This window comes from Flavobacterium sp. H4147, assembly GCF_029360735.1.
GTDB classification, from domain to species: Bacteria; Bacteroidota; Bacteroidia; order Flavobacteriales; family Flavobacteriaceae; genus Flavobacterium; species Flavobacterium endoglycinae.
On the sequence record NZ_JARKNB010000003.1, the window covers coordinates 660,420 to 718,090 of the forward strand.

Annotated in this window: 49 protein-coding genes, 1 tRNA gene and 1 pseudogene (2 of these 51 cut by a window edge); 27 read left to right on the top strand and 24 right to left on the bottom strand. The window is 34.1% G+C overall.

Going from position 1 to position 57,671, the window contains the following annotated elements; genetic code table 11:
- The 7 genes from P2W75_RS16800 to P2W75_RS16830 form a co-directional block, all read right to left on the bottom strand.
- Positions 1–5, bottom strand: partial view of a DMT family transporter gene (locus P2W75_RS16800; RefSeq protein WP_276381374.1) — the 5' end (the start) only. The gene continues 847 nt to the left of window position 1, outside the view; the window shows 5 of its 852 coding nt (coding positions 1–5); it begins with the start codon at positions 3–5; the stop codon falls past the left edge of the window.
- 102 nt (positions 6–107) lie between these two features.
- On the bottom strand, positions 108–1,571 hold the full coding sequence (locus P2W75_RS16805; protein ID WP_276381375.1) for a magnesium chelatase: 1,464 nt from the start codon (positions 1,569–1,571) through the stop codon (positions 108–110).
- A 150-nt stretch (positions 1,572–1,721) separates the two neighbouring features.
- Positions 1,722–2,840, bottom strand: coding sequence for a VWA domain-containing protein (locus tag P2W75_RS16810; protein WP_207295705.1), 1,119 nt, complete (start codon positions 2,838–2,840; stop codon positions 1,722–1,724).
- 106 nt (positions 2,841–2,946) lie between these two features.
- Positions 2,947–3,345 (bottom strand): YchJ family metal-binding protein, encoded by a 399-nt coding sequence (locus P2W75_RS16815; RefSeq protein WP_276381376.1) that lies wholly within the window; start codon positions 3,343–3,345, stop codon positions 2,947–2,949.
- Positions 3,317–3,550 (bottom strand): hypothetical protein, encoded by a 234-nt coding sequence (locus P2W75_RS16820; RefSeq protein WP_207295704.1) that lies wholly within the window; start codon positions 3,548–3,550, stop codon positions 3,317–3,319. Before P2W75_RS16820 ends, P2W75_RS16815 begins: the two co-directional genes overlap by 29 nt.
- A 64-nt stretch (positions 3,551–3,614) precedes the next feature.
- On the bottom strand, positions 3,615–3,761 hold the full coding sequence (locus tag P2W75_RS16825; RefSeq protein WP_008467810.1) for a hypothetical protein: 147 nt from the start codon (positions 3,759–3,761) through the stop codon (positions 3,615–3,617).
- A complete protein-coding gene (locus tag P2W75_RS16830) occupies positions 3,748–4,302 on the bottom strand; it encodes a hypothetical protein (protein ID WP_276381377.1) in 555 nt (184 codons plus the stop codon). Before P2W75_RS16830 ends, P2W75_RS16825 begins: the two co-directional genes overlap by 14 nt.
- 84 nt (positions 4,303–4,386) lie before the next feature.
- Here P2W75_RS16830 and P2W75_RS16835 point away from each other — a divergent pair, with 84 nt between their 5' ends.
- The 14 genes and pseudogenes from P2W75_RS16835 to P2W75_RS16900 all read left to right on the top strand — a co-directional run bounded on the left by P2W75_RS16835 (position 4,387) and on the right by P2W75_RS16900 (position 15,448).
- Positions 4,387–4,632: a hypothetical protein gene (locus P2W75_RS16835; RefSeq protein ID WP_207295702.1), complete on the top strand. Its 246-nt coding sequence runs from the start codon at positions 4,387–4,389 to the stop codon at positions 4,630–4,632.
- A gap of 346 nt (positions 4,633–4,978) precedes the next feature.
- Complete coding sequence (locus P2W75_RS16840) at positions 4,979–5,419, top strand: KTSC domain-containing protein (RefSeq protein WP_207295701.1); 441 nt, start codon at positions 4,979–4,981, stop codon at positions 5,417–5,419.
- Positions 5,420–5,678: 259 nt separating this feature from the next.
- On the top strand, positions 5,679–6,440 hold the full coding sequence (locus P2W75_RS16845; protein WP_207295700.1) for a DUF4369 domain-containing protein: 762 nt from the start codon (positions 5,679–5,681) through the stop codon (positions 6,438–6,440).
- Between the two features lie 18 nt (positions 6,441–6,458).
- A pseudogene (locus P2W75_RS16850) lies at positions 6,459–6,845 on the top strand (peroxiredoxin family protein); the annotation flags it as partial.
- A gap of 381 nt (positions 6,846–7,226) precedes the next feature.
- Positions 7,227–7,307 (top strand) — tRNA-Tyr (locus tag P2W75_RS16855).
- A 308-nt stretch (positions 7,308–7,615) separates the two neighbouring features.
- On the top strand, positions 7,616–8,002 hold the full coding sequence (locus P2W75_RS16860) for a VOC family protein (protein WP_276381378.1): 387 nt from the start codon (positions 7,616–7,618) through the stop codon (positions 8,000–8,002).
- A 151-nt stretch (positions 8,003–8,153) separates the two neighbouring features.
- Complete coding sequence (locus P2W75_RS16865) at positions 8,154–8,354, top strand: hypothetical protein (protein WP_276381379.1); 201 nt, start codon at positions 8,154–8,156, stop codon at positions 8,352–8,354.
- Entirely contained in the window at positions 8,299–9,390 is a 1,092-nt protein-coding gene (locus P2W75_RS16870; protein WP_276381380.1) for a hypothetical protein, read from the top strand. Before P2W75_RS16865 ends, P2W75_RS16870 begins: the two co-directional genes overlap by 56 nt.
- Before the next feature lie 136 nt (positions 9,391–9,526).
- On the top strand, positions 9,527–9,880 hold the full coding sequence (locus P2W75_RS16875) for a nuclear transport factor 2 family protein (protein ID WP_276381381.1): 354 nt from the start codon (positions 9,527–9,529) through the stop codon (positions 9,878–9,880).
- A 198-nt stretch (positions 9,881–10,078) separates the two neighbouring features.
- On the top strand, positions 10,079–10,618 hold the full coding sequence (locus P2W75_RS16880; protein WP_276381382.1) for a GNAT family N-acetyltransferase: 540 nt from the start codon (positions 10,079–10,081) through the stop codon (positions 10,616–10,618).
- A gap of 92 nt (positions 10,619–10,710) precedes the next feature.
- Positions 10,711–10,932, top strand: coding sequence for a hypothetical protein (locus P2W75_RS16885; protein ID WP_276381383.1), 222 nt, complete (start codon positions 10,711–10,713; stop codon positions 10,930–10,932).
- A 349-nt stretch (positions 10,933–11,281) separates the two neighbouring features.
- Entirely contained in the window at positions 11,282–14,599 is a 3,318-nt protein-coding gene (locus tag P2W75_RS16890) for a CheR family methyltransferase (protein WP_276381384.1), read from the top strand.
- 3 nt (positions 14,600–14,602) lie between these two features.
- The gene (locus tag P2W75_RS16895; protein ID WP_207295605.1) at positions 14,603–15,025 is read left to right on the top strand and encodes a response regulator; all 423 of its coding nucleotides are present in this window, start codon (positions 14,603–14,605) and stop codon (positions 15,023–15,025) included.
- 33 nt (positions 15,026–15,058) lie between these two features.
- Complete coding sequence (locus tag P2W75_RS16900; RefSeq protein WP_207295604.1) at positions 15,059–15,448, top strand: response regulator; 390 nt, start codon at positions 15,059–15,061, stop codon at positions 15,446–15,448.
- Positions 15,449–15,521: 73 nt separating this feature from the next.
- Here the strand turns inward: P2W75_RS16900 and P2W75_RS16905 are convergent, their stop codons facing one another.
- Complete coding sequence (locus P2W75_RS16905; RefSeq protein WP_276381385.1) at positions 15,522–15,956, bottom strand: response regulator; 435 nt, start codon at positions 15,954–15,956, stop codon at positions 15,522–15,524.
- 418 nt (positions 15,957–16,374) lie between these two features.
- On the opposite strand from P2W75_RS16905, the gene P2W75_RS16910 reads away from it, so the two are divergent.
- The 5 genes from P2W75_RS16910 to P2W75_RS16930 all read left to right on the top strand — a co-directional run bounded on the left by P2W75_RS16910 (position 16,375) and on the right by P2W75_RS16930 (position 20,189).
- Positions 16,375–16,806 carry a thioredoxin family protein gene (locus P2W75_RS16910; RefSeq protein ID WP_276381452.1) on the top strand — a complete coding sequence of 144 codons (432 nt, stop codon included), beginning with the start codon at positions 16,375–16,377 and terminating at the stop codon, positions 16,804–16,806.
- 10 nt (positions 16,807–16,816) lie between these two features.
- Positions 16,817–17,740: an FAD:protein FMN transferase gene (locus tag P2W75_RS16915; protein ID WP_276381386.1), complete on the top strand. Its 924-nt coding sequence runs from the start codon at positions 16,817–16,819 to the stop codon at positions 17,738–17,740.
- Positions 17,737–17,970 carry a DUF4266 domain-containing protein gene (locus P2W75_RS16920; RefSeq protein ID WP_207295600.1) on the top strand — a complete coding sequence of 78 codons (234 nt, stop codon included), beginning with the start codon at positions 17,737–17,739 and terminating at the stop codon, positions 17,968–17,970. The genes P2W75_RS16915 and P2W75_RS16920 overlap by 4 nt, the downstream gene beginning before the upstream one ends.
- An 18-nt stretch (positions 17,971–17,988) precedes the next feature.
- On the top strand, positions 17,989–19,170 hold the full coding sequence (locus P2W75_RS16925; RefSeq protein WP_276381387.1) for a DUF3570 domain-containing protein: 1,182 nt from the start codon (positions 17,989–17,991) through the stop codon (positions 19,168–19,170).
- A 386-nt stretch (positions 19,171–19,556) separates the two neighbouring features.
- Entirely contained in the window at positions 19,557–20,189 is a 633-nt protein-coding gene (locus P2W75_RS16930; protein WP_276381388.1) for a nitroreductase family protein, read from the top strand.
- A 225-nt stretch (positions 20,190–20,414) separates the two neighbouring features.
- Here P2W75_RS16930 and P2W75_RS16935 read toward each other — a convergent pair whose 3' ends face one another.
- Entirely contained in the window at positions 20,415–21,326 is a 912-nt protein-coding gene (locus tag P2W75_RS16935; RefSeq protein WP_276381389.1) for an AraC family transcriptional regulator, read from the bottom strand.
- 31 nt (positions 21,327–21,357) lie between these two features.
- Positions 21,358–22,305 (bottom strand): NAD-dependent epimerase/dehydratase family protein, encoded by a 948-nt coding sequence (locus P2W75_RS16940; RefSeq protein WP_276381390.1) that lies wholly within the window; start codon positions 22,303–22,305, stop codon positions 21,358–21,360.
- 440 nt (positions 22,306–22,745) lie between these two features.
- Between P2W75_RS16940 and P2W75_RS16945 the strand changes: the two genes are divergently transcribed.
- Positions 22,746–23,264 (top strand): DUF421 domain-containing protein, encoded by a 519-nt coding sequence (locus P2W75_RS16945; RefSeq protein ID WP_276381391.1) that lies wholly within the window; start codon positions 22,746–22,748, stop codon positions 23,262–23,264.
- Positions 23,265–23,317: 53 nt separating this feature from the next.
- On the opposite strand, the gene P2W75_RS16950 is transcribed toward P2W75_RS16945, so the two are convergent.
- The 3 genes from P2W75_RS16950 to P2W75_RS16960 form a co-directional block, all read right to left on the bottom strand.
- Entirely contained in the window at positions 23,318–23,677 is a 360-nt protein-coding gene (locus P2W75_RS16950) for a response regulator (protein ID WP_207295594.1), read from the bottom strand.
- 112 nt (positions 23,678–23,789) lie between these two features.
- Positions 23,790–24,092 (bottom strand): hypothetical protein, encoded by a 303-nt coding sequence (locus P2W75_RS16955; RefSeq protein WP_276381392.1) that lies wholly within the window; start codon positions 24,090–24,092, stop codon positions 23,790–23,792.
- A 95-nt stretch (positions 24,093–24,187) separates the two neighbouring features.
- Positions 24,188–25,696 (bottom strand): DEAD/DEAH box helicase, encoded by a 1,509-nt coding sequence (locus P2W75_RS16960; protein ID WP_276381393.1) that lies wholly within the window; start codon positions 25,694–25,696, stop codon positions 24,188–24,190.
- A gap of 269 nt (positions 25,697–25,965) precedes the next feature.
- Here P2W75_RS16960 and P2W75_RS16965 point away from each other — a divergent pair, with 269 nt between their 5' ends.
- On the top strand, positions 25,966–27,699 hold the full coding sequence (locus tag P2W75_RS16965; protein ID WP_276381394.1) for an FAD/NAD(P)-binding protein: 1,734 nt from the start codon (positions 25,966–25,968) through the stop codon (positions 27,697–27,699).
- Between the two features lie 133 nt (positions 27,700–27,832).
- On the opposite strand, the gene P2W75_RS16970 is transcribed toward P2W75_RS16965, so the two are convergent.
- Complete coding sequence (locus P2W75_RS16970; RefSeq protein WP_276381395.1) at positions 27,833–28,606, bottom strand: SDR family oxidoreductase; 774 nt, start codon at positions 28,604–28,606, stop codon at positions 27,833–27,835.
- A gap of 114 nt (positions 28,607–28,720) precedes the next feature.
- Between P2W75_RS16970 and P2W75_RS16975 the strand changes: the two genes are divergently transcribed.
- A complete protein-coding gene (locus P2W75_RS16975; RefSeq protein WP_207295589.1) occupies positions 28,721–29,047 on the top strand; it encodes a helix-turn-helix domain-containing protein in 327 nt (108 codons plus the stop codon).
- A 174-nt stretch (positions 29,048–29,221) separates the two neighbouring features.
- On the opposite strand, the gene P2W75_RS16980 is transcribed toward P2W75_RS16975, so the two are convergent.
- Complete coding sequence (locus P2W75_RS16980; RefSeq protein WP_276381396.1) at positions 29,222–30,580, bottom strand: NAD-dependent succinate-semialdehyde dehydrogenase; 1,359 nt, start codon at positions 30,578–30,580, stop codon at positions 29,222–29,224.
- Positions 30,581–30,735: 155 nt separating this feature from the next.
- Here P2W75_RS16980 and P2W75_RS16985 point away from each other — a divergent pair, with 155 nt between their 5' ends.
- From P2W75_RS16985 to P2W75_RS17005, 5 genes are all read left to right on the top strand, one after another.
- Positions 30,736–31,545 (top strand): AraC family transcriptional regulator, encoded by an 810-nt coding sequence (locus P2W75_RS16985; protein ID WP_276381397.1) that lies wholly within the window; start codon positions 30,736–30,738, stop codon positions 31,543–31,545.
- Positions 31,546–31,623: 78 nt separating this feature from the next.
- Positions 31,624–33,285 carry a serine hydrolase gene (locus P2W75_RS16990; RefSeq protein WP_276381398.1) on the top strand — a complete coding sequence of 554 codons (1,662 nt, stop codon included), beginning with the start codon at positions 31,624–31,626 and terminating at the stop codon, positions 33,283–33,285.
- 245 nt (positions 33,286–33,530) lie between these two features.
- Positions 33,531–34,934: a dihydrolipoyl dehydrogenase gene (lpdA, locus tag P2W75_RS16995; RefSeq protein WP_276381399.1), complete on the top strand. Its 1,404-nt coding sequence runs from the start codon at positions 33,531–33,533 to the stop codon at positions 34,932–34,934.
- Positions 34,935–35,055: 121 nt separating this feature from the next.
- A complete protein-coding gene (gene fdhD / locus P2W75_RS17000) occupies positions 35,056–35,928 on the top strand; it encodes a formate dehydrogenase accessory sulfurtransferase FdhD (protein WP_276381400.1) in 873 nt (290 codons plus the stop codon).
- Positions 35,929–35,973: 45 nt separating this feature from the next.
- Complete coding sequence (locus P2W75_RS17005; RefSeq protein ID WP_276381401.1) at positions 35,974–38,340, top strand: FdhF/YdeP family oxidoreductase; 2,367 nt, start codon at positions 35,974–35,976, stop codon at positions 38,338–38,340.
- A 214-nt stretch (positions 38,341–38,554) separates the two neighbouring features.
- Here P2W75_RS17005 and P2W75_RS17010 read toward each other — a convergent pair whose 3' ends face one another.
- From P2W75_RS17010 to P2W75_RS17050, 9 genes are all read right to left on the bottom strand, one after another.
- Positions 38,555–39,205, bottom strand: a complete 651-nt coding sequence (locus tag P2W75_RS17010; RefSeq protein ID WP_276381402.1) for a 4'-phosphopantetheinyl transferase superfamily protein — start codon at positions 39,203–39,205, stop codon at positions 38,555–38,557.
- An 11-nt stretch (positions 39,206–39,216) separates the two neighbouring features.
- Positions 39,217–40,608, bottom strand: coding sequence for a hypothetical protein (locus tag P2W75_RS17015; protein ID WP_276381403.1), 1,392 nt, complete (start codon positions 40,606–40,608; stop codon positions 39,217–39,219).
- A 45-nt stretch (positions 40,609–40,653) separates the two neighbouring features.
- Positions 40,654–42,579: an alpha/beta fold hydrolase gene (locus P2W75_RS17020; RefSeq protein ID WP_276381404.1), complete on the bottom strand. Its 1,926-nt coding sequence runs from the start codon at positions 42,577–42,579 to the stop codon at positions 40,654–40,656.
- A gap of 14 nt (positions 42,580–42,593) precedes the next feature.
- Complete coding sequence (locus tag P2W75_RS17025; protein WP_276381405.1) at positions 42,594–47,033, bottom strand: amino acid adenylation domain-containing protein; 4,440 nt, start codon at positions 47,031–47,033, stop codon at positions 42,594–42,596.
- A gap of 78 nt (positions 47,034–47,111) precedes the next feature.
- On the bottom strand, positions 47,112–48,737 hold the full coding sequence (locus tag P2W75_RS17030; protein ID WP_276381406.1) for a cyclic peptide export ABC transporter: 1,626 nt from the start codon (positions 48,735–48,737) through the stop codon (positions 47,112–47,114).
- A gap of 68 nt (positions 48,738–48,805) precedes the next feature.
- The gene (locus P2W75_RS17035) at positions 48,806–49,534 is read right to left on the bottom strand and encodes an alpha/beta fold hydrolase (protein ID WP_276381407.1); all 729 of its coding nucleotides are present in this window, start codon (positions 49,532–49,534) and stop codon (positions 48,806–48,808) included.
- 8 nt (positions 49,535–49,542) lie between these two features.
- Complete coding sequence (locus P2W75_RS17040; protein WP_276381408.1) at positions 49,543–51,930, bottom strand: TonB-dependent receptor; 2,388 nt, start codon at positions 51,928–51,930, stop codon at positions 49,543–49,545.
- A gap of 27 nt (positions 51,931–51,957) precedes the next feature.
- Positions 51,958–56,613 carry a non-ribosomal peptide synthetase gene (locus P2W75_RS17045; RefSeq protein WP_276381409.1) on the bottom strand — a complete coding sequence of 1,552 codons (4,656 nt, stop codon included), beginning with the start codon at positions 56,611–56,613 and terminating at the stop codon, positions 51,958–51,960.
- Between the two features lie 18 nt (positions 56,614–56,631).
- Positions 56,632–57,671: the 3' portion of an MBL fold metallo-hydrolase gene (locus P2W75_RS17050; RefSeq protein WP_276381410.1), read on the bottom strand. Its footprint extends 568 nt past the window's final position; only the last 1,040 of its 1,608 coding nucleotides appear in the window; its start codon lies beyond the right edge, outside the window — the gene reads right to left on this strand; it ends in the stop codon at positions 56,632–56,634.

Genomic DNA, 57,671 nt, shown 5'->3' on the forward strand with positions numbered 1-57,671 from the left:
AACATAATTTATATTTTGGAAGGTAAAAGTAAATTATTCTAAATTGAAAAGGCCCAGCCAGTTTTAAAAAACCGGCTAGACCAGATTAAATTCTAAAAGAAAAATCTTTAAAGTTTGCTGATATAACTTCCGTACATATCCTTAAACTGATGTCCAGTCGCAAAACGATCTTTACTTAGTTTATTGTATTCGACTAAAGCCCATAAAATAAATTCTTTTACAAAATATTGGTCTTTTTTATCCAATTCAGGCTGGTATTTTTTTATCAGAGCATCAAGAGGTGTTACTTCATCTAAAATACTTTGATACTCAGCATCTGAAGCATCGTCTACTAATTCAAAACCGCTTTCCGCAAAAAACCATTCAATCAAATCTGAGTAAGGTGTTTTCTCTCCCTGTTTTTCTAATTTTTCAATTTTAGGAAAATAGTTAGGGAATAAAGTTCTAATGGCAGAGCCAATTAAATGTTGTGCCACAACGGCTGCTCCCTCCTGCTCTCCTTCATAAACTAATTCTACTTTTCCGGTAATGGCTGGAATAATTCCCATAAAATCAGACAAACGCAGATTCGTTTTATCGGCTCCCGATTTTAAAGCTCGGCGTTCAGCAGTGCTGATTAAATTTTCAAAAGCCGTAATACTCATTCTGGCACTTACACCGCTTTTATTATCAATGTATTCGCTGTCACGCGCTTCAAAACTAATTTGTTCTAAAATATCTCTCGCCAAACCTGGAACATATACTACATCACTTTGATTTTGATCTAGTTTTGCTTCCTGCTCGGTAATCGTTCTTGCAATGGCAACTGTTTCAGGATAATGAGTTAGAATTTGCGAACCAATTCTATCTTTTAAAGGTGTTACAATACTTCCTCTGTTGGTATAATCTTCTGGATTTGCTGTGAAAACAAACTGCATATCCAATGGCATTCTTAATTTAAAACCACGAATTTGAATGTCACCTTCCTGCAAAATATTAAACAACGCTACTTGAATTCTCGCTTGTAAATCTGGTAATTCATTGATTACAAAAATACATCTGTTCGCTCGTGGAATCATTCCGAAGTGAATAACACGATCATCTGCATAAGATAATTTTAAATTCGCCGCTTTTATTGGGTCAACATCTCCAATTAAATCCGCAACTGTAACGTCTGGAGTGGCCAGTTTTTCGAAGAAACGTTCGCTTCTGTGTAACCATGAAATTGGAGTATCATCGCCTTTTTCTTCAATAATGTCTTTAGCAAAACGTGAAATTGGTTTCAACGGATCATCATTAATTTCTGAACCTGTTACAAACGGAATGTATTCATCTAATAATTCTATCATTTTACGCGCCAAACGAGTTTTTGCTTGTCCGCGCAATCCTAATAAATTAATGTTGTGACGAGAAAGAATCGCACGTTCTAATTCTGGAATTACTGTATTTTCAAAACCGTGAACGCCTTCAAAAACAGGCTTTCCCGTTTTAATTTTCTCACGAAGATTATTTCGTAATTCGTCTTTTATACTTATGCTTTTATATCCTGCAGCTTTTAACTGCCCTAATGTTTTTATATTGTTTATTTCCATTTTATTGAAATATATAATTTGAATTGTTTTTGATGTTGATGTTGATTGACAATTTTGTGTCATCACTTTGTGTAGACGCACTGCAGTGCATCTCTACGATATAGATTGCGCACAGTAAAAACTGAATACTTCGACTGATAACTGACCACTTTAACGAACTCTCTTCTTCCTATTTGTTTCATAATCTTCAAAAATCATTTCACCAAGACCTTTTAATCCTGTGTAAAATGCTTTTCCTTGATTGGCTTCTGTAAAATGATTTACAAATCGCTGCAAATAAGGATCTCTGGCAATCATGAATGTCGTAATCGGAATATGCAGTTTTCTAGCCTGCTGTGCCTGCGTGTAACATTTATCGACAATGTATTCGTCAAGTCCGTTACTATTCATATAATAAGAACCATCACGCTCACGGACACAACTTGGTTTACCATCGGTAATCATAAAAATCTGTTTGTTGGTATTACGTTTTCTACGCAAAATATCCATTGCCAGCTGTAATCCGGCAACCGTATTGGTATGATAAGGTCCAACTTGCAAATACGGCAAATCTTTGATAGGAATTGTCCAGGCATCGTTTCCGAAGACTAAAATATCAAGTGTATCTTTTGGATAACGAGTTGTAATTAATTCCGCTAAAGCCATTGCTACTTTTTTGGCTGGTGTAATTCGGTCTTCGCCATATAAAATCATACTATGACTGATGTCGATCATCAAAACGGTACTCATTTGGGCTTTATGCTGCGTTTCTTCAACCACCAAATCATTTTCGGTAAGCATGAAACTTTCAACACCATTATTGATCTGAGCATTTCGTAAACTTTCGGTTAAGGCAATACGTTCTAAACCATCACCAAAATTAAATTCACGAAATTCTCCGGTATGTTCGTCGCCATTTCCGGCATGTTTAGTTTTGTGATTTCCGTTTCCAGAACGTTTTAAATTTCCAAAAATCTGATCTAAAGCTTGTTGTCGAATCGCACGTTCTGTTTTAGCGGTAATTCCTAAACCGTTTGAGCCATCGGGTTTGACTTCGTCTTTTATGTATCCTTTCTTTTTTAAATCTTCGATAAAATCATCGATTGTGTAGTTCTCGTCGGTGAGTTTGTATTCTTTATCTAACTCGCGAAGCCAATTGATCGCTTCATCAAAATCCCCCGAAGTATGGGTGATCAGCTCTTTGAAAATGCCAAATAGTTTTTCAAACGGAGACTGAAACGGGGCTTCGTACGACTTAAAATAAAATCCTTTTTTAAATTCGTTTTTCATAATTTTAAAATTACATCTTTTTGGAATTATGAAAAACGAATCGTTTATTAATTTTTAGTTAAAATATTTAACCAAAACCGGCAGCTAACACTGTTAGCTCTATTAATTATTCAAACTTTCCATCAACATAATACCATGCATCATTTTCAAATTTAAAGGTAGAAAATTCATAATGAACCTGCAGTTTTTGATTTGAATCTAAAAAATACGCTTTGAACTCGACTGTATTTTCAGTAAAACTTAAAATTTCGAGTTTCTGCCAGGTATTAGCTGTTGCCCATTTCAAAATCTCGGCTTTAGAATAATATTTTCTTTCAGAAATATGTGTGGTTTCTAAAAGATAATCGCCATTATGAGTCGCATACGCTGAATATCGAGAGCGCATTAAAGCCAAAGCAGTTGGTGCTTTTTGATTATTCTGAAGATATAATCCGCAGCAATCTTCAAAAAGAAATCCGGTATCACAGAAGCATTTTTTACTCTCCATCAACTGGCTCTTCTCCATTAATTTTAACGTGAAGCTGATTTAACAAAACCTGATAACGGCTTATTTCTCTCACTTCTTCATCTTCTTCAGCAAAATCAATCATTTCATCTAATGTTTCGCTTACTTCCAGCAGTTTATTGTTTGCTTCTCTGTCGTTTTTAGCAGCAATCAAATCAATAATTTCCTGCACTCTTGGTTTTAATTCTTCGAATTTACTATTCATGTTTTTTTTTGTTTCAAGTTTCAGGTTTCAGGTTAACTTGGAACGTGAAACCTGAAACTACTATTTACTCTTCGTTTTTACTTTCGTTGAATTTCTTTACGATTTCTTTTAACTTTTCTTTGCGTGCAATTTCCGCTTGTTTTGCTTTGGCCTGGGCTTTGTGCAATTTATCGTTGTGTTTTTTGATGTTTTTTTCGTTATTGCGTCCCATATATTTCTCTTTTAATTTCTTCTAAACTCTTTTCTGTGAAAATCAATTCATTAATAATCTGTTTTCGCAAATCATCAATATCATCATAATCAAAATGTTTTGCCCATGAAGTAAGCTGCTGCAGATTTCGTACTTGTTTTAATCGTTTTGTGGTTTCAAAACTGGTTCTTAAAATTGCTTTTCCGTCATAATCTGGATTTTTTTTATGCTGATAATTGGCGGTGTTTTTTTCGAAATCGGCATCAATGTAATAGAGTTTCTCATCGGCATTATCTGGATAAAATTCTTCCCATTTTGCAAAACCAATCTTTATTTTTGATTCGGTTTCAGGCTCAAGCGCAATTAAACGCCATTTACTATTGGCTAATCTCCCCCAATGATTCGAAACACGATACATTCCTTCCTCTGTATAATAATAGGTACTCCCCGCTTTACTCTCAAATTGTTTCTTTAAACCCGCTACTCGATTTGGAAGTACTTCATGAAAAGCACAAAATGTATTTTTAAAAGAATTAGGATGTGGTTTAAAATTTTTCTGCATATGCAAATATACTCAGATTAGCGCGAACACACTAAACAAACCTAAAATGATTAACTTTGTACTTTTAATTTAAAAATGAAAGTCATGTCTAAAGATTCAGAACAAAAAATGCCGCAAAAGGGAGTTTTTACGGGTATTATAGAAAAAGATGAAAACAACAATTATTTCTGCGGAGAATATCTTTTAGACTATAAAATGGTGCAGGCAAATTTTCAAGTTGGTGACTGGGTTACAATTAAATCTGTAATCGAAAATCCAAGCGATATCAGCTTCAAACAATATCCTAAAAAATCGAGAAACTTTGATAAAGCAAATCATAAGCCTGAATAATTTGTTTCAGGTTTTAAGTTTTGTTTGTTTCAAGTTTGTTGGACGTTTGTTGTAACCGTAAAGCACGCTGAGTTTTTTAACCAGGAGTTAAAGCATATCTAAATATTAAGTTCACAAAGCTTTCTAAATTAAGCTTTGTGAACTTTTCATTTTAATGATTATCAGATAAAAAACTATGTGTGCTTTGCGGTAAAAACAAGTTAACATTTAATTAAAGTAACTTTCCTTAATATTTTTTGCATCAAAACTAAAAAGTTAAAAAAAAGTGTACCTTTGCAAAAAATTTGTCGATTTGAACTAAAAAAGAACGATTTCAAACTAATAGACAAGTAGTTACCTTTTATTTATGAAAAAAATAGTTGAATACCGCAAGTTACTAAACGTAGACAAAACTGCTGAATTAAAAGATTTAAAAACAATTTATCGTAATGCGATGAAAGAATCTCATCCAGATAAATTTGTAGGAGATGACGCTGGTTTAAAAGAAGCAGAAGAAAAAAGTAAAACAATCATTGAAGCTTACCACTTTTTAGTAAGTATCCACCCTGATACCATCAAACTTAATTTACCTGAATATACAGAAACAATCTCAACTTGTTCTATAACAGATTTTAAATTTGTGGAAGGTCGTTTAATTATTGACTTTTCTAACGGAAGTGTTTACGAATACATCAGTGTACCAAAAGCAACTTACGTAAAAATGGTCAATGCTGATTCTCCTGCGAGATTTGCAAAAAGACACATTTTGAATTCTTTCACATGGAGAAAGAAAACAAATCAAGAATAATTTTGTTCTAAAATATTCCAAAAAGCACTCTTCTTACAGAGTGCTTTTTTTATGTCTTACGGTTAGAAAAACGCCTTATAAGCATTGTAAACAAAAACCAAATACTAGTTTTTAATTAAATAAAAGCAGTAAACACCTTGATTTTAGGACATTTAGATCACAAAAAACTATAACAAAATTTTAGGTTACAAAATTCCTTATGTTATATAATTTTAGATACTTTTGTTGCACAAATCAATTAACTAATTAATTTTTTATAATGAAAAAAATACTTTTTTTACTTACAGCTTCTGCAGCTATCATTTCATGCAGCAAAGTTAAAGACGGAGAATACCTTATTACAGGTACTGCAAAAGGAATTGAAAATGGAAAAACAATTATCCTTCAAGGTCAAGATCCTGCTACAAGAATGACAGTTGCTCTTGATACTGTAAAAGTTGAAAATGGAAAATTTGAAATAAAAGGAAAAGTTACAGAACCAGCTTTCCACACATTACTTCTTCAAGGTGCTAACGGACCAATCCCTTTTATCCTTGAAACTGGAGAAATCAATATCGAAGTTGACAAAGACAGTATTCATAAATCTAAAATTTCTGGAACTTACAGCAATGATGAGTATGTGAAATTCAATGAGGATATGACAAAAACTCAAAAAAGTTTAATTGATTTCCAGAAAAAGAATACTCAAAAAATGCAGCAAGCTCAACAAGCTCAAGATACAGCAACTATCAACAGCTTGATGAAACAATATATGGAAATCCAAACCGAAGTTCAAGCTAACAGCAAAAAGAAATATTTAGCTTATGCTGAAACTCACCCAAAATCATTTATCTCTGTATTAATTGTTCAGGGTATGATCAATGATCCAAGTGCAGATATTAAAAAATCTGAGAGTATTTTCAACTCATTAGACGAGTCTTTAAAAAACACTACTCCTGGTAAAGAAATCAAAACTAGATTAGGTCAAGCAAAAATGCCTGCAGTTGGTGCGTCAGCAGCTCCTGTTGGCAGCGCTAAATGAAGAGCAGATTTTTCAGCTCCTAACCCGCAAGGAAAAGTTGTTTCGCTTAAAGAAAGTTTAGGCAAAGTAACTATCGTTGATTTCTGGGCTTCATGGTGCGGACCATGTAGAAAAGAAAATCCAAATGTTGTGGCTCTTTATAAAGAATTACATTCTAAAGGGTTAAATATTGTTGGAGTATCTTTAGATAAAGATGCTGAGCATTGGAAAGAAGCTATTGCAGCTGATGGTTTAACTTGGACACACGTTTCAAATTTAAAATTTTGGGATGAACCAATTGCAAAGCAATATAATGTTGAATCAATTCCCGCTACTTTTATACTTGATGAATCAGGAAAAGTAGTTGCTCAGGATTTAAGAGGTTCAGAACTAAGAGCAAAAATCTTAGAATTACTTAAAAAATAATGCTAGCGCTTTAAATAGTAAAAAATCTCCTTCGGGAGATTTTTTTTGTTTTATACCTACCCTGACTTAGAAATAAAATTTCAAAATTCGGCGTATTCAATTAACCAAATTATGGTAAAACATGAACAAAAGTAATGACTGGCAACTTTATTAAATGGTAAATCCAAAGTAAAAACCATAAAATAGTTATACAAAAAATCCTACTTTTAAAATAAATTAAAAAAAATATTTTTTTATGTGTTTTTTACTTTATTCAATTCCAGCCAATTAAAAAACAACTTTAAAATAACTTTAAATTATGTGATTTTTTTGTTTGGAAATGTAGAAAACCTTCCTATCTTTGCAACCGCTTAGAACAACAAAGCACAACGCTAGAGATTCGGGGAGATACTCAAGCGGCCAACGAGGGCAGACTGTAAATCTGCTGTGAAAACTTCGCAGGTTCGAATCCTGCTCTCCCCACGGAAAGGCCGAAAAGCCTGAAAATTTAAAGTTTTCAATCTTTTCAAAAAGCCGCAAAAAATGTCTGAAGACCTGCAAATCGTAAGATTCGCAGGTTTTTTTTGTTTACTGCAGTTTTCAGATCTTTTAATTCTATCATTTCTGCGTTTGCATACTATTTCGGGTCGTATTTTACCAATAATAGTAAAAGACAATATACTGCAATTAGTTTTTTAATTTTCCAACTAAACATACGCCTTATTAATTAAATTTCACTAAATTTCAAAAACTATCCTAACATAATGAGAATCGTATAAATTCTACTTAAAATGATAAAAATCAAAACCACCATCAAGCCTTTTCTCACGGTAAGCGACGCAGTAATTGCTGTTGATTTTTACACGAATGCTTTTGGAGCTGTTGAATCAAAAAGATTTTCGCTTCCAGACAACAAAATATCGTCAGTAATAACAATTGAAGATGCTGAGTTTTATCTCAGTGATGAAGAACCGTGTGATGGCACTGCTTCTGCTGGCCAGATATCCAATGCGCCGATTAGGATAATTTTAGAAACTTCAAATCCAGACCAGCTATTTGAAAATGCATTAAAATTAGGCGCTGAAGAAATATGTCCCCTAACAACTGAAGAAGACTGGAAAATTGGAAAGCTGAAGGATCCCTTTGGGCATATTTGGGAGATTGGTCACCCACTTTAAAGTAAAAACCTATTGACGCTGATTTCTGGCAAAATTGCAGTCGCCTACAATTTCGCAAGAAAAAAGTCCCTTTTAAATATCGAGAATAGAATAGAATATAGTTATGTATTTTTTAATTAATAGCTATGAACTAAAAAACCAGTTTTAGATTATGAAAAATATCTGTACGCTCATTATTCTTGCAATCTCGCTAACTTCATTTTCGCAAAAGAAAATAGAATATTTAAAGCAGAACCGTTTTGACCTCAGTCTAGATGATTTCAGGTTTCCCGATGTCGACTTTAACATTGTAGGATATGGCGCTTATCACGGAAGTGCTAAAAACATACGATGCCGAGTTAAGTTTGATTAAAAGTCTTAAAAAACAAAAAGCACTGGATTATTATATTCCGGAAACCAATTTTAGTCAGGCATTTTTCTTTCAACAGTATTTACAAACAGGTGATTTGGCTCTTTTAAAAGAATTAGTCTCATCGTTTCAAACCATTGTGAATCAAGAAGGAACAATCGAGACATTCCAACACTGGCAAAATATCAGGTTATTAAACCAAAAATATAAAGACGATCCCATACAAGTAATCGGGTTTGATATCATAAATGAATATAAGTTTCCGATACGACATATTATCTACTTAACAGAAAATATACAAAATTGGAAATTGAAAGATGAATTAAAAACTAAATTATCAGAGAAGAATACTGATTTTTCGATCAAAAATACAGAAATCACACAAATGCTAAAAAATTTTATTACCGATTATAAAAACAATAAAGAACTGTACAGCAGCCATATCAAGGATGTAATTAGTTTTGATCATATTTTAAAAAATATTGCATATAATTTTGAAGAAAAAAAGGACCGAGAAAAAATAATTTTTGAAAACTACATTTATTTAAAAGACATATATCAGCTTGGAAATAAGAAGCAGTTTTTTAAATACGGTTTTTTTCATATTGAAAAAGACCGTGAAGGAGATTATCCATCGCTCTTCACAAGACTTATTGAGCAAAATATTTACAGAAGAAGCTCTGTGATTTCAATTGCAGGGTATTTAACAAACAGCGAAGTCATTTGGGATAAAATTTATGATACAAAAAGAAATTACATAAGCTATACAACCGAGAAAGGCTATGGTATTGGTGATTATTGGAAAGAATATTTTAAAGGAATTCGGAATCTAAAAAAAACAAAATTATCCGACATTACACTTTTTAAATTAAATGGAGAATATTCACCGTATAATTATGGAACAGATCTGATTGAAATAAAACTTTTCTTAAAACGCAGCAATGATAAAGCACTTAGAGGAAAATCGACTATCAACTTTATTGATTACGCAGTTTTGATCAGCAACTCCAAAAATCAAGTTCCCATTGAAGAAATATAATTAGAATGGATAGCTGTTCTTCAACAGAAGCTAAAATTGATCTATTTCTTAATTATTCTTTCTTTCGAACATCTGCCCACATAAAACATAGATTTATTTCTTATTTTTATTACACAAAATAATAAAGGAGCAAGAGATGTCAGAAAAACATAAAGAAATATTGCTAAAAGCAAATGCAGAGGTTATAAAGGGAAATAATGAGGGTTTCCTAAATTACTGTACTGATGATGTCACTTGGACATTTGTAGGGGAACAGACAATAAGAGGAAAAGACAAGATTCGAAAATATATGATGGAAACTTACATCAGCCCGCCTGAATTTGATGTTGTGACACTCATTTCTGAAGGTGATTATGTTACTGCCTTTGGAAGTATTAGCTTAAAAGACAATCAAGGTAAAGTAAACAGTTTTGAGTACTGCGATGTCTGGAAATTCCGCGATGGCCTAATGGCGGAACTTACAGCTTTTGTAATACCACACAAAGACTAGATTGTATATCAACTGTCAAATTCATAACAAAAAGATCTAATTCCTGCAAATCGTATGATTCGCAGGCTTTTTGTTTTTAGTGATTTTTTAATCCTTTAAAAAAGCGTAGCACATCTCAAAAATTAAAAAACATTAACTTTACAATACCCGTATCGAATACTTAATAGTTAAGATTTTTACTCAATTTAATTCAAAACCATGAATTTAAACTTCACAGGCATTCCTATTTTGACAACAGACAGATTACTTTTAAGAGGTTTGCAGGAAGAAGATTGCCATGCTATTCATCAGCTGCATTCTGATCCCATAGTAAATAGGTTTGTTGGAAGAACTAATTTTTCAACTTTGGAAAATGCAAAGGCTTATATCCATAAAATAGAAAATTTGGCAAATCAAAAAGAATGCTTATACTGGGCAATAACATCAATAAAGGATCAAAAATTTCTTGGTTCAGTCTGTCTTTGGAATTTTGATGTTGAAAAAGAAATTGTAGAGATAGGTTATGAACTTCTTTCTGAATTTCAATCCCAGGGTTATATGTCTGAAGCATTAAAAACTGTCATAAAGTTTACTTTTAATACAATGAACGCAAAACTCATAACGGCTTTTCCTTCAGCAGATAACGTTGGTTCTGTCTCTCTATTAAAAAAGATAGGTTTTATTTTTGATGATAAACTATACAACAATAAACACGAAAATGTAAAAAATATAACCAATTACATTTTAAAGTCCAGTTAATTTTCCCTAAATCTCTTTATAAATTTTCAACTAACCCGTTTTCAAACTTAAATTATTTTGCCTAAATTTAAGAAACATTAAATTTAAAAATAATGAATTTAGCAAAAATAGTAGGGATTGTACTTATAGTACTCAGCCTGGCTGCTGGCTATGTAGGATTAAATAGAGTGGCTGACAGCACTAAAGAAATTAACTTTTTAGGTCTTAAAATTGATGCTTCAAACGAATCCGGTCAGATTCAGGGTTTTCTTTACCTTGGGGCGGCTGTATTACTTTTGGCAGGCGGAATATATACTTTGAAAAAAAAGGATTAATTAAAGCTAAAAAATAGAAGCCTGCAAAAAATAAACTGCAGGCTTTTTAAACTGATTTCTCTTTAGTGATTTCAACGAAAATCCATTTCTTGGTTCGGCACTCCATGTTGATCCTATTTAAAATAGTCTTACAAAATACTTGGTGAGCATTATCGGATAGATCAGCTGGCTATAAATTTTATAGTTATTAGAATAATGCCAACATTCAGACGAAAACCCTGCAGAATATTTTTTCGGTGTGAATAATCCAATTCAACAGAAATCAAAATAATAAGACTTACAGCTTTACATTGATAAAATAAGTATAATATTACTTTGATACTGTAAGTTCAATAATTATCTTTGAGATATGGACAATTTCACTGAAAAAATTTTCGACATCCGAAAACATAGCCTTCCCGTTGTAGGAGTTGCTGCCTCAATTGATAGCCTTACGGATGTTGAGACACTCTTAAAGCATCTTCCTGAAAAAAGCGGCATGTCTTTTATTCTTTATATTGTAAATGAACAATCTGGAAATGAACTTATAAATAAACTAGGCCAATCTACCACATTGCAAACCAAAATCATGGAGCCGGGCAGTTATCTTGATGCTGACACAATATACCTTTTGAAATCTGATCAAACGCTGTCACATAAAAATGGTACACTAACCTTAGCGGCCCGCCGCAGAGGAAATGATTCATTATCTGAAGTAGATCATTTTTTTGTTTCACTTGCACTGGCCTGTAAAGAGTTTGCCCGTGGAATTCTGATTTTTGACAATATAACAGACGGACTCACAGGGCTAGGTTATATTAGAGAACAAGGCGGTACTGCCTTTGTTCATTTATCTGAAATCATATCTGCAGACAACGGAAACTACAGCACTTCAATTACTGAAGCTGCTGATTTTGTATTAAACATTCAGGACATTCCCGCCCAGCTGCAGCTTTTAGAATCAGTCTATGACGCCAACTATTCCTTCAGCTATGAAAAAGGCATGCACATACTTCAGGGCGATAATGAAACTTATACAGCTATTCTTCATCTGCTGCATCAAAAAAGCGGTAATGATTTTTCTAATTATAGGCAGCCTACAATTCGAAGAAGAATTGCCCGCAGAATGGTGATTGCTAAAATTAAAACATCCACGGATTATCTGGTCTTTCTAAAAAATACACCTCACGAGCTTGATCTCTTATTCCGCGATCTGCTTATTCCTGTTACTGACTTTTTCAGAGATGCGCAAGTTTTTAAAATGCTGCCTGAGATTGTATATCCCAGAATAATAAATCGCAAAACTAATCAGGAACCTATAAGAATCTGGGTTGCTGGTTGTTCTACTGGAGAAGAAGCATATTCGATTGCTATGTCACTTCACGAATTCCTTACAGAAAAACAGATTTCTTTAAAGGTACAGATTTTTGCATCAGATATATCTGAAAATTCTATCGCCAAAGCACGCGCAGGAGTTTACTCACGACGTGATGTCCGAAGGGTATCTGAACAGCGCATTTCGAGATACTTTACTAAAATTGAAAATTCTTATCACATCAATAAGGAAATTCGTGACCTTTGCATCTTTGCATCTCATAATTTTATCAAGGATCCGCCTTTTGCAAAGCTGGATTTAGTTTCCTGTCGAAACGTTCTTATTTATCTAGATTCGAATCTTCAGAAAAAAGCCTTTAAAACTTTTCACTACGGACTTGTACCAGAAGGAATGCTCTTACTGGGCAAATCTGAATCAACAAACTATACTCCCGGATTATTCGAGCCACTGGTTAAAAATCTCAAAATTTTCAACCGTCTAAATGGCATTCATTCCAAAATTCCAATTTCCAGAGAACGATTTGATATTGTTTCTACAGCAAAGTCGAAAATAGTAAAAAAAGAATTTTCACAGCCGGATTTTCAAAAAGCAGCTCAAAATTTCTTATTTGACCACTATACTCCAGCAGGAGTTATTGTCAATGAGAAAAAGGAGATTATTCACTTTCATGGCGACACAGGACCTTTTTTGCTTTCTCCTCAGGGAAAACCAAATTACAACATACTCGAAATGGTGCGTGAGGGACTTGCTTTTGAAGTCCGTTCGGCACTTTTAGAAGCCCGTAAAATGCAGCAGAAATCCACAAAAGCTTCAATACCGCTAAAGGGACGTAATTATCTGGCCGATATAGAAGTAGTTCCACTGCATGACGGCGCTGAAGAAAAACACTATTTGATTGTTTTCCGCAAAAGTGCTAAGATCATTGGAGAACAGTCCGATTATGAAGGCGTAAAAGGTCGAGCAGAAAAACGAATTAAGACTCTTGAAAAAGAAATTGAGCAGCTTAGAGAGGACATTAAAAAAGTTACAGAAGATCAGGAACTCGCCAATGAAGAACTCCAAAGTGCAAATGAAGAACTTTTGAGCACTAGCGAAGAGCTTCAAACTTTAAATGAAGAATTAGAAACTTCGGCAGAACAGCTTCAATCCAATAATGAAGAGCTTCTTGCTATGAACGAGGAACTAATTGACAGACAGCAGCAGCTAGTTTTCTCGCGCCTTTATGCCGAAGCCATTATTGAAAATATTAGAGAACCATTAGTAATTATTGACGGCGGACTCCGGGTTAAGAGTGCAAATGCCTCCTTTTATACCCATTTTTCGGCCACTGAGGAATCGGTGGAGGGAAAAATTATTTTTGATACCCTTATCGGCACGGGAAATCTTTCTGATCATCGCGAACAAATTGAACTTTCAGTCTCTAAAAACAGTAAAATGGATAATACTGAGGTTAGGATCATAATGCCGAGCGGAGAAGAAAAAATAATGATAATGAACGTAAGGCCTATTAGTAATATAAAATTGGGAGAACCCCTTGCCCTACTTGCCTTTGAAGATATTACTGATCTGCTCACTACCAATAAAATCCTGGCCTCCACAAATTATGATCTAGCCGACAAAAACAAGCAGCTGGCCTCATTTACTTCTGTGGCGAGTCATGATCTTCAGGAGCCTCTTCGCAAAATCAGCATTTTTACGGGAATGATTTTAAAAAATCCCAACAATGTGCTTTCGGAAGAAACCTTACTGCACATTAAACGTATTCTAGTTAGTGCTGGAAGAATGCAGCAGCTAATTGATGATCTGCTGATGTATTCAAAAGTGAGTAAGGTCAATGAGGAAGATTTTATAGAAACAGATCTCGCTGAGGTTATTGGAGAAGCATGTGATGAAATCGACGATTTGATCGCCAAAAAAAATGCTGTAATCCATCTTGGAAATTTTCCAATTATAAAAATAATTCCAGCATTAATACGACAGGTCTTTATTAATTTAATTTCGAACTCATTAAAATATAGCAAAGAAGACAAGGTCCCAGTCATAACCATCTCTGCGGCGTCAGATTATGATGCTGAGAAGATTTCTGGTCCGGGAAGCAGCAACTCATACTTACAGATAAGTGTACAGGATAATGGAATTGGATTTCCTCAGACCGCAAAACTGCGCCTCTTTGATCCTTTTTTCAGACTCCACAGCAAAGAAGAATATGAAGGAACAGGAATTGGTTTGGCACTCTGTAAAAAAATAATGGAACTTCACGCCGGTTATATAACCTGCGAAGGTGAACCTGATAAAGGTTCGACCTTTTATTTATATTTTCCTATTTTTGCACAGAATACAAAAACAAACTAAATTATGTCGAAATCAGGTCCCATTCTTCTTCTTGAAGACGATCATGATGATCGTGATTTCATGGAGAAAATTTTTAAAGAACTCGAAATTGAAAACGAAAGAGTGTATTTAAAAAATGCTGCTGAAGCTTTAGAATATCTAAATAAAACTTCTAAATCGCTATTTGTAATTTTATGTGATGTTAACCTGCCGGGACTTAATGGTCTGGAAATTAAAAGAGAAATTGATAATAATCCGTATTTAAGATTAAAAAGTATTCCTTTTGTTTTCTACTCGACCTCAATCAGGGAAGAGCAGGTTGTCGAAGCTTACACCGAACTAACTGTTCAAGGCTTTTTTAAAAAAGAAAATGATTTTACAGAAGCTAAAAATGCTATAGCGGCTATATGCGCTTACTGGAAATTATGCAGGCATCCAAATGCATAATATTGTAGGTGGAATTGATCCCAAAAAATAAATATGAAAAGTATATTTTTAATTGATGATGATGCAGATGACCGCGAAATATTCGCAGAATGTCTGCATTCACTTTATCCATCAATTTCTTATTACGAGGCAGAAAATGGCATGGAAGGTTTTAAACTGCTGCAATCCGGCAGGGTTGTTCCAGATTTGATATTTCTTGATTTAAACATGCCTATAGTTAATGGCAAAACTTTTTTAACACAAATCAAACTAGATGAAAATTTCAAAGATATACCTGTTATTATCTACACCACTTCATCAAATCAATCCGATAAAGATTTTGCCTCAAAACACCATGCTGCTATGTTTATCACCAAACAATTTTCAATGTCTATGATTAAAGATGATCTCAAAAAAGCCGTAATCAAATTTTTAGATCTGTAAAAACCGTCTCCCGCCTGCTCCCTTAAAAAAACAACTTAACTTTAAAAGTAAGATAAAATGTCTTCTTGTATCATCAATTCAGTAAAAAAACTTTATTATGCCGCAATACTTCCCAGTCCATTATGATTTTGGTAATTAAATTTTTTAAATCATTTACCGATACAGGTTTTACAGCGTAAAAATCTGCTCCTAACTGCATGGAGAGTTGTATAGTATCGGGATTTTTTGAGGTGGAAAACATAATAATTTTTAAAAATTTTAAATTATCAGGTCGCTCCCTTATTTCCTTTAAACAATCAAATCCATTTTTCATCGGCATATTTACATTCAAAAAAATAATGTCTGGCGAATTATTCTCGACATAGAGCTTTTGTGACAAATCAGCACCGCTCTCTACTAGTTGTAAATCTATCGAAGGATAAATTTCAGACAAAACTTCTGCAAAAATCATTCTGTCATCATCATCGTCATCGACAAGACAAATACTTCTGATAACTTCCTCCTTCATTGTTTCTATTTTTAAAAATTTAAAAACAGCAGCATACATTACGAATTTTATGAGCGGCGGGAACAAATTGAAAATATGCTTCATAAGCAAAATCATCAGCAATTTTACCTGCCAAGAGTGCTGCCGAATTTTACGTTCAGATATTCTTTTATAAAAACAGACCAGCATTAGTTTGCTGCTGTCTTAATCTCATGTACTCGTAAAAATACAAATTGTTTAACTTTTTACAAAAAAAATTAAACAAAAAACATCAATAATCTATTCTTACGTATACAATATTAAGAAACCTCTTTTGATTATAGAGATAAGAATTTGATAAGAACTTTAAATTTAATTAAATCTTAAGTATAATTAAAAACCATATGCATCGATATTACGTTAATATTGGTATACCAAAAATACATTTAACATGAAACTGATGACCTTCTTATTATTTTCCCTGATAATTCACGGCTCAATAAACTGGGAACCTGACTTTGAGAATGCAAAAAAAACTGCTCGAGAGCAGCACAAATTAATCCTGCTTAATTTTTCCGGATCAGACTGGTGCGGTCCCTGCATCCTTACCAGAAGGGACTATCTGGAGAATCAAGACTTTATTGCTATGGCCGATAAGAACTTAGTACTTGTAAATGCTGATTTTCCACGTAAGAAAAAAAATATGCCGGCAGCGGAACAGGTGAAAAGAAATGAAGCACTAGCCGAAATATACAATAAAGAAGGTAGTTTTCCTCTCACGCTTCTATTGGATTCACAAGGTAAAGTAATCAAATCCTGGCACGGGAAACCCGAATCGGCTCCTGAGCAATGGACAGCAGAGATAAAATCAATCTGCGATAGCCGAAAATAAGATGGCCGGCATGCAGAAATATTCCCAATCCTTAAGACTTATGGGCAACAGCTTTACAATCACTGTGACAGCTTTTGACCATAAGACAGCAAACGAACATATAGAAGCCGCAGTTCAAGAAATCAAACGTATAGAAAGACTGCTCACAACCTATAACGACCAGAGCCAGACCAATCAGGTCAATACTCAGGCAGGAATTTCTGCAGTGAAAGTTGACGAGGAAGTTTTTAATCTGATTGAAAGATCTATTGGGATTTCAAAAATCACGCAGGGTGCCTTTGACATCAGCTACGGTAGTATCGATAAGAGTCTTTGGAATTTTGACCGCTCAATGAAAAGCCTTCCTGATACTCAAACCGCTCTTAAGATGGTGCATCTGATTGACTACCGCAACATCTTGCTGGACAGGGAGAATTGTTCCGTTTTTCTCAAAGAAAAAGGGATGCGTATTGGTTTTGGAGGCATTGGAAAAGGGTACGCAGCAGAAATGGCAAAAAAAGTCCTGATTAAAAGAGGCGTTCAGAGCGGCATTATTAATGCCAGCGGGGATCTCTGCGCCTGGGGCCTGCAGCCCGACGGTCGCAAATGGACAATCGGTGTGGCCGATCCTGATGCTCCAAGTTCTGTATTTTCCTATATGGACATATCAGACAGGGCGGTTGCGACATCAGGAAACTACGAAAAATACATTACCATTAACGGGAAAAAATATTCCCATACCATAGATCCGAAAACAGGACTCCCAGTAAGCGGAATCAAAAGCGTGACCATCATTGCTGCAAATGCAGAGTTTGCAGATGCGATGGCAACGCCCATAGCTGTTATGGGGATAAGCGCAGGATTGTTTTTAATAAACCAGATTCCTGATCTGTACTGTATTATCATAGACGACAATAACAAAATCTATACTTCTAAAAACATCAGACTGCAATGAAAAAACGAAATTCCAGAAGTCAGCTTACCGCAGCAATTGTGGTAGTGGCCAGCATTCTTGCTGTTTCCTGCACTCCAGTAAAGGAATACCAGAAAGGAAAAATCAATGATTCGGAAATGGTTCTGTCTAATCGCAAAATAGAGAAAACCGAACTCAGTTTCCAGTCCTACCGTGAAGGAGCTTCCGGAGCTAATGCAGGAAAAAGCGGTGGAGGCTGCGGCTGCAATTAATTTTTATGCCTTAAAAAAATGAAAAGAGTATTCCTTACAGGAGCAGCACTTATGGTTTTGTTCCAATTAAGAGCGCAGGATATACCTGTTGATTCCACAGGGTATAAAAGCAGAAAATTAAAAGTCGAAGAAGTAAATCTCGTATCAAGCTATTACACCCAAAATGGTGATCATTCGGCTGTTACGGGAGGAATCGGAACTCAGAAACTGACTGACATTGCAAATACTATAGACGTAAAAATGGTAAAATATGGACAAACGGGAATTAAACACACCTTTGATATCGAAGCCGGAATCGACCACTATACCTCCGCTTCTTCTGATATGATCGATCTTAGTGCCAATTCTTCTGCTTCATCTTCAGATAATCGTTTTTATCCTTCACTTACCTATCTAAGGGAAAATGAGCAGAAAGGGCAAACTCTTGGAATTGGAGTTTCTTCTTCTACCGAGTTTGATTATCAATCATTTGGAGGAAATATTAGTTTTTCGCAGAAGACAAAAGACAGGAACGGAGAATTCTCTGCACGTTTTCAGACTTTTATTGACCAGTTAAAGCTTGTGAAACCTGATGAACTTAGACCAGGAGGAGAAGGTTACGGAAGTGCAGGACGCAATACTTTTGCAGGAACTCTGAGCTACTCTCAAATTATTAATCAGAGGCTTCAAATACAGCTTGTTGGGGATTTAATAAGCCAGAATGGTTATTTAAGTCTTCCTTTTCACAGGGTGTATTTTTCAGATGGAACGGTGCATCAGGAGAAAATGCCCGACACCCGCTTTAAAATTCCGATAGGCATTAGAGCAAGCTATTTCATGGGAGACAATATTATCATACGAGCATACTACCGTTATTACACAGACAGTTGGGATTTAAAGGCTCATACAGCAGATCTGGAGATTCCTGTAAAAATAACCCAGGCATTCTCTCTGAGTCCTTTCTACCGTTATTACAGCCAGAGCGCTGCTAAATATTTCAAACCTTATGGAGGACATTCTCAGTCTGATGAATTCTATACCAGTAATTATGATCTGTCAAAATTTAACAGCAGCTTTGTTGGAATGGGACTCAAATTGACTCCGCCAGACGGTATATTTGGGCTTAAACACTGGAATACGCTCGAAATCCGTTATGGCCATTATACCAGATCCAATGACCTGACATCTGATATCGTCAGTATCAATATCAAATACAGGTAGAAATATAAATCCTAATAAAATGTCTTGATAAAAGATACTTTTTAGTTATAGTTTATTCTGCTTTCAAAAAATCTGTAAAAAAACGTGATAAAGCCTGTAAATCATAAGATTCGCAGGCTTTTTTACTTTTACTGAATTTCGCAAAATTTACATAGAAAAACCATGATATATAAATATTAGAAGTTATATTTTTCTATTCCACAAAAACAAATCTGTCTTTTTACTCAATTGTCACTATTATCTTACTTGCTGCATCGATTAAGAAATCCTCAGCTGTGGGTAATCAGCTGCATATTATTTTTATTTTACCATCATATTTTGGAATTTTATGATAAAAATATATTTAAAGTATTTACTTTTGAATAATAATTTAATTTGCAAACGAAATGAAATTAATAGATGCACTTAAATGGCGTTATGCAGCCAAGAAAATGAACGGGCAAGTGGTGCCGCAAGAAAAAATCGATTATATCCTAGAAGCGGCAAGATTAGCTCCGTCTTCATCTGGTTTACAGCCGTATAAAATTTTTGTAATCACAAATAAGGAATTACAGGAAAAAATAAAAACAGTTGGTTTTGAACAAAGCCAGATTGTGGATGCTTCTCATGTATTGGTTTTTGCTGCTTGGGATGGATATTCTTTAGAAAAAATCTCAGAAGTCTTTGACAGAACGGCAGCTGAACGCGGGATTCCAGCAAGCAGCATGGATGATTATAAAAAATTACTGTGGGGCAAATATAAAGATCTTAGTCAGGAATGGCATGCCAATCATGCCGCAAAACAGGCTTACATTTCGTTTGGTTTAGCTATTGCAGCAGCAGCGGAACAAGAGGTAGATGCGACACCAATGGAAGGTTTTATTCCTGCTGAGGTAGATAAATTATTAGGTTTAGAAGAACTTGGTCTTAAAAGTGTATTAGTCCTGCCTTTGGGTTACAGAGACGCTTCTAACGATTGGTTAGTGAACCTAAAAAAAGTAAGAACTCCTAAAAGTGAATTCATTATTGAAATAAAATAATTTTATTGAAAACATAAGATATCAATCAAATTCAAGTATTGATAGTATTATGCTATTTCTATTCCTGCCTGCATTAACGGCACATCTTTTTTTGCCATAACCCATGGTTCATCTGTGGATTATGGCATTTTTTTTCGGCTGGTGGAAATTCGCAACTCCTCGACTTTAAAGTTTTACCCGTGGTGATAATGAACTTGAAATTCTAATGTTCAATTCGGAATTGCATCAATTAAAACTCGTTCTGTATTCTAATGGAGAAACTGATGTACGGTTTTTAAATAAACGGTGAAAAGACTGTGGATGTTCAAAGCCCAACTGAAAAGCTATTTCAGATACAGAAAATGAGCTGGTTGATAAAAGTTCCTTTGCTTTTTCAATTAATCTATTTTGAATGTGCTGCTGGGTCGTCTGTCCTGTCTGAGCCCTTAGCATATCGCTTAAATAATTAGCGCTTACATGCAATTCCCCAGCAATAAGCTGAACAGTTGGAGCGCCTTTTTCAGCTAAGATTTCATTTTTAAAATATTTATCTAAGACTGCTTCTAATTTAGTCAGCAGATCGCTGTTCGCTTTCTTTCTTGTCAAAAACTGTCGGTTGTAAAAGCGGCCGCAGTATTTTAATAACAAATCGATATTAGACACTATTAAATCCTGTGTAAACGCATCAATGTTGTTATCTATTTCAGATGATAGGTTTTCAACAATATCCATCACCGATTTTTCTTCTTTTTCAGAAAGATGCAGTGCTTCATTAGCCGAATATGAAAAGTAACCATATTCTCTTACTGCAGCTGCTAAGGGATAACCCTGCAGAAAATCGGGATGAAAGACTAGTACAAAACCTCGTACACCATTAAGTAAAACATCATCGAACTGTAATACCTGATGTGGAGCGATGAAGTACATAATTCCTTCTTCAAAATCGTAATACTGCTGTCCGTACCTGCATTTTCCTCCAGCACAGTCTTTCTTGATAGCAATTACATAAAAATCTGTGGTTATCGCCTTTAAAATGGTTTCAGGCTCCAGTTTAACCTCATCAAAATTAAATACACTAATCAGGGGATTACTGGGTTTAGCTAATCCCAGAAACTGATGCAGCGCACTGATGGATGAAACTTTGGAAGGAGTTTTCATTACTTGATTTTCAGATTTATACATGGCTAATTTAATGATTTATTGTAGTACTTCCAGCTTGTTCTTTCTTAATCTGCTCAATTCCATATTTATAATCTGTTACCTTAAAGTCAGGGAATCTTTTTCTGAATTTGGTATCGTCAAAAATATTATCGTGCTCATATCTTGGCAGCAATTCCAACATTTCTTTTACTGGTTTGTTAAATACTGCACCTATCGTAAAAAAGATTTTTGGAACAACGAAATATTTCAGTTCCTTACCATAAATATCCGAAGTTAATGCAATAAACTCCTGATACGTTGGGTGGCTTTTATCAACAGGCAAATGCCAAGTCTGTCCAAAAGCATCAGGTGTGTTACCAATTAAAGCCGCAGCATGACTTGCATCAGGTGTCCATATCAAACTGCGCTTTTTGCGACTGCTTAACGGCACTTTCAGTTTTTTATGCTGTTTAAGATTGTTGAAGATTAAGGTATTGGTAATACTTTGTGTTTTACCGGGACCGTAAAATTCAGGCGCACGGCAGATCACTGCTTCCAGTTCTCCTAAGCTTATTTCTTTCAATACCATTTCAGCCATTTCGCGGCGTACTTTTCCTTTTCTGCCTACTGGATTAAAAATAGTATCTTCTGTTAGAACCCTTCCGTCCTGAGGATACATATACGTATTGTCAAAGAAAACCAATTTAGTTTTGTTTATTTTGCAGGCTTCAATCACATTTTTTAAAATAACTGGAAACTGCTTTTCCCATAATTCTGTACTGATTGGCAAACCCAAAGTAAAATAAGCTATTTCACTTCCTTTCACTGCTTCAATGGCTTTTTCGCGGATGGATAAATCTGCAGAAAAAACTTCATCGGTATCATTAACCTTTTTCGCATTACGGCTTACAATCCTGATTTGGGAAGTAAAATTTCTTTTCAGTTCTCTTGCCAGTTCTTCACCTATCTGCCCATTAGCGCCTAATATCGTCTGCATATCTTTATTTCTTTAAATTATACTGCAAAGTCAGGTCTCTGTCTGTAAACCGTATATCTGATTATTATTACTATGTATTATTTTATTTTTCTTTTGTAAAATATTTTTTTCCAATTAATACTGGTATCTTTTTACACTGCAAATTTCCGACGTATTACAATCTCAGCAGTATCAGAATTAATGGAATTGGTAACATAATCTCTGTATTCTATATATGAGTTTGGAGTATTTGAATAATGCTGTTTTATACTGATATGGAAATTATAAAATATGGTTTTAATTTTCTTGTAAGCATAAATTACCATCAATATAGTATTTTTAGGCTTTTGATAATCAACAAATAAACATTTTAATATCAATAATCAAATATTGATATGAGCAATAAGAAGACTTGAATAAATTGAAATAAACACCATAAGGCACTTATAAATCCATAAAAAATGAACGGAATTTTTTTTAAAGACTGGCAGAGTATTGGACATGTTGCCATTACAACCGTTGCCGCTTTTATAGCCCTTTTTCTTTTTGTCCGCATTTCTGGGAAAAGAACTCTGGCAAAACTCAATGCATTTGATTTTGTTGTATCAATAGCACTGGGTTCTACCCTTTCTGATATTATGCTTGGAACTATCCCATTTTTGGAAGGGCTGATTGTCCTTTTTTTAATTATTTTTCTCCAGTATTTTTTCGCCTTATTGGCACGCACGTCCTCTAGAATGGAACGGATTATCAATACAGTTCCCCGTCCTGTTTTTGCAGACAACGAATTCTTCGAGAAGACAATGGCAAGAGAAGCTATTACCAAAGAAGAAATTTATGCCGCAATTCGTTCTGCCGGCATCGATCAAATTAAAGACGTCAAAGCAGTAGTAATGGAATTGAATGGAACCATGAGCGTCATAAAACGCACACAAGGCAGCGGTCCCAGCTCGCTTGATGATTTAAATATGAAAAACTGAGATTTAGCATAACTAATACATCTTCTAGTATGCTGAAAAAAACTACTGTTTTCTTAAAGTTGTTCCCTTAAAAACTGCTCAAGCTCTTCCATACTGGAGGGTTTTGAGATATATTTCACTGCAGTGTTGTTTCTGGCAAACCAAGGCTTCATTACTTCTTCGGGAGGAGTTGACATGACAATCACCTCAATATTTTTTAAACGCTCAATCTGCTGCATGCGTTGTATAAATTCGAGTCCGTTAACTGCCGGCATGTTATAATCCAAAAACAGAATATCAGGAAGATCATCTGACCCAGCCAGTTCTTCGAGTGCTTTGGAAGGATTCATCGAAGTGCGGCACACTGCTTCTGCATTTACTTTCTTTAAAGCTTCAAGAAATAAAAGCGTATCGTCGATGTCATCATCAATCAATAATATATTTTTATAAGACATATTCTTTTTTTTAAATAGATACAATATTACATTCCACTACAGCTTCTTTTCACAAGCCTAGACAAAATATCTGCAATTACGGAAATAATTATTACAAATGAACTGTAATATCATTACCCTTTGTAGTGATTGTGGGATTTCCTTTTTTCAACAACCCAGACAGCAAATAGTTTAACTGAGATTCAGGCATATCATAATCTAATGTATCTTGGGTTTCAAAATGAAAAAGTAAAAGTGAAATTTCTTCTGGATGGTCATTTTGGCGATCGGCAGATGCACCTATGTAATCCAATTCGAGCTGTCCTGCATGCAGCAGATCAGTTACAAAATGAAGATCCGTTTCGTCGGGAAGTATCAACTGTCCGGTTTTAAATATAATAGTATGTTTGTTCATATATAAGTATTGTTTAAAATTATTTATAATTCAGAAATTAGTAAAATTACCTCTATTTTGCCTCATCAGAAACATTTGCATCCTCTATTTTATGCTTACGCTGCTTTTACCCTTGGGTATAATTTGATTATTAATCCTTTTAAACGCTTGAGGTAATCTTCCATAAGCCATTTTTTATAATTGACACTGGCATTATCCAGACATTTTACATACTGTTTCACACGCCATTCAATTTCAGGCTGAAGGGCTTCTGCTAAAGCAAGTGCCTGAGAAAGCGTCTCTGCATTTTCCATACACATTGCAGCCTGCTGTCGGATAGAATCCTGAATCACCGTTTTTGGCTTTTTATCCATATCAAGAGCTTCTTGATAATGCTGCTCGACATCAAAAGCTACTTCAAGGGTATTGGGAAACTGTGCCCTTAATGCTGCCGAAAATCCATGTGATTGTAACGATGAACCGCTGGCGGAGTGATATTGGAGCTGTTTGGCAAAATCATCGGGATGTTCGAAAACGAATTTCCAGTCTACTGGCTGTTCCCAAGCTCCGAAACGCTGGATATTATTCCCAAGATCAATTATAGAAAAAATTTTCTTGGACGGAAGTCTTCTGGCTGCCCGCCCAATCATCTGATGATAAAGGGTTATAGAGGTTGTGGCACGGTTAAGAATCACATGTTGTACAGTGGGTTCATCAAATCCAGTAGTCAGGATAGATACTGAGGTAAGCACGGCATCCTTTGTTTTCTTAAACCACTTGAGTATTTCCTTTCGCTCCTCGTCATCCGTTTTATTATCAAGATGCCTGATTGGAATACCAGCAGCGGTAAAAGTTTCCAGCACTTTAAGCGAAGTGGCGATTCCATTATTAAAAATCAGTGTTTTTTTCCCTTTTGAATGCTCGCTATAGGCTTTTAATAATAGGTCCTGCATCGCCGCAGAACTATACAGCTCATTAGAAGATCGCACGGTGTAGTCGCCATGGGTTCCTCTTTGAAGCGAATTAAGTTCTACTTCGTAAATATGTGATCGAGGCTCTGCTAAAAAACCTCCAGCAATAAGATCTGAAATGTTTTCACCTGCCAAAAATGACTTGTAGAAGCTGTTCATCGGTTTGGAAACATCTGAACTGAAAGGCGTCGCAGTTACACCTATTACAATTGCGTTCTTAAAATTCTTCAATAATTTTCGAAACGAATTGTGATGCGCTTCATCAATAATTAACAGTCCAACGGCAGCAGTTTTTACTTTTTTTGACCGGATTCTGTTACGCAGCGTTTCAACCATTGCCACATAACAATCGCAATCCATTTTAAAATTGCTGCTTCTGCTGTTGATCAAACAAGATTTTACACCTATTTTTTTTAATGCTGATGAAGTCTGTGCTGCCAACTCTTTACGATGGGTTAATACAAGAGCCTTAGTGCCAAAATGTGCAGCAAACCTGCGGACAATTTCACAGAATACTATTGTTTTTCCTGCTCCTGTTGGAAGCTGGTATAAAAGTTTCAGGTTTGAAGCATCCCGCATCTGCTCAAAGATAATATCAATATCCCTCTGCTGATAAGAATAAAGAACAGGATCTGTCTGTATATTTTTTTTCATGTTGGTTTCATTGTCCGATTATTACAAATTTAACCTCATAACAGTGTATTGGGTTACAACATTAAAATTAAGATTTATATATTATCCCGTTTATTTATAGCAATATACTACTTTGATTATACAAAGTCCAATGATCCTTAAATAGAAATTTGCAAAGTGACTTTTATTTTATTCTTGGATTACGATAGTAAAATTATAGATACAAATTGAAAAATTTTATAACGTTTGCTTTTCTAAAAGGAAGTAATTTTCTTAAAAATTAGTAAAAAATGAAGCAAGATAAAATGAAAAAAAAGATCGCCATTTTAGGAGGTGGTCCCAGCGGACTCTTTCTTTACAAAAGACTTGTCGAATATGGAAGTACGGACCTTGAGGTAACCATTTTTGAAAAAAAGAGCATGCTGGGAGCTGGTATGCCTTACAGCAGTGAAGGCGCGAATGATGAGCATGTAACCAATGTCTCTGACAATGAAATACCCGACATTGTTACTTCTATAGAAGAATGGATAAAAACTGCTCCCAGTGATTTACTTGAAAAATTTGATATCAATTCAGGCCATTTTAATGAATATAAAGTACTGCCGAGAATTTTATTTGGTCATTACCTTTCTTCACAGTTTGAACTTTTACAGCAAATTGCAGCTGTAAAAGGAATTACTACCACTATCCAGTACGACACAAATGTTACGGATATTATTTATAAGCAGGAAGACCAAAAAGTATGTGTAGCCACAGCATCTGGAATGGAAGAATTTGACTATGCCGTGATTTGCACCGGACATAACTGGCCTAAAAAATATGAAGGAAAGGTTAAAGGCTATTTTGACTCTCCTTATCCGCCTTCAAAGCTTACCACAAAATTAAATCATGCTGTGGCTATAAGAGGATCTTCCCTAACTGCCATTGATGCCATACGAACTTTAGCACGCTGCAACGGAAAATTTATAAAGGAAAATGATGGAAAATTACGTTTTGAAAAAGCAGAAGACTGCCCTGATTTTAAAATGGTGATACATTCACGAAGCGGTATGCTTCCGGCAGTGCGGTTCCATTTGGAAGATTCTCATTTATCACACGATTCTTTGCTTACGAGAGAAGAGATTGATGAGCATCGTAAAGGAAACAATGGATTTCTTTCTCTTGATTTTGTATTTAAAAGAAATTTCACGGAAATTTTCAGCACTAAAGATCCTGATTTTTACAATCGTATCAAAGACCTTTCTATTGAAGAATTTGTGGAAGAAATGATGGAACTTAGAGAGCGTTTGGATCCTTTCCAGCTTTTAAAAGCGGAATATGCACAAGCTGAAAAATCCATAAAAAGACAGGAATCTATTTATTGGAAGGAAATGCTTGCTGTTTTAAGTTTTGCCATGAACCATCCGGCAAAATATCTTTCGGCAGAGGATATGCAGAGATTACAAAAAGTACTTATGCCCCTAATTTCTATAGTGATTGCTTTTGTACCTCAGAAATCATGCGGTGAACTTCTTGCTTTGCATCACGCTGGCGTTTTGGATATCACAGCGGTAAATCAAGACAGCACTGTCGAACCGCAGCATGGCGGAGGCATACTTTATAAGTATCTGGATGAAAATCAAAATCAAAAAGAAACCTATTACAATACTTTTGTAGACTGCATCGGCCAGCCACATTTATCTTATGAAGATTTTCCTTTTAAAACACTGCTTTTACAAAAAGCTGTAAGTCCAGCCGCATTAAAATTTAAATCAAATGAAGCTGCAGAAACAATTTTAGAAAATGGAAGTACACTGGTTGAAAAAAATGCCGATGGAAGTTACTCTCTTCAGGTTTCTGGAATTGCAATTAACGACAACTTCCAGATCATTGACCAGTATGGATCTTATAATGAAAATATTTATATTATGGCTGTACCTTATATTGGAGGGTTTAATCCGGATTATTCTGGTTTGGATTTCTGCGAAGCTGCTTCTCTAAAAATTGTTGAAGATATTTTTAAAGAAGAACTTTTTGAATTGTAAGTACATATAAAAAGGCCGACTTCAAATAAGAAAATAAACTATGGCTCTTATCTTTAACGGATAGAGCCATATAAAAAAGTTGAGACCAGAAATTCTCGCATTTAAGTGCTTCCTGAATTTCTAACTAATTTATTTAGACAGTTGGAGAAGCCCCGCCATCTACAGAATAATTTGTTCCTGTGATGTATTTTGCCTCTGGTGACGCAAGAAATGCTACCAGAGAAGCTACTTCTACAGGTTCTGCCATTCTGTTTAAGGGCACGCCTACTTTATCCATTATAGCTTTAAAAGTATCATCAAAATTACTTCCTGAAGACGCCGCAATATTCTCAATAAAATCCAGCATCAAAGTGGTTTTAACAAGACCGGGAGAAACTACATTGACACGTATTCCTTTAGGTCCTAACTCGCTTGCCAGTGCTTTACTGTAAGCATTCAATGCCGCTTTTGCCGAAGAATAAGACATCGTCATATCCCAGATAGGCTGTTTTGCCGCTCCTGTCGAAATATTGATGATTGATCCACTATTCTGATTGATCATTACAGGCAGTAAAGCTTTGTTGATTCGAACTGCTGTCATAAAATTCAATTGCCAGTCGTTGTACCAGTCTTCATCCGAGAGTGCCGCATAACCTCCACCAGGACCTAAATTTGCACCTGCATTATTGACAATAATATCTATCCTGCCATATTTTTCAATAATTTCTTTAGCAATCGTTTCAGCACTTTCTGGCTGCGTGAGATCTGCTGCTATAAAATAATATCCGTTTATATCTGCCTCTGGTGTATTACGGGCGGTAACTATTACCTCAGCTCCTTTATCTTTTAACGTATCAGCAATAGCTTTACCAATGCCTTTTGTTCCTCCGGTGACTAAAGCAACCTGTCCTTTGAAGATAGAATCCATATAATTTTTTTTAAATTGAATTGCAAAGTAAGACACAAAACTTTACTTTTGAAAGTAGTTACACGAATGTACAGTAATAACAAAAAGTAAAGGATTAAACAAAGGCAGACACTTATGGACAAAAAAAAAATAAAAAAAATTAGTGAGCGTTGCGCACTTCAGGAAATTTTGGACGTGATAGGAGGAAAATGGTCTATGTCGATTATTTATGCTTTATTTCCGGGAAAGAAACGCTTTGGAGAATTGGAGCGGCTGATACCTGGCATAAATACACGAATGCTGGTTAAAGAACTTAAAAATATGGAAGCAAACGGCATTGTCACTAGAACAGTTTTTGCAACCGTGCCGCCTACAGTTGAATATACCCTGACCTTAAAAGGTGAAAAATTAGAACCAATTATTAATGAACTTTATAAATGGGGGCTGGAGCATGTCAGCTAATTATTTGGAAATAATGTGATTTCCAGAATATGCCCTATCGACAAAAGTCCTAACCAAAGATTAGGACTTTTTATTTTTAAAATCCAACAGTTTAAGTTCTGTTCTCTTCTATAGTAACAAAATCCTCATTATTATCTGCTGGAATTTTTAAAGCAATAATTGCATTATTTTTTTTCAATACTTATTAATGTAAACCGTTTTCTTGTTTACAAATTCCTGAATACCATCCTGCGAAAGTTCACGTCCATATCCTGAATTTTTAGTTCCTCCAAAAGGCAGTCTCTGGTCACTCTTCACCAGTTCATTTACAAACACTGCACCTTCATCAAACTTCGGTATTAATCTAGATGCTTTTTCAAAATCCTCTGTGAAAATGGTAACTCCAAGTCCAAATAAACTTTTATTTGACAGCTCTACAGCTTCCTCTTCATCATTAAAAGTTGTAATTCCGATTAGAGGGCCAAAAACTTCTTCTTTAAAAATAGACATCTCGGTTGTCACATTGCCTACAACAGTTGGCTGAAAATAAGCTTTATCTCTTTTACCGCCCAGCAACACTTCTGCGCCTTTATCCAGAGCATCTTGAAGCTGTTTTTCGAGTTCTTCAGCAAGGTCAATGCGAGCCATTGTTCCTATGGTTGTTTTCTCATTCAATGGATCTCCAGGCTGAAGTTCTTTGACACCTTCCAAAAAAGCTTTTGTAAATTCTTCCGCAATTGCGGATTCAACCAATAAGCGCTTTCCAGCTATGCAACTCTGTCCCGCATTTTGAAAACGCGCCTGCACACACGTTTTTACAGTTTCTTGCAGATTACAATCTGCAAAAACAACCAAAGCATTACTTCCTCCTAACTCAAGCACGGTTTTTTTAATTTGACTTCCAGCAACGGCCGCGACAGCTCTTCCTGCTGTTTCACTTCCGGTCAATGTAACCGCTTTCACTTTGGGATTTTTAATGATTTCCTCTACCATTTTACTCCCAATAGGTAAATTCGTAAAACAGCCTTTTGGAAAACCTGCTCTTTCAAATACTTTTTCAATATTCACAGCACTTTTCATCACATTACTGGCATGTTTTAAGATCCCAACATTTCCTGCCATCAGTGCAGGTACTGCAAAACGCATGACCTGCCAAAACGGAAAGTTCCATGGCATAATTGCCAAAATAATTCCTATTGGCTCGTAGCTTACATAACTTTTATGTACTTCTGTTTCAATTATTTTATCGGCAAGATGCTTTGAAGCATTATCTGCATAGTAATCACATAAATTAGCGCACTTTTCCACTTCTGCTAATGACTGCGCGATGGGTTTTCCCATCTCTTGGGTAATAATCTGGGCATATTCTTGGGCGTTTTCTCTCAGCTCCTCTCCGACTGCTTTCATTAATACTGAGCGTTCAGAAATTGAAACTTTTTTCCAAAGCTTGTACTGCTCCTCTGCTCTATTAATTGCCATTTCGACATCTTTTTTATCTAATTCTGGAATCTCAAAAACTATCTCTTGAGTATAAGGATTTATAGACTTTATCATAACTAATTATTTAACGTATAACATTTTTAAAAGCTTTATAAAAGGTACAAATTATTTTTAAAACAATTAATTTATCATCTTCTTGAAATCAATACATTTGTGTAGATTCTAACTTAGAGGAGATTATAAATCACAAGTAGAGCACGTAATTAGTCATGAAACATTCGCTGAAAGGAGAATTCTATGGTGATACCCATAAAACCATTTGCTTGGATGGCATTACTTTGACTGATACTGTATACACGCATCCTAAAGTAGATTGGCATTACCATGAACATGCTTATTTTACTTTTATTCTGCAAGGAAATGTGATAGAAGGCAATAAAAAAGAGATTTATGATTGTTCGCCAGGAAGTTTATTATTTCATAATTGGCAGGATGCACATTATAATATAAAACCTGAAGGATTTACAAGAGGTTTTCATCTTGAGATTGAGAAAAAATGGTTCGATACGCTGGGGCTGAATAACGAAACTTTGGAAGGAAGCAGTAAAATTGGAAATCCGTCGATTAAAATATTAATGTATAAAATTTTCAGGGCGTCTAAACTAGATACTGATGCTTCTATTTCGACACAGAGTTTATTATTGGAAATTTTATCTCAGTTAAAAAATGACAGCCAAGGTATTTTACACAAAAAACCAAAATGGGTAACTCAAATCGATGAAATTCTCCGAGAACAATTTGCGGAAAACCTGACTCTTGAGGTTTTATCAAAAATGGTAAACGTACATCCGATGCACCTTTCTAGAGATTTTTCTAAATATTTTAATTGCACATTAGGAGAATACATCCGAAAATTAAAGGTTGAAAAAGCGTTGTCTCTAATGGCATTACAAAACCAGTCTTTTACCGAAATTGCGTATCAATGCGGCTTTTCAGATCAAAGCCATTTCAATCGCTGTTTTAAGGAAGTAAACGACATGAAACCTTCAGATCATAAAAAATTGCTTTTTCGTAAATAAAATTACGATGTTAATTTTATACAATTTTCAATGTACATAGAACTGTAGTTTTGCCTTTTAATCTTTAGAAAACAAACTATGAAACGAATTCTGTTACTAGTATTCCTGCCTCTTTACAGCATTGCAATCGCTCAAAATAGTGATCTTTATAAGATAGACACAATCAAAAACGAACTTCATAAAGCTAATATTGGTAAAATTACCTTTATGAATGGAAACATTCCATTAGATCAATACCAACCATCGGATATTTTAAAATCTTATGAACTCAAATATAGATCAGATTTAAATATCAGAGTTTTTATGCAGAATTCTGTTGCCAATTATCTTCATCAATTAGCACCAGACTTATCTCCAGAAAAATTGCTGAAATCAGGGAATCTTCAGTTTTCTTTTTATGTAGATAACAAACTAATTTATACCGAAAATATTCATCATGGCTGTAATTTCGGATCAGGCGGAAATAAGAATACTTCAACTACTTTTAGAGTTCCGCTGACGAGCACAAAAGGCGAAGATTGGTGGGCGATGAATATGTTTGACCGATTTAAGGAAAATGGCGGAAAAAAAGCATTAACTGATGGAAAACATCTGTTTAAAATTGAAATCAGACCTTATATAAAACTAGATGAAAATACACCTGTAAAAACAGGAAATTTAATTGCCGAAGGTCAAGTGCAATTGATTATAAAAACACCTAAGCTAACCGCAAAGCAAATCGAAGTTCAGCCCATACAAGCCAACAGCGATTGGGAAATTTCGAACTTTCCGTTTGATAAAAAGAAAATTGAATTGTTAAATGCCGCCATTGCCAATTACAATTTGAAGGAAATAACAAGTATAGTGGTGATACGTGAAGGCAAACTTATGCTCGAAGAGTATTTTAATAATGCTGATCGAAACACACTGCACGATACACGATCAGCTGGAAAATCATTTACTTCGACATTAATCGGACTTGCTATACAAGATGGATTTATTAAAGATGAAAATCAAACTTTGAATAAGTTCTACGATTTAAAACAGTTCGATAATTATGAGGTTAAAAAAGACAGTATAAAATTAAAAGATTTATTAACCATGAGTTCGGCTTTTGACGGATCAGACATTCGCGGAGATTCTCCGGGAAATGAAGAAAATATGTACCCAAGCGAAAATTGGGTCAAATTTGCATTAAACTTACCAATGGATAAAGCCAAAACTAACGGCGGCCAATGGGATTATTTTACAGCAGGAGTTGTATTACTTGGCGACATTCTGGACAAGTCTATTCCTGAAGGGCTGGAAAAATATGCTACAGAAAGGCTTTTTAAACCTTTAAACATCAATCAGTACCAATGGCAATACACTCCGCAAAAAGTGGTCAATACCGCAGGAAGCTTACAAATGACCTCATTGGAATATGCCAAATATGCGCAATTGTATAAAAATAATGGTGTATGGAACGGTAAACAAATACTTTCTCCTGAATGGATACATAAAACTTTTACACGCCAGATACAAATTCCAGAAAGGGAAAATCAGTTTTATGGGTATTTGTTTTGGAATAAAACTATTGCTTATGAAGGTAAAAAATATGAATATTTCTATTGCGCCGGAAACGGAGGTAATCAGTTTATAATCTTTAAAGAACTTCCGCTTGTGATTATCATTACGTCAAAAGCATATAACAAAGCGTACGGACATCCTCAAGCCGATACAATTATCGGAGATTATATTTTGCCAGCTGTGCTAAAATAAGAACAAACAACAATTAATAAATAAAACGGAATATAAGATTTCTTTTTACAACAAAAAAAATACCGATCGGTTTATTTTTTTCTTATTTTTGTAGTCTAATCTCTAAGAAAATAAATGTTGAAATTTTAAAATATAAGATCATGTCATTCTTAGAAAAAATGATTATGAAATTTAAAGTGTAATTTTTTTGCCAAAAAAAAGACCGATTGGTTTATTTTATAAATATAAAAACTTAAAAAAATAAAATGGAAGAATTTGATATTGCCGTTATAGGATCAGGTCCTGGCGGATACGTTGCAGCGATAAGAAGTGCGCAGTTGGGATATAAAACAGTTTTAATAGAAAAATATAGTACATTAGGCGGCACATGTACCAATGTTGGGTGCATTCCTACAAAAGCTCTTTTAGACAGCACACATCATTATGCAGAAGCTGTTCACAGTTTCAAACCCCATGGCATTGAGCTTTCTGATGTCCAACTTAATTTTGAACAACTATATAAACGTAAGACAGATGTAGTAAGTAAAAACACTCAAGGTTTAGAGTATTTGATGAATAAAAATAAAATCAAGGTCTTACAAGGAGTTGGTTCGTTTTTAGATACTGAAACTTTAAAAGTATCGCACGCCGATCAGAAGGAAACGATCATAAAATCAAAGAAATACATTATTGCTACAGGGTCAAAACCCGCGACTATTCCTGGTGTCGTAATCGACAAAAAAAGAATCATCACTTCTACCGAAGCGCTGGCAATGAAAGAAAAACCAGAAAGCATTGTCATCATTGGCGGCGGTGTTATTGGTGTAGAAATGGCTTCTATTTTTAATAGAATAGGAACCAAAGTAACTATTTTAGAGTATGCCGATAACCTGATTGCGAACATGGACAGAGAATTAGGAAATACTTTGTCCAAAATTTTAACAAAAGAAGGAATAGAAATTAAACTGCAGCATAGTGTATACAAAGCCGAAAATATAGGTGACAAAGCCAAAGTATATTTTAAAAATAAACAAGACATTGCCCAAGAATTAACTGCTGATTACGTTTTGGTTGCTGTGGGCAGAAAACCTTATTTGACAAATTTAGGTTTAGAAAATACTAAAATAGAATTAAATGCAAATGGAACAATTAAGGTAAACGAATTGCTTCAGACTACTTCACCAAATATTTTTGCCATTGGTGATGTTATCGGAGGTGCTATGCTGGCTCACAAAGCAGAGGAAGAAGCCGTATTTGTAGTAGAAAGAATTGATGGTCAAAAACCGCACATTCATTATAACAAAATCCCATCGGTTGTGTACACTTGGCCGGAAGTTGCTTCGGTTGGTGCTACTGAGGAGGAATTAAAGAAACAAGGAACTCTTTACAACATTGGCAAATTCCCTTTTGCGGTTAATGCCAGAGCCAGAGCAGGAATGGAAACAGAAGGTTTTGTAAAAGTACTTTCGGAACCTAAATACGGAGAACTTTTAGGTGTGCATATCATAGGAGCAAGAGCAGCAGATTTAATTGCTCAAGCTGTGGTTGGTTTAGAATATGAAGTAACGGCTCAAGACATGGCTTCTATTTGTTATGCTCATCCTACCTATTCGGAAGTATTAAAGGAAGCCTATACGATTTCATCAGGAAAAGCATCGGTTAATATTTAAAATTAAGTAGTGATAGATTATATAAAGATGCATAAATTAAAAAACCAATAATTTAATTAAGCAGAAACGATTTTTAATCCAATATTAATTAAATTTACGTATCAATCTTAATTTCGATGTTATGGAAATACAGTATCCAGAATTAGTTTCCATCAAACAGATGAGTGTGCAAAAAATAAATAACACGTCCATCTCGTCCTTTTTAGATACGCTTTCAGTTGAAGAACCTCTTGAAATTAGGTTGTCGTATGTTTCCAATGCTGAGAGAATCCAAAAAAACATTTCGGTTACTATGCGAACTCCCGGTAATGATGTTGATCTGGCAGTTGGTTTTCTATTTACGGAAGGAATTATTACTTCTTTTGAAAACATAGAGAATGCTTATGGTGTAAAAATGAATTGCGTCTCTCAAAAACAAAATATCGTTCAGGTGGATTTAAAGGAAAATTTCGTTCCAAATCTAATGCAGACAGACCGCAATTTCTATACTACCTCAAGCTGTGGTGTATGCGGAAAAAGTTCTATTGAATCTATAAAAACCGTAAGCCCTTTTATGAATAGAGCACGACCTTCATTTATGATTAAGTCTTCGGTATTTTATCAACTGCCCGAAAAATTAAGAAAGGCTCAAAGCGATTTTGATTCAACTGGAGGACTTCATGCATCAGGTCTTTTCAATATACAAGGCGACTTGATTCTTTTAACTGAAGATGTGGGAAGACACAATGCTTTAGACAAATTAATCGGCAGATCACTTACAAACCGTTTACTGCCATTAAATGAGCACATTTTACTCTTGAGCGGAAGAGCTAGTTTTGAGCTCATTCAAAAAGCGGCAATGGCAGGTATTTCTATTATTGCTGCAATTGGAGCACCGTCTAGTCTAGCCGTCGAACTTGCCGCTGAATTTAATATCACGCTTTTAGGATTTCTCAAAGAAAATAGATTTAACATATACAGTTCTTCTCATCAAACAATCATTGTCACAGATTGAAAGAAATTAGTCCGTATCATGCCATAGCAATTAAACCTAAATGTAATGAAGGAAGATCAACAACAAAATACAGATCATTTAACCAATAAAGTACCTGAAGCGGAAAATCCATACCAGCTTTCCAAACTTAAAGTAACAAAAGTAGAAAAATGGGCTGCAGGTGTTCCGGCTGTAATGGCTGCCATGAGTGATCTAATTGAAGATAAAGCAATTCTTAGAGGTGGTAAAGCTTTATTTAAAATGAATCAGAAGGGAGGTTTTGACTGCTCAAGCTGTGCATGGCCAGATCCAGATGACGATCGTTCTCCTTTAGGCGAATATTGCGAAAATGGAGCTAAAGCTTTAGCAGAAGAAGCCACAACAAAAAAAGTTACCGCTGCCTTCTTTAAAGAAAATTCTGTATATAGTCTTTCACAATTAGATGACTACCAGATTGGAAAAATGGGAAGACTGACAGAGCCTGTATATTTACCTATTGGCGGTACACATTATCAACCCATTAGCTGGGAAGATGCTTTTGCAAAAATTGCTTCTCATTTAAATGCGCTTGAATCTCCCAATGAAGCTGCTTTCTATACTTCAGGAAGAACCAGTAATGAGGCTTCTTTTCTCTATCAGCTATTTGCAAAAGAATTCGGAACTAACAACATGCCGGATTGTTCCAATATGTGCCACGAAACATCTGGAACTGCTTTAAAAACGACAATTGGCATTGGAAAAGGAACTGTTACTTTAGAAGATTTTTATGATACCGATGTAATTGTAATCATCGGACAGAATCCTGGCACTAATGCTCCGCGAATGCTTAGTGCATTAGAAAAAGGCAAAAAAAACGGAGCAAAAATTATTGCCGTTAATCCATTGCCCGAGGCGGGTTTAATGGGATTTCATAATCCGCAGGCCATAAAGGGAATAATAGGTTCTGGTGGAAAACTTACGGATCTTTTTCTTCCCATAAAAATAAATGGCGATATGGCACTTTTAAAAGCTATTGAACTTTTATTAATTGAATTGGAAAAGAAAAATCCGGGTGAAGTTTTTGATCATGAATTCATTAAAGACAAAACAACTGGTTTTGAGAATTTTCAGAAACAATTTGAAAATTTAGATTTAGATCATCTTGCTTTTCTCTCTGGCGTTCCTAAAAATTTAATTATCGAAGCAGCAGAAATACTGGCCTTCAAAAAACGAATTATTATCTGCTGGGGAATGGGATTAACACAGCAGCCTAATGGCGTTGATATGATTAGAGAAATTGTCAATATTTTATTGATTAAAGGAAGTATTGGCAAACCCGGTGCTGGGGTGTGCCCCGTTCGTGGACATAGCAATGTACAGGGAAACAGAACCATGCTTATTGATGAGAAACCTACCAATGAGCAATTAGATCGTCTTCAGGCTTATTTTGGATTTAATCCGCCTAGAAATCATGGCTATGATGTTGTTGGAACAATAAAGGCGATTCACGAAGAAAAAGTAAAATTTATGTTCTGCATGGGTGGCAATTTTTTGTCGGCTGCACCAGATACAACGTATACTGCAGAAGCTTTCCGAAAATTGAAACTACTGGCATGCGTGTCTACAAAACTTAATAGAGGTCATTTAGTACACGGAAAAGAATCTCTTATACTTCCTACACTTTCCAGAAGCGATATGGATATTGTAAACAATGAAGTACAGATTATTAGTACCGAAAACTCTATGGGCGTCGTACAGTCCTCAAAAGGAGTATTAAAACCTATATCAGATCAATTGATAAACGAAATGCAAATTGTCTGCCGTATGGCTATGGCAACGCTTGGAAATAAATCAGTCATAGATTGGCAGCGTTATCACGACAGTTATGATGCCGTGAGAGAAGCTATTGAAAATTGTATTCCAGGTTTTGAAAATTATAATACCAGAGTTCGGGAAAAAGGTGGTTTTTATCTGCCAAATGCTCCGCGACATGGTAAATTCAATGCCAAGGAAGCAGCTGACCGTGCGGCCTTTACTTTGACTGAAATTCCAGATAATGAATTAGAGCCAGATGAATACATGATGGCAACTACTCGAACACATGATCAGTTTAATACCACTATTTATGGTCTAGATGACCGCTATCGTGGTATAAAAAATGAACGACGTGTTATTTTTATGAATCAAAATGACATTGAGAAAGCGGGATTTAAAGCTGGCGATACAGTAGATTTATTTAATTATAATGATGGTGTCGAAAGAATTGCACCTTTATTCATTATTGTTTCTTATCAGATTCCAGAGCGAAATACCGTTACTTATTTTCCTGAAACAAATGTTTTAGTTTCTGTAAATAATGTGGTAAAAGAAAGTAATATGCCGGCCTCTAAATACGTGAAAATAAAAGTAAAAAAACACGATCCCAATATTTATCAAAAGATAAAACACATGTAATTCTCCAATATAAATAGGAAGCGAAAGACTTCTTAAGTTTTCAAGTAAAGCAACTTTAAATCTGCCATTTTAGGCTGAAAGTCTTAATCTCTGATTAGGACTTTTTTATTTTAAGTTGATTTATGCAAAATCAATATTTGAAGGATTTTAATATTTTTCCAATCTGCAATCAATCACAAATACTAAACATAAAATCTGTAAATGAGAAAAAGCGTCACAAATCGCATAATTGAACAATTCTGGGGTTTTCTATTGTTGGATCTAATCCATTTTTAAATGCAATGTGACATCTGTAATTCTGGTCTAAATGAACTTTTTTAAGAAAAAAACTTTCTTTATCAATTACTGTTTTATTATTGATAATTTCAAAAGATTTTAAAGGAATAGAAAGACCTTTTCCATTTGCTTTTATTACGGCTTCTTTCTGTGTCCAATAATCAAAAAAAGCCACTTTGTTATCAACTTCATTCTTTATAAAAGAGAGTTCTCTTTTGGTCATAAGTGATTCATAATCTTCTATCGAAATATCGGATAAAATTTCAATATCAACCCCAATATCAAGGTTTTCCGAAAGCACACAAACTACTATTTCGCCTGCATGAGAAATATTAAACGTAACAGAGCAGTCTGCTAAAAATGGTTTTTGATATCCTGTATAGCTAATAGTTTTATTTTTATACTCTTTATTCTTATTATGAAGTCCTATTTTAAGCAGTAATCTCCCCAAAAGAGACAGCTGAGCATCCTGCCAGCGTTTATAGGCTAATACTTTTTTTTGAAAATCTTCAGGAAAATCATCAAGATACTTTTTTACAAGATATTGATGATTTTCTTCAGATATGTAAGCGTATAGAATTTGGGTCATCAGATTTTATATTATTTATCAGCAACCTCAAAGACTATAGCTTCTACAGCTCCTGTTGCAGAATTAATAACTCCTACATCTGTTTTCACTTCAGACATTCTTACCCAGACTCCTCCATAAGAATCACCAAAACCAAATGCTCCCCAAATAAGTTTATGTGGTGTCCATTCGCTTTGTGCGTTTGGAGCTAGAAAATCAATCGATCCGCTAAATTCCTGAGCAATAAAAGCATTAGTTGCCAATGCTGTATGTATTGCTTCAAGCCATTCGTCATTACTAAGAAATTTTCCAACAAAAACATCTTTGCCTTGATAACCTCTGGCAACTTTAATTACAAATTGGTCTTTATTATTTTTAAGTAATTCTAGTAAATTGTATTCTTTATCTCTGAATATTATGTTTTTGTTTTCTATAAAAGCTGTCCAAGGGATATTTTTGATTATCAGCTGATTTTCTTCAGGCTGAAACTTTCCTGCATATGCTAATTCAAGCAGAACGGCTAGATTTCTTTTATCTCCCATCATTTTAAGTCCAAGATGATCCGGAAAATATACCTTATCTGTTACAAAAGCACGAAATACAGATGTATTTACTTTGATTTCCATTGATAAAACCGTGATACCATGTATTACTACATCTTTAAAACATAAGTTATCTCCAATTAAAACCAGCTCGCTAACATTGCCTGAATACGCTTCTCCCGTAAGTCCTCTTTTGGCAAGTTCTTGTTTAAATAGGTCATTAAAAAACAACAAACTGGTTTGATCTGCAAATTCAGGATCCAGATCGCTTTCATCAAATCCGTTGTCTATAAATATATTTATCGTATCCTTTATCGAAGGGACTTTACTTAAAATTTGTTCTATTAAAAAATTCATATAAATCTTTAAGGTATTTTTTGATTTATACTGATCGTAATTTTCCGTTAGCTCCGAATGAAATTTTCTTATTAAGTTTTCAAAGCTATGAATCTGCCAACCTCCTATTGATGATCCTATATTGGCTTCAAGGATTTTAAATCCATCTTCGGTATACGTAAGATCTAAACGACACCCAGTTTCAATATTTTTTTTATGACACATCATTGCAAATTCTGCCGACATTTCATCTCCTTCAAAATAAAAATCGCGTATTTTTTTTACATTATTATCAAAATACAAAGATGGTATCTGGTGTAGTAACTTGGGAATTGTCAATGACAGGGTCGACAATTCTCTGGCAGTATCACTGTCAATAAGAACTGGCCAGCCTGTTACTGCATATACGTATTCTTTAAACAAATCAGGAACTGATTCGTCATTTGTATTGATTCTTGCCGGAACATTTTGATTATCCTTGAATTCTGTATATTTTTCTGAAATGATTGAGTATTGTGTTGTGATTTCCTGTGTTTCCATATTCATGTAATTACTTAATATTCGATTTTAAAATTGAGGTTGTTGGTAAGATTATAGTATCCCCCAGTAAAGCAGATAAGTAGCCAGCAATACATTTGAAAAAATTACTGTAAAAACAATACTTCTGTCGTTTGTTTTTTTAATTGTAATAATATAGTAGGCAAATGTTAAAGCCAGTAGTATAAAAAAGGTAGATACTAATGAAAATACATAATTAAAGTTTTCCGGCAGACCAAATGCCAAAACAAAAAAGTTCTTTTTTGAAACTTCTAGAATAGCCATAATTAAAGATCCTAAGAGTGAAAGTCCAATTAATGATGTAATAATTATAGCTATTCGCAGAATTTTATCTTGTTTAGTCGTATATATGTTTTTGATTAATTTGATAATGTATACCGCTGCAAATACCAGCATGATTACTAATGCAATTAAGAGCGGAATTAAAAATATAGGATCAGGCTGGCTGATACTTTTACCCGTTACCGAAACACCTTTATTAAGGGTTACGCCTGTTACGATCGCAATCTTTGCTGCTTCATCAAAAGCTTTAGCATTGATTTTCTGTTCAGGGTTATTTATGAATTTTTCTGCTGTTTCACGACCAATTTTGGTAAATGCGGGAACGTGTCCATAAGTTTTGGCTTCTATAAAATGTCCATTTTTAAATCTCTCTGCAACTTTTTGTCCATTATCAAGAGGCGTAATAGGATCAAATTCTCCCGAAAAAACGAGCACAGGATAATCCGCAGAAGAAAGTTTAGAAAGATCATAATGTTTAATTGCATTTGCCGTACGATTGGTATTCCAAGCGCTGCAAACTTTAAAATCTGATTCGTAAAAAGAAATTCCGCCTTTCAATTGTTTATATTCTGCTGTATTTTGTTTGAATTTTGAATAATCATTATTGGGTATGGCTTCGTTACATGTCATACAATAATAGACCCCATAATCCATTCCTAATAAATTTGAAAAAGCACTTACGAGATTCCCTAAAGGCGCTTCTTCCCTTTTATGAAATTGATAAATGAGCAATGGAATAACTTCTACTAATTGTTTGTTGTATAATGCTTGCTGAATGGCCACTTTAAAATCTTCTGCATTGTAGGTAAATTTCCCCGTTGGAATTATCGATTTATCAACATCCACTGTTAATGGTCTCTTTTCTAGATCTGCAATAACGTTATAATAAGTTTGTTCTAGATTTGGATATTGCGCATTAATTTGCTTGTCATTTTTACAAATCTCAAAAACTTTATGCAGGCTGTTCATATAATTCGATGTATTGTTTACATAATAAGTCGAAATATCATACACCGGAGAATCAAGCAATACTGTTTTTATATCTTGTGGATAAGCGTCAGCATACACTTGTGCGATATAAGTTCCGTAAGAAACTCCATAAACATTCCAGTTTTTATATCCCAAAACTGATTTTAATGCATGAAGATCTTGTGCAGTGCTAAGGCTGTTATACGAATCAATATCATATTTTTTATTAAGAAGTTCCTGTTTCATTGACATAACAGCACTTGTCTTTTGTTTTTCATCTTCGGCTCTAGACTGATTTTTAGCCAGAATTGCCAGAAATTTTTCTCCCAGATTTTTAGAAAGTCTAGGTTCTGAATAACCTGTTCCTCTGACATCAAACAGTATGATGTCGTTATTTTTACGAAGCGGATGATCTATCCATGACCAAATATTATCAATACCTCCTGCTCCTGGACCTCCTTGTATAAAGACTATTGCATTTGTGTTTTTAATATTTGAAGTAGTTTTGAGAATAGCAACCGCAATTTTGATTTTCTTTCCATTGCTGCTTTCCCATGTTTCAGGAACATTCAGATATCCCCAATCTATGTTATTAGTTTTTTCAAACTGAAAAAGAAAAGCATCTCTTTTCTCAAAGGTTGCATTTTGTGCATTTATCTTTGAAAATAATAGTATTAAAGTGACTGTGATTATTGATTTTATTTTCATGTGTTTTATTTGATTTAAAAATTAAACCCGATTTGTATTGTTTCCTGCTTTTCAAAATCGAGTTCCGTGTCTAATGATTCAATTGACTGACTACTGTTTCTTAAAATTTCTTCTAGCAGTTTTTCGTACTTTAAACTTATTAGCTGTATGGTTTCTGCTTCGTACTTTGAAGTGCTGTAATTTATTTTTCCCGACAGTTTATTTTTACTTACCTCAAATGTGATTAATAAAGGCAGCCTATTATAACTGGTATTTACAGGTGTTAGATGCAACTGCAAATTGGTATTGACTTTAATGGTCGAGTAATCAAAGGAAGGATTTTGCAAAACCAAAAGTGTGTCTAATCTAAATGTATTTGAAATAGTCTCAGGAACATCTTGATGTTCATCGATCAATAGAAGGTTTTGATGTGTTTCGTTTAAAAAGTCTGCTGCACTTTTTTCTTGATCGATTTTATTTCGCAAAGGCAACGTTTTTACAAACATTCCTAACTGATTTTGCAATTCAGAGTTTGTTCTGCCAGAATTCACAGTTCCTATCGAAAAATCTTCTTTGTCATACATTTTATACATCAAGATGCTGAATGTGCCTGTTAATAATGTATGCAGTGAGATGTTGTGTTTTTGAACAAACTTTTTAATCTCTGGCACATTGATGTTATGATGCACAAATTCATAATCAATACTTTTATGATTATCTTTTTGAAATTGATGATCGTAAGGCAGTGTATTTTTCCATGAATATCCATCGAGATAGGTTTTCCAGAATTTCAGATTTTTCTCTTCCGAGTTTTTTTGCTGTACTTTATTGTACCAAGCAGCATAATCTTTAAACTGAAAATTCAATTTAGAATCATCTACAATTTCATTTTTTTCTATTTTTTTATAATGACTTACAAACTCGTTTATTAAAATTTCCAGCGACCAGCCGTCCATAATAATATGATGTGTGCAAAATACCAGATACGACGAACCATCTGTTTTATGAAATAATCCTACTCGTAATAATGGCGCTTTGTTTAAATCGAATTCTTTATTTATGAAGATTTTAATGGCTTTTTTAATTTCTTTTTTGTCATAAAAAAACTCTTCAACTGGTATTTCATTTTTTTCATAAGAAACAACCTGACTTGGTTTCCCATCGAGCTCAACAAATCCAGTTCTCAGGATTTCATACTTTTTTTGCAATTCTAGAAATACTTTTTCCAGAACTGCTTTGTCAATTTGTCCTTTTATTTTAAAAACGGCAGGCATGTTATACGATACCGATTTTTTAAATTGCTGTGAAGCCAGCCAAATATTGTATTGTGCTATTGTTATGTCATAATACTGACGCTGCTCTAAGGCTTTAATTTCAGACGTTTTGTTCTTTTCTTTTTTCTCCAAATATTTAGACATTGCCTGTATTACTGGATAGTCAAAAATGTCTTTTAATGTAATTTTATAATGAAGGTTTTCTTCAATTTTATTAATAAGTTTTACGGCATTTAGTGAATGTCCGCCCAGCATGAAAAAGTTATCCGTAATACTTAATTCATCTTTTATTTCCAGTATTTCCTGATAATACTTACAAAGTGCAAGTTCTATTTCTGTAGTGGCCTTTTCATGAATTGCATTTGCTTTTTCGGTTGTTATTTTAAATGATGCGAGTGCTTTTCTGTCAATTTTTTTATTTGGCGTTAACGGAAATTCATTGAGAGGGATTACTGCATGCGGAATCATATATTCTGGTAGTTCATCTCTTAAAGCAGTTATAACAGAAGAATAATCGAATAGTTCTTTTTCTATAATTAAAAAAGCAATCAATACGGCTCCTTGTTCTTGATTTTTCTGAGCAATTACAACCGAATCTTTTACGTTTTTAATCTGATTCAATTTGGTCTCGATTTCTCCCAATTCGATACGATATCCTCTTATTTTTACTTGATTATCGTTGCGGCCTAGAAATTCAATTTCGCCCTTATTGTTCCATTTACCAATATCGCCTGTGTTATAAATTCTTTTACTGCTGTCAAAAGGACTTTGAACGAATTTTTCTAAAGTCAGTTCTTCATTTTTATAATATCCAAGCGCCAGTCCGTCTCCGCCTATGTAAATAGTTCCTGGAACATGTAATGGCAAAAGCTGCATGACATCATCTAAAATATAAAACTGGGTATTGTTAATTGGCTGACCAATATTTGAAGCTTCTTTTGCATGGGTTACCTGCTTACAACTCGACCATATGGTAGTTTCGGTAGGACCGTACATATTCCATAATTCATGATTGGTTTCCAATAGCTTTTGGGCAAGGGCTTCGCTTAACAAATCTCCTCCGCATAAAATTTTAACCTTCTTATTTCCATTCCATCCGGCATTATACAGCATCTGAAAAAAACTTGGTGTCGCTTGAATAACAGTAACTTTTAAATCTTTAATTTTTTGAATTGTATGTGCCGGATCGGATAAAAGTTCCTGATCAGCGATGTATAATTTGGCTCCCGCAATAAGTGGTGTAAAAAATTCGAGTATTGAAATATCAAACGACTGCGTTGTTACTGAAAACAAGTAATCATTTTGGTCTATTTTAGGCTGGTTTTCGATGCTGATTAAGAAATTGCATAACGATTTATGGCTTATCGCCACACCTTTTGGATTTCCAGTCGATCCTGATGTATAAATAATATAGGCTCCTGCCGAAGAGGAAACTTCATCTAAAACAATTGGTTCTGTGATTTCTTGTTTTAAAAGAAGATCAGCATCTATAATTTCACAATCTATGTTTAGGTTTTCTTTTAAATTTTGTGTTGCGATAATTTGATTAACACCGCTATGTTTAATAATATATTCTAAACGATCTTTAGGAAAAGATGGATCCAGCGGGATGTAAGCACAACCCGATTTTAATACTCCAAGCAAAACCGCTGTAAGTTCTGCAGAACGGTTCATTAAAACTGCAACTGCTGTATTTGATTTTCTTGTTTTTTGTTTAATGCAAAAAGCTATTTTATCTGATAATTGTGCAAGATCACGATATGTATAATTTACTTTTTCATCTACTAATGCTGTCTTATCAGGATTTTTATTTACCTGATTATTGAAGAGACTAACAACTGTTTCATTTTCCGGATAATCGAATGATGTTTTATTGAAATCATAAAGTAATTGATGTTCCTCTGCTTCTGTAAGATATTGGTATTGAGAAAGTTTTTCTTTAGTAGTGTGAATTACTGTCGTAAGCAGATTTTCAAAGTGTGCTGCTACTTTGGTTATCTCTGTTTCGTCGAAGTAATTTACATTGTAATCAAAATCGATCTTAATATCTTCAGATTCATCAAATTCTCTGATATAAATTGCCAGAGCTACACGTTCTGAATGATTTGAAAGTGGGATTACGGTTGTCTGTGTATTGATAAAATGATCTGAATAATTTTGTTTTTCATACGACAATGTCATATTAAACAATCTGTCTTTTTCATAAAATAAATCAAGTTCTTTCACAATTTTCCCTAACGGAAATCTCTGATGACGGTAATCTTGTCTTAATTGTTGTTTGATATTTTTAACAAGGTCTTCAAAAGTATCATTCAAATCAAACTGCATTCGTAACGGAGATACTCCCATGAACAAACCAACGGTTTTTTTAAATACCGATTTACCTCTGTTTAAGACAGGAAGCCCAATTGCAAAATCTTTATTTTGGTGTTTTCTTCCAAAATAGAGGTATAAAATTCCTAGGATTACATGAAATGTTGTCGCTCCTAATTCTTTTCCTGTCCTTTCTAGTTCATTATAAATCGAACGCGATATGATAATTTCTTTTCTTTTACTTTGATTTGTCTTATCGTGCTGATTAATTTTTTCAAAAAGCTTCTCAGGAAGATGACTGAATTTTGTTTTCCAATACAGCTTATCTTCTTCAAAACTTTGCGATTCTGAATAGGCTTTGTCGTCTTGAATAAAATCCTGATAGGTAAATGGGTATTCAGTTTTTATTTCTCCAAATTTTGAAAGTTCATTATAGTTTTTTACAAGTCTTTGGAACATTAATGAAGTTCCCCATCCATCTGTAATAATGTGATGGTAAACAGAAAACAAATAATGAAATTCTGAATCTACTTTGATTAAAATAAACTTGTGCAGTAATTCATCCGCTTTTAATTCGAAAGGGATTTCGAATTGTTGCTGCATGAATTCATTTGCTTCTTTATCTGGATTTTCAGATGAAGAAAAGTCAAGAAATTTTAATTCAGAAACATATTTTTCTATAGTGTGCATGGTAACTTCATCTGATGATAAATCCATACTGCTTCTGTAGGTGTCATGCTGGTTTATGAGTTCCAGATAAGCCTTATTTATTATATCGTAAGCTATTTTTCCTTTAATAATTATTTTTGCCCCAATATTGTAAATAGGGTCTTCGGGAAACATAAGCTGTTCAAAATATACATCTTGTTGTGGTAGCGTGAGTTTCATTTTTTTAGTAATTAAAGAATTAGAAAATTGCGTAATCACATACTCAAATCGTTTTTAGGATTTGATTTTTAAGAAGACTTAAACCCAGAAATTTTCTGCAAGCTCTTCTTTTGAGGTCGTTTTTATATCTTTTACAATAGTTCCGTAATCAAATTTTATGATTCGGTCAGCTAAGTGAAAGTAAGCATCGTCGTGGGTTACAGCTATAATGGTTTTACCTTCTTCTTTAAATCTAGGCACCAATTCTTCATAGAAGTATTTTCTGAAATGAGGGTCTTGATCAGCCGCCCACTCATCTAAAACCAAGATTGGTCTTTTTTCTAATAAGGCAAATATCAGCGACATACGTTTGCTTTGTCCTTTAGAGAATTTTCTTCTTACCGTTTCGTCTTTATCATCTGTAATGATTTTATCCATTTCCATTGTTTTCAATAGTCCTGAATAAGAGTGATTACTTTCTAAAGCATAATTGTCGTAGTTTTTAGAAAACAAATGGTTGTCTGTAAATACTGCGGCAACCAAGTCTTGGAAGGATAAAGAATCTTCTTCGTCATTGATTATGATTTTACCATCTGATGGAGGATAAAGTCCAGTAAGGACGTTAATAAAGGTACTTTTTCCTGATCCGTTTCCGCCAACAACAAAAATGGTTTCTCCTTTATTAATATTTAAATTTAAAGGCCCAAGCTTGAATAAAGAATCACTGTCGGCATTTGGATAGGCAAACGTAATGTCTTCAAAACGCAGGGATTCAAATTCATTTTCGACTTTGCTAGTTACGATTTCCTCGTTTCCATCAACTTCAAAATCTTTCATGAATTTTGAAATTCGGGTATTGGCTACAAAGAATCTTGTATAAAGCTGCTGCAGGTTTATGATGTTGTTAATTGGACCAGAAATAAAAAGTATGATTACTACATAAGCGATTACATCTTCTCTGGTAAGGAGATTAAAGGCCGGCAAGACAAATAAAATAACCGAAACCACAAAATACAATCCGTACTGGCTGATAAGGTTAATAGAAAGAAACACATAGTTGATATTGAAATCTAAGTTCATAGCTGCATCTCGGTTTGGCACAATGAACTTGTTCATTAAGTTTTCTCTTCTTATAAAATTAATTTTAAGCTCTTTAAATCCTCTTATAACGTCATCAACAGATTTGTAATAGCCATCATTATATTCTCGTAATTCGTTTACTCTTTTTGACATTGTATTCATGACAATAAAGTAACATGCTCCTACCATAACAATTAAAGCTACTACGATTAATGCGGAAACAAAAGAGAGTGTAAACATATAAATGAGACACAAAACAAGCATTAATAACGAATTTATGGTATGCGTTACAGTATAAGGAAGCAGCGAAAAAGTCCGTAGGTCTTCGACCACTGTATAAAATCGCTGTGAGCCATATTGTTCTAGTCTAAGCAAGGGAACATTTAAAATTTGTCTGAAAATATTCTTTTCATTTTGGTACAACATATTAAAAGAAAACTTATTCAATTTCTTCTGAAATATTATGTTCAACAAATACGTGTATACAAGAATTGCTGTAAAAACAATTCCCATATATCCAGTAAGAAACTGTTTGTTTCCTGCCATTACATTATTGATAATGTATACTATTGCAAATGTTAACAGCGTATTTGGCACAGCATACAACAATAAATAGATAATTTGTCTCTTTTTTATTTTTAACATCTTGATAGTATTAAATGGTTAGATTGTATAATTTGATTCTCTACGTTTTTGATATGGATGATTTTGCTTTAAACTTCCTGCAGGTTCATTTGTGTCAAAAACGACTCTTTTAATATGGCTGCCATTTCGGCCGCATGATCGTAAATAAAAAAATGACTTCCTTTTAAGATTTTGTAATCAAAAGCAGCATTGGTGTATTGATGCCAGTTTTTAATGTCATCACAATATTCTTCTTCAGATCCCATTACGGCATAAATTGGTGCTTTGATGGTGTGGTGTTGCCGATGGTATTTTTTTTCTATACATTCAAAGTCAGCCCGCATTATAGGAGCAAAAAACTCATACAACTGTTTATTAGTGAGTACTTCTTCAGGAATTCCTCCTAGACTTCGCAGCTCTTCTTTAAATTCGAAATCGTCTAATAAATATCTTATTAGGTCTCTTTTTTTCTTTACTCCAGGTCCTGGATTTCCAGAAACAACAAACCGTTTTGGGAAATAGCCGTGTTCTTCAAGCTTTGCGACTACATTAAATCCTAATGAAGCTCCCATGCTATGACCATAGATTATAAAGGGAGCTCCATTATTCAAACTAACAATTTGCCTGCAGTAATCATTTATAGCTTCTTCTCTTGATTTTAATAGTTCTTCTTCAAATCGTTTTCCTCTACCTGGCAGTTCAAGAGGAATAAAATCGATATTGGCATCAAAATGCTTTTTAAGAAAATCAAAAGAATAACAGCTGCCTCCAGCAAAGTGGAGTAAAAACAGCTGATATTTGTTTTCTTTACTTTTCATAATCTTATTTAGTTACTTCTTCTTCTTATCTCTTCATTCCCAAAATTTCTATCTTTTTTAGAAACCTTATCGTTTCCTAAATTATAAGACAGTGACAATCTGAAATAACGGTTGCTTGGATAGGAAATAAAACTTTGATTAATTCCATTTACTTTTGAAAAGGCATAACTTGGGCTTGAATTGAATACATCGTTTACTCCCGCCGTTAAATTAACCCCCTTAAGTAATGATTTAAAAACAACTGCCATATCAAGTGAGTTTGATGCAGAATAATGAAACAAGACGTTGTTGTACGCTGAATCGTACCAGAAATTAACTTCTCCAACTATTGATTTTGATTTGTTAAATGTTATGACATTATTAATTGAAAAGCGAAATTCAAAACCTTTCATTAAATCAACATCCACCGTAGGATCTGTTTTTTTTGAATCATTGTAGTTAATGAACAAATTACTGTCTGTTTTCCACCATGGGGTTATATCCAGCTGATAGTTTTCTGTTAATGAATAATTGTATTCTGTAAAAAAGTTTCTAAAAACTATCGTTTGTTCATTGGTGGTTTTATCGACTTCTGGAATTACACTGTAAGAGTTGCTCGTAACACTGAATGAAAATTTGGTTGACAAATTATTTTTGTAGGTATGAGATAACTCTACATTGTCACTGTAGGAAGGCAGTAAATACGGATTTCCTATAGAAGAGACCTGACTATTAATAAAATAACGTGCTGGATTTAATTGTCTATAACCAGGTCTGTTGATACGTCTGCCATAATTTACAACAAAAGTGTTGTTTTCATTTTTAGCATATGAAAGGTAAAATGTTGGGAATAGTTTTTCGTATTTATTAATATATTCAGGCGGATCTGCTTGTTTTGAAACTCCTTTTGTCTGTGTAAATTCACCACGAAGTCCAAACTGAGCTTCCCATTTATCATTTATTTTTTTTGAACCGTTTATATAAACCGACTGTATGTTTTCATCAAAATCAAATTGATTGGACTGCAGGGGATTAAGCACTGGAGTTCCTGTAATAGTATTGTAGTTGTATAACTGATAATTGGTTTTACTAAAACTTGCTTTTCCTCCATAAGAAAGTTTTGCCCATTCTATTGGATAATCTACATCTATTTTTGCACTATAATTGGTAATATCTTGTAAAGAATTCCCTAGATTGGCAAAATCAACATTTAAAAAGTTACCATCAGGATCGTAATTATTAGACAATATTTCGCTGTCTCTTCTGCTGTTGTAATCTAGAATATCAAAATTAAAAACAATCTTTCTGCCTAATGTATCTAGTTTTTGATCTATGTAGACATTAAAAATAGAATTGTTTTTATTGTCTTTAGTCTCCACATTTCCAAGCAGATAGTTGGTTAGTTCATTATTACTATCAAAAAGTGTTGTTTTTACATTGTCGGTTGTAGTTGGCATGATTATCATACGCAGGTATTGCACACCCACTCTAGTATTTTTTGTAAAATCGTAATCAAGCATCAGTCTGGTAGAAAAGTCATTTTTCTTTTCTTTTTGTTTACTGATTAGCTTTAAAGGACTGTCTTCAAAATCTATTGTAGTTCTTTCTTCTCTATAGAATGCTCCTGAGTTATTAACTCCGCTAATTAAGAAACTTAGTTTATCGCGCTGGTAGCTAAAACTGTTTCTAAAAGTTCTCCAACCATATTTTGCTTGGTTTTCTACCAGCGACATGTTGTTGCTCCAAGAATCTTTTTTAATTTTTTTATAAATGATATTAATTACGCCGCTGTTCCCCTGCGCTTCATATTTAGCCGAAGGGTTGGTTATAATTTCTATTTCTTTCACATCACTTGCTGATAGTGATTTTAAGAAGTTATTTAAATCTTCACCTGTCAGCTGTATCATACGACCGTCTATTGAGATCATAACACCGCTTTTTCCAAGCATTGAAATCTGATCATTTCGTACCACTAAACCTTGTGTTTTGCTAAGTGCTTCAAAAATATTTCCTGTGCTTGTAATGGGGCTTCTATCGATGTTAACAACCGTTTTATCGATTTCTCTTCTAATTTTTGTTGGTGTAGAATTGATAACCACTTCGCTCAAAGCATTTTCTTTTTGAACTAATACTATTGGCTCTACTACTAATGGCTGTTTTAAGTCAATTTTTTTGGAAAAACTGACATAATCAAGATGGTTTACGTTTAAATTATATAATCCGGCTTTTGCTTCGAGTTCAAAGTTACCATCGGCTCCACTAACGGTTTGACTAACAATTTGGGCTTTATCATTCGTGAGTACAACATCTGCATGTGGCAATACGGCTTTGTCACTTTTGATTACACCACTTATTTTTATTTGGGCAATACAAAAAAATGGGCTTATAATTAAAACTAAAAGGATGATTTTTCTCATTGTATTTTCTATTCTATTTATAATCTTTTATACCTGTCCTCCTACTTTAAGGCTTTGGCATTCATTAATAAAGTCTAAAAATTCTTCGGTATATTTTTCAAGAGATAATACGGTTTCATTTTCTTCGTAAAACGTTTTTTTAGAAACTAACTTTAGTATTATCCCATTCAAATACTGGTTACAAACCAAGCTTAAATCACAAATTGCATCTGATTTTGAATTTGACTTGCGGAATTTTTCTCTAAAATCTATATTGGCTATTTCTGTTTCTGAAACCAAGAAGTTTAAAAATCCAATAATATTAGTATCCAGATCGATTCCTGAAGCATTTCTAAAATCCTCACGTATTGTTTCATAAGGGATTGTCTCTTCTATCCTATCATTTAAATATTGCAGATAATTATTCGTGATAAATTCTGTACTAAGATTAAAATCACTATCAAAATAATTTCGTATCAAAACATTGTCAATTACTCCCAGTATTTTAGCTGTTTCGAGTCCCTTAAACTTCTGTTCTCTATTATTAATAAAGACTTGATACAGTTTTTTGTTTTCGTTTCCTGCTTTATTAAGGATCATTAAGAAAAAAGCATTGAAAAGTGCGCTGAGTGGCAAATTCAATTCTGTACTCAACTCTTGTACTTTTTTAAAATCTTTTCCTGATATAATCAATTCCTGATCTACATAATCTTCTTTTTCGGCTGTGTTTGATATATGGTCAACAAGAACTTGTTTCTGCAGATAATTTGTCCATGATGCTCTTTTTTTCAAGCTTTCTTCTGTATTTAAATACTCTTGCTGCTGAGTTATAAATTCGAAAGGATGATGGTATTCTTCGATATTTATGCCTTTTTGAAAAAAAGAAACCGCTTCTTTCAGAATAGTATCTGTTGTATAAGCATCTGCCAGCGAATGATGAATGGCTACTGCTGCCAAAGTTTCGTTACGAACAGGGCTTGGCACGACAAAAACTCTGATTAATTCTCCAGAAGTCAGATTAAATGGCTGTTCTAACAAAAACTGCTGCGCTTTTTTGTAGATTTCTTGTTCTTCAGTAAGTGTCGTTTCATTAGCCAAAACCTTAATTTTAGTTTCTTCAGCAGTAATGTATCTTTGAAAAATAGTGCCGTTAATTTCTTCGTATCTTACAGTAAGATTAGGAAAGTGCGACAGAAATTTTCTAAATTCATTTTCAAATTGTGATACATCTTTGTAAGGAACATTAAAGTTTAAGGTTACCGCAGAGTATTTCATTTTGTAAAATCTCTTTTGGTTTGGCGATAATTCGACTGCATCTCCAACTGTCCATTTTTTTTCTTCTTTAACAATATCAGACTCATTTTCAAATGCCGTATTTTCATTTTGATTTTGATTGATAAATTTTGCCAAATCTTCGATCACTGGATTCTTCAATATGTATTCGATCTTTAGTAAATATCCTTTTTGCTTAAGACGTGAGATAATTGATATCGCTTTGATAGAATCTCCTCCAAGACTGTAGAAGTTATCTTTGATTCCGATGTTGTTACATTTTAAAATTTCCTCCCAAACTGAGACAAGCACTTTTTCTTCTGTGCTTTCTGCTGGTACATATTCCGTTTTAATTAAATCTGCATCTCTAACATCTGGTAATGCTTTTTTATCGACTTTTCCATTTATGTTAAGCGGAATTGATTTTAATTCGACATAATAGGCTGGCAGCATATAATCTGGCAAAACTTTGACCAAAGAAGATTGTATATTCTTTTTATCCAATACTGAATCAGTCACATAATAAGCAACTAATGATTTTTCTCCGTCTTTTTCTTTCACAGCAACTACAGAATGCTTTACGCCATTAACTGCATTGATATGATTTTCGATTTCGCCTAATTCAACTCTGTGGCCTCTAATTTTTACTTGATCGTCAATTCTTTCCACAAACTCGACAGTTCCGTCAGAAAGCCATTTTCCTAAATCACCAGAACGGTACATTAATTCTCCTTCTTTAAAAGGATTTGGAATAAATTTATCTGCCGTTAAATCTGGACGGTTTAAATAGCCTTTTGCCAAACCTGCTCCTCCAATGTAAATTTCTCCCGTAACTCCAATTAATGATGGAGTTAATGATGCATCTAAGATGTATATCGCAGTATTTGCGATAGGCTTACCTATAGAAATCACAGGAGATTTTAATTGGCTTCCTTTTTCAACTTTTAAAATAGTAGCACAAATACTAGTTTCTGTTGGCCCATAAGCATTATAAAAAGTTCCGAATTTTAAGTATTCCTGTACTTTATCATAAACTGCAGATTCTCCTGCGGTTATCAGAAATTTTAAATCTTTTAGACTTTCAATATTTACCAGTTTAAAATAAGCCGGCGTTAGTGTTGCAATATCAATTTTATGATTGACAATGTATTTTTCAAACAACTTCACGTCTAGGCGTGTTTCATCATTCATAACGTACAAGGTGCATCCTGACAAAAGTGTGATGAAGATTTCTGAAATTGAAGCATCAAAAGAAAAAGAGGCAAATTGCAGACTGTTTGAACAATCTTTAAGTCCAAAAATATCGATCTGAGATAATATAGTGTTTACAATTCCTGCATGTTCGATAATAACTCCTTTTGGATTTCCGGTTGAACCTGAGGTATAAATTACGTATGCTGTATCTTGTGGGGATAATTGTAGTTGTTCGTATTCTATTTCTTCAGTACTGTCAAATTCTACATCAATAGAAAAAACAGTCCCGTCGTAAAAGTTTAGATCAAACAGAAATAAAGTTTCTGTAATTAATAATTTAAAATCAGCATCTTCAAAAATAAATGCTTTTCGGTCTTCTGGAAGCTGAGCATCAACTGGAACATAAACACCGCCAGCTTTTAAAACTCCTAAAATTGAAATTATAGACCATTCGCTTCTGTTTAACTGAATGCCTACATAATCTCCAGTAATGATATTATATTCTTTAACTAATTTAGAAGCCAGACGATCCGATAATTGATCTAGTTCTTTATAACTAATGCTTTTATCTTCAAAAACCAAAGCCGTCGTATCAGGCGTTTTTTGAGCCTGATCTTTAAACAAACTAACTAAAGTGTTTTCTTTAGCAAAAGCCGTTTCGGTTTGGTTAAATCCGTAAACTAAATCAAATTTTTCTTCATCAGTTAAATAATTCAAATCATTAATGAGCACATTTGGATTTTTTACTACAGCAGCCAAAAGTTGTTTAAAGTGCTGCATGAAACGAACTATCATTTCTGATTCGTAAACGTCTTTGTTGAAATTTACCATAAACGATAAATATTCTCCGGTTTCCTGAAAATGAAACTCGATATCCTGTTTGCATTTACTTTCTCCCAAATTCTGGATCATCGTACTGTCGATGTTATCACTGCTATGACCTTCAGAAATGTTATGAAAAGTAAGGGAAATATCAAACAATGGACTTCTGGCAGGATCGTAATCTACCTGAAGATCATTTACCAACATTTGAAAAGGATATTCTTTATTGTTAAATGCGGCAAAAGTATTTTCCTTTAATTTTTGATAAAATTGATTAAAGGTATCTTCATTATCAATATAATCTCTTAATGCCAATGGCTTAATATAATACCCTATCTGGTTTTGCAGGTTAAAATCGTCACGGTTTACAATTGGAAAACCTATTGTGATGTCTCTTTCATTAGTATACTTAAATAGCAGTATTTTTAAAACAGCGATAATCGACATAAAAAGGGTTCCGCCTTCTTTTTGAAGATTTTCTTTCAGTGCCAAAAGATCATTTTTAGCAATATAGCCCTGAAACTGTTGTCCGTTATAGGTTTTCAATTTAGGTCTTTGCTTGCTGGAAGGAAGGTTAATACGCGGAATATCTCCTGCCAATTTTTCGATCCAGAACTTTTTATAGTTTTCCATTTGGCCATTCTCAAACATTGCATTTTCCCAAACAGCGTAATCTTTATATTGATTGTCCAATTCTGGAAGATTATGCGGTCTGTTTTCCAGATAGGAATTGTAAATGGTAAGCACTTCTTTTTCTAAAATGTCATTCGACCAGCCATCACTTATAATGTGATGCAGATTATAATAAAAGTAAAAGCTTTGATCTGCAGTCTGCAGGGTTGCAATTCTTAACAGAGGGCCTTTTTCTAAATCAAAAGGTTTATAGGAATCATTTTGTATGTATTCAAATACTTCTGTCTGCCAGTTTTCACTGCCTCTAAAATCAATATTTTGAATGTTTAAATTTAAAGCAGCACTGTCTAAAACAAACTGTCTTACTTCTCCATTTTCATTGGTTTTAAATACAGTTCGTAAAATTTCATGTCGGTCAATTACGGCTTTTACGGCTTTATTTAAAATTACGATATCTTGTATTCCTTCTAATAATTTATAAGAGGGAATATTGTAGGCAGCTGAAGCAATTTCATCCTGACTTACAATCCATAGTGATTTTTGTGCTGACGATGTCACATAACTGTCTGAAAGCGGTGCTTTTTCTATTTTTTTTATCACTTTATTTTCAGACGATTCCAGATAGGTAATTATATCTTTCTTATGCAGTTTTATTTCTTCAACAAGATCAGATGGTATTTTTCCCTGTTTAACCGTGATCTCTAATTCCTTATTGTTGTTTACTTTAAGAAAAATATCTTTCTCTCTTAATTTACCTAATAAATTTTTGATTGAATGTGCCATGCTAAATATTTTACTTAATTAATTATATTCTATTGTTTTTTCTCCAAACAGACGTTCTGCATCAATTCCGCGTTCTATACATTCCTGGATTAATCGGTTTGATTCAACAATAGGTCGTGATTCGTCTGTGTATTTTATAGAGCTGATAAAAACAAGCCACGGCTCTAATCCCATAGCATAGACAAATACATTTTTAGGTTTAAAAATATCAACAAGTGATTTACCTTGTTCAAAGTCACATCCGGCTAATCTTCTTGATAGATCTTTATTTCTTTCTAATTTTTCGGGCATTAAAGGTCCATATAACCATGTAAGTGGTGCTCCATCACATTCCATTCCTAAGAACAATACATCTATATCACCAAGCACGCGGTGAATGTGCTGGTAAATTGCAGGCTCAATATTGCAGGAATCTGCTGCAAATAATATTTTCAAATCGTTGTGCAGTGCAATATGGTAACATAATTTACTTCTAACATCTAAATCTGAATGTTCTCCTAAAAATGGAATTCCTGTTATGGTGCAATCCTGCATGTCAATACTTTCCATATCATCAAGTTCGATCACATTATTAAAGCCAATTGTATTGAACATTAGTTTTAAGTTCGGGTCTTGCAAGCTTCCTTTACCACTGCTTGGAACAATGATATTTTTTATACGGTGACGCAGCTGTAATAAGGTTTCTAATAAAATATGATCCTGATGATTGTGGGTAATTAAAACATAATCTATTTCGTCTGGTAAATCATTGATTGTATATCGGTTTACTTCGGTTTCATAGCCATCATAACTGATTACTGGATCTACTAAAAAGGATACTTTACTCGTTTCTACCAATACACAGGCGTGTCCAAAATATCTTGTTCTTACACCGCTTCCTGTGTAGTGTTTAAATTCTACCGGAGCTTCTTTCGTAAAGAATTGTTTGAACAAAGGTTCTTGTTCTGTAGTTATTCCTAATTTTTCCTTGATGGTGTTATAATCGCCTGGAGTTTTCTTCATTTTAAACAACTCATCAATTACTTCTGATTTAAAAGGAATATGCAGGTGAATTAAAT

What these genes read in the sequence shown, in the direction of transcription:
- P2W75_RS16805 (WP_276381375.1), bottom strand. Translation starts at nt 1,571, where the DNA reads ATGGAAATAAACAATATAAAAACATTAGGGCAGTTAAAAGCTGCAGGA.
- P2W75_RS16810 (WP_207295705.1), bottom strand. Translation starts at nt 2,840, where the DNA reads ATGAAAAACGAATTTAAAAAAGGATTTTATTTTAAGTCGTACGAAGCC.
- P2W75_RS16815 (WP_276381376.1), bottom strand. Translation starts at nt 3,345, where the DNA reads ATGGAGAAGAGCCAGTTGATGGAGAGTAAAAAATGCTTCTGTGATACC.
- P2W75_RS16820 (WP_207295704.1), bottom strand. Translation starts at nt 3,550, where the DNA reads ATGAATAGTAAATTCGAAGAATTAAAACCAAGAGTGCAGGAAATTATT.
- P2W75_RS16825 (WP_008467810.1), bottom strand. Translation starts at nt 3,761, where the DNA reads ATGGGACGCAATAACGAAAAAAACATCAAAAAACACAACGATAAATTG.
- P2W75_RS16830 (WP_276381377.1), bottom strand. Translation starts at nt 4,302, where the DNA reads ATGCAGAAAAATTTTAAACCACATCCTAATTCTTTTAAAAATACATTT.
- P2W75_RS16835 (WP_207295702.1), top strand. Translation starts at nt 4,387, where the DNA reads ATGTCTAAAGATTCAGAACAAAAAATGCCGCAAAAGGGAGTTTTTACG.
- P2W75_RS16840 (WP_207295701.1), top strand. Translation starts at nt 4,979, where the DNA reads ATGAAAAAAATAGTTGAATACCGCAAGTTACTAAACGTAGACAAAACT.
- P2W75_RS16845 (WP_207295700.1), top strand. Translation starts at nt 5,679, where the DNA reads ATGAAAAAAATACTTTTTTTACTTACAGCTTCTGCAGCTATCATTTCA.
- P2W75_RS16860 (WP_276381378.1), top strand. Translation starts at nt 7,616, where the DNA reads ATGATAAAAATCAAAACCACCATCAAGCCTTTTCTCACGGTAAGCGAC.
- P2W75_RS16865 (WP_276381379.1), top strand. Translation starts at nt 8,154, where the DNA reads ATGAAAAATATCTGTACGCTCATTATTCTTGCAATCTCGCTAACTTCA.
- P2W75_RS16870 (WP_276381380.1), top strand. Translation starts at nt 8,299, where the DNA reads ATGGCGCTTATCACGGAAGTGCTAAAAACATACGATGCCGAGTTAAGT.
- P2W75_RS16875 (WP_276381381.1), top strand. Translation starts at nt 9,527, where the DNA reads ATGTCAGAAAAACATAAAGAAATATTGCTAAAAGCAAATGCAGAGGTT.
- P2W75_RS16880 (WP_276381382.1), top strand. Translation starts at nt 10,079, where the DNA reads ATGAATTTAAACTTCACAGGCATTCCTATTTTGACAACAGACAGATTA.
- P2W75_RS16885 (WP_276381383.1), top strand. Translation starts at nt 10,711, where the DNA reads ATGAATTTAGCAAAAATAGTAGGGATTGTACTTATAGTACTCAGCCTG.
- P2W75_RS16890 (WP_276381384.1), top strand. Translation starts at nt 11,282, where the DNA reads ATGGACAATTTCACTGAAAAAATTTTCGACATCCGAAAACATAGCCTT.
- P2W75_RS16895 (WP_207295605.1), top strand. Translation starts at nt 14,603, where the DNA reads ATGTCGAAATCAGGTCCCATTCTTCTTCTTGAAGACGATCATGATGAT.
- P2W75_RS16900 (WP_207295604.1), top strand. Translation starts at nt 15,059, where the DNA reads ATGAAAAGTATATTTTTAATTGATGATGATGCAGATGACCGCGAAATA.
- P2W75_RS16905 (WP_276381385.1), bottom strand. Translation starts at nt 15,956, where the DNA reads ATGAAGGAGGAAGTTATCAGAAGTATTTGTCTTGTCGATGACGATGAT.
- P2W75_RS16910 (WP_276381452.1), top strand. Translation starts at nt 16,375, where the DNA reads ATGACCTTCTTATTATTTTCCCTGATAATTCACGGCTCAATAAACTGG.
- P2W75_RS16915 (WP_276381386.1), top strand. Translation starts at nt 16,817, where the DNA reads ATGCAGAAATATTCCCAATCCTTAAGACTTATGGGCAACAGCTTTACA.
- P2W75_RS16920 (WP_207295600.1), top strand. Translation starts at nt 17,737, where the DNA reads ATGAAAAAACGAAATTCCAGAAGTCAGCTTACCGCAGCAATTGTGGTA.
- P2W75_RS16925 (WP_276381387.1), top strand. Translation starts at nt 17,989, where the DNA reads ATGAAAAGAGTATTCCTTACAGGAGCAGCACTTATGGTTTTGTTCCAA.
- P2W75_RS16930 (WP_276381388.1), top strand. Translation starts at nt 19,557, where the DNA reads ATGAAATTAATAGATGCACTTAAATGGCGTTATGCAGCCAAGAAAATG.
- P2W75_RS16935 (WP_276381389.1), bottom strand. Translation starts at nt 21,326, where the DNA reads ATGAAAACTCCTTCCAAAGTTTCATCCATCAGTGCGCTGCATCAGTTT.
- P2W75_RS16940 (WP_276381390.1), bottom strand. Translation starts at nt 22,305, where the DNA reads ATGCAGACGATATTAGGCGCTAATGGGCAGATAGGTGAAGAACTGGCA.
- P2W75_RS16945 (WP_276381391.1), top strand. Translation starts at nt 22,746, where the DNA reads ATGAACGGAATTTTTTTTAAAGACTGGCAGAGTATTGGACATGTTGCC.
- P2W75_RS16955 (WP_276381392.1), bottom strand. Translation starts at nt 24,092, where the DNA reads ATGAACAAACATACTATTATATTTAAAACCGGACAGTTGATACTTCCC.
- P2W75_RS16960 (WP_276381393.1), bottom strand. Translation starts at nt 25,696, where the DNA reads ATGAAAAAAAATATACAGACAGATCCTGTTCTTTATTCTTATCAGCAG.
- P2W75_RS16965 (WP_276381394.1), top strand. Translation starts at nt 25,966, where the DNA reads ATGAAGCAAGATAAAATGAAAAAAAAGATCGCCATTTTAGGAGGTGGT.
- P2W75_RS16970 (WP_276381395.1), bottom strand. Translation starts at nt 28,606, where the DNA reads ATGGATTCTATCTTCAAAGGACAGGTTGCTTTAGTCACCGGAGGAACA.
- P2W75_RS16975 (WP_207295589.1), top strand. Translation starts at nt 28,721, where the DNA reads ATGGACAAAAAAAAAATAAAAAAAATTAGTGAGCGTTGCGCACTTCAG.
- P2W75_RS16980 (WP_276381396.1), bottom strand. Translation starts at nt 30,580, where the DNA reads ATGATAAAGTCTATAAATCCTTATACTCAAGAGATAGTTTTTGAGATT.
- P2W75_RS16985 (WP_276381397.1), top strand. Translation starts at nt 30,736, where the DNA reads ATGAAACATTCGCTGAAAGGAGAATTCTATGGTGATACCCATAAAACC.
- P2W75_RS16990 (WP_276381398.1), top strand. Translation starts at nt 31,624, where the DNA reads ATGAAACGAATTCTGTTACTAGTATTCCTGCCTCTTTACAGCATTGCA.
- lpdA (WP_276381399.1), top strand. Translation starts at nt 33,531, where the DNA reads ATGGAAGAATTTGATATTGCCGTTATAGGATCAGGTCCTGGCGGATAC.
- fdhD (WP_276381400.1), top strand. Translation starts at nt 35,056, where the DNA reads ATGGAAATACAGTATCCAGAATTAGTTTCCATCAAACAGATGAGTGTG.
- P2W75_RS17005 (WP_276381401.1), top strand. Translation starts at nt 35,974, where the DNA reads ATGAAGGAAGATCAACAACAAAATACAGATCATTTAACCAATAAAGTA.
- P2W75_RS17010 (WP_276381402.1), bottom strand. Translation starts at nt 39,205, where the DNA reads ATGACCCAAATTCTATACGCTTACATATCTGAAGAAAATCATCAATAT.
- P2W75_RS17015 (WP_276381403.1), bottom strand. Translation starts at nt 40,608, where the DNA reads ATGAATATGGAAACACAGGAAATCACAACACAATACTCAATCATTTCA.
- P2W75_RS17020 (WP_276381404.1), bottom strand. Translation starts at nt 42,579, where the DNA reads ATGAAAATAAAATCAATAATCACAGTCACTTTAATACTATTATTTTCA.
- P2W75_RS17025 (WP_276381405.1), bottom strand. Translation starts at nt 47,033, where the DNA reads ATGAAACTCACGCTACCACAACAAGATGTATATTTTGAACAGCTTATG.
- P2W75_RS17030 (WP_276381406.1), bottom strand. Translation starts at nt 48,737, where the DNA reads ATGTTAAAAATAAAAAAGAGACAAATTATCTATTTATTGTTGTATGCT.
- P2W75_RS17035 (WP_276381407.1), bottom strand. Translation starts at nt 49,534, where the DNA reads ATGAAAAGTAAAGAAAACAAATATCAGCTGTTTTTACTCCACTTTGCT.
- P2W75_RS17040 (WP_276381408.1), bottom strand. Translation starts at nt 51,930, where the DNA reads ATGAGAAAAATCATCCTTTTAGTTTTAATTATAAGCCCATTTTTTTGT.
- P2W75_RS17045 (WP_276381409.1), bottom strand. Translation starts at nt 56,613, where the DNA reads ATGGCACATTCAATCAAAAATTTATTAGGTAAATTAAGAGAGAAAGAT.